The sequence below is a fragment of the Solidesulfovibrio aerotolerans genome, from assembly GCF_009856865.1.
Lineage (GTDB): Bacteria > Desulfobacterota > Desulfovibrionia > Desulfovibrionales > Desulfovibrionaceae > Solidesulfovibrio > Solidesulfovibrio aerotolerans.
This window is the reverse complement of record NZ_WVUD01000032.1, coordinates 1-44,304: the sequence shown is the minus strand read 5'-3', so window position 1 is coordinate 44,304 and position 44,304 is coordinate 1. Positions and strand designations below refer to the sequence as shown.

The 44,304-nt window shown below is 57.9% G+C and carries 41 protein-coding genes, 2 tRNA genes and 1 pseudogene; 23 read left to right on the top strand and 21 right to left on the bottom strand.

The features are described from left to right. Positions 1-329: 329 nt before the first annotated feature. Both GTA51_RS15130 and GTA51_RS15125 read right to left on the bottom strand, forming a co-directional pair. Positions 330-614 (bottom strand): hypothetical protein, encoded by a 285-nt coding sequence (locus GTA51_RS15130; RefSeq protein WP_160962504.1) that lies wholly within the window; start codon positions 612-614, stop codon positions 330-332. 356 nt (positions 615-970) lie between these two features. Further along, positions 971-1,046: transfer RNA gene (locus GTA51_RS15125), tRNA-His, on the bottom strand. A 156-nt stretch (positions 1,047-1,202) separates the two neighbouring features. Between GTA51_RS15125 and murA the strand changes: the two genes are divergently transcribed. The 3 genes from murA (at position 1,203) to GTA51_RS15110 (ending at position 4,141) form a co-directional block, all read left to right on the top strand. Further along, complete coding sequence (gene murA, locus GTA51_RS15120; RefSeq protein ID WP_160962502.1) at positions 1,203-2,453, top strand: UDP-N-acetylglucosamine 1-carboxyvinyltransferase; 1,251 nt, start codon at positions 1,203-1,205, stop codon at positions 2,451-2,453. Between the two features lie 20 nt (positions 2,454-2,473). Beyond that, on the top strand, positions 2,474-3,091 hold the full coding sequence (locus GTA51_RS20730; protein WP_211922598.1) for a hypothetical protein: 618 nt from the start codon (positions 2,474-2,476) through the stop codon (positions 3,089-3,091). 246 nt (positions 3,092-3,337) lie between these two features. Next, entirely contained in the window at positions 3,338-4,141 is an 804-nt protein-coding gene (locus GTA51_RS15110; protein WP_160962500.1) for a 2-amino-3,7-dideoxy-D-threo-hept-6-ulosonate synthase, read from the top strand. A gap of 242 nt (positions 4,142-4,383) precedes the next feature. On the opposite strand, the gene bioD is transcribed toward GTA51_RS15110, so the two are convergent. Together bioD and bioA are read right to left on the bottom strand one after the other, a co-directional pair. Continuing rightward, positions 4,384-4,980, bottom strand: coding sequence for a dethiobiotin synthase (gene bioD / locus GTA51_RS15105; RefSeq protein ID WP_160962498.1), 597 nt, complete (start codon positions 4,978-4,980; stop codon positions 4,384-4,386). Then, the gene (gene bioA / locus GTA51_RS15100; RefSeq protein ID WP_246198161.1) at positions 4,977-6,320 is read right to left on the bottom strand and encodes an adenosylmethionine--8-amino-7-oxononanoate transaminase; all 1,344 of its coding nucleotides are present in this window, start codon (positions 6,318-6,320) and stop codon (positions 4,977-4,979) included. Before bioA ends, bioD begins: the two co-directional genes overlap by 4 nt. Between bioA and bioF the strand changes: the two genes are divergently transcribed. From bioF to GTA51_RS15085, 3 genes are read left to right on the top strand one after another with little or no spacing between them, the layout of a single operon-like run. Further along, positions 6,319-7,497 (top strand): 8-amino-7-oxononanoate synthase, encoded by a 1,179-nt coding sequence (bioF, locus tag GTA51_RS15095; protein ID WP_160962496.1) that lies wholly within the window; start codon positions 6,319-6,321, stop codon positions 7,495-7,497. The two genes, bioA and bioF, sit on opposite strands and share 2 nt — an antisense overlap. After that, positions 7,494-8,096 (top strand): alpha/beta fold hydrolase, encoded by a 603-nt coding sequence (locus GTA51_RS15090; RefSeq protein ID WP_160962494.1) that lies wholly within the window; start codon positions 7,494-7,496, stop codon positions 8,094-8,096. The genes bioF and GTA51_RS15090 overlap by 4 nt, the downstream gene beginning before the upstream one ends. Then, positions 8,093-8,863: a methyltransferase domain-containing protein gene (locus tag GTA51_RS15085; protein ID WP_160962492.1), complete on the top strand. Its 771-nt coding sequence runs from the start codon at positions 8,093-8,095 to the stop codon at positions 8,861-8,863. Before GTA51_RS15090 ends, GTA51_RS15085 begins: the two co-directional genes overlap by 4 nt. On the opposite strand, the gene GTA51_RS15080 is transcribed toward GTA51_RS15085, so the two are convergent. Continuing rightward, positions 8,841-9,290 carry a hypothetical protein gene (locus tag GTA51_RS15080; RefSeq protein WP_160962490.1) on the bottom strand — a complete coding sequence of 150 codons (450 nt, stop codon included), beginning with the start codon at positions 9,288-9,290 and terminating at the stop codon, positions 8,841-8,843. The two genes, GTA51_RS15085 and GTA51_RS15080, sit on opposite strands and share 23 nt — an antisense overlap. A gap of 142 nt (positions 9,291-9,432) precedes the next feature. On the opposite strand from GTA51_RS15080, the gene GTA51_RS15075 reads away from it, so the two are divergent. The 10 genes from GTA51_RS15075 to GTA51_RS15030 all read left to right on the top strand — a co-directional run bounded on the left by GTA51_RS15075 (position 9,433) and on the right by GTA51_RS15030 (position 17,922). Then, positions 9,433-10,854 carry a sigma-54-dependent transcriptional regulator gene (locus GTA51_RS15075; RefSeq protein ID WP_160962488.1) on the top strand — a complete coding sequence of 474 codons (1,422 nt, stop codon included), beginning with the start codon at positions 9,433-9,435 and terminating at the stop codon, positions 10,852-10,854. Between the two features lie 44 nt (positions 10,855-10,898). Next, entirely contained in the window at positions 10,899-11,228 is a 330-nt protein-coding gene (gene cutA / locus GTA51_RS15070) for a divalent-cation tolerance protein CutA (RefSeq protein WP_160962486.1), read from the top strand. A gap of 24 nt (positions 11,229-11,252) precedes the next feature. Next, positions 11,253-12,185 (top strand): carbohydrate kinase family protein, encoded by a 933-nt coding sequence (locus tag GTA51_RS15065; protein ID WP_160962484.1) that lies wholly within the window; start codon positions 11,253-11,255, stop codon positions 12,183-12,185. 76 nt (positions 12,186-12,261) lie between these two features. Then, positions 12,262-13,224, top strand: a complete 963-nt coding sequence (gene thiL, locus GTA51_RS15060) for a thiamine-phosphate kinase (protein ID WP_160962482.1) — start codon at positions 12,262-12,264, stop codon at positions 13,222-13,224. Positions 13,225-13,229: 5 nt separating this feature from the next. Next, positions 13,230-14,081: a DMT family transporter gene (locus GTA51_RS15055; protein WP_160962480.1), complete on the top strand. Its 852-nt coding sequence runs from the start codon at positions 13,230-13,232 to the stop codon at positions 14,079-14,081. Positions 14,082-14,106: 25 nt separating this feature from the next. Next, on the top strand, positions 14,107-14,514 hold the full coding sequence (gene tsaA, locus GTA51_RS15050) for a tRNA (N6-threonylcarbamoyladenosine(37)-N6)-methyltransferase TrmO (protein ID WP_160962478.1): 408 nt from the start codon (positions 14,107-14,109) through the stop codon (positions 14,512-14,514). A 128-nt stretch (positions 14,515-14,642) separates the two neighbouring features. Then, a complete protein-coding gene (locus tag GTA51_RS15045; RefSeq protein WP_160962476.1) occupies positions 14,643-14,903 on the top strand; it encodes a hypothetical protein in 261 nt (86 codons plus the stop codon). Between the two features lie 305 nt (positions 14,904-15,208). Beyond that, positions 15,209-15,634 (top strand): EamA family transporter, encoded by a 426-nt coding sequence (locus tag GTA51_RS21285; protein WP_160962474.1) that lies wholly within the window; start codon positions 15,209-15,211, stop codon positions 15,632-15,634. 214 nt (positions 15,635-15,848) lie between these two features. Next, positions 15,849-16,652, top strand: coding sequence for a sulfite exporter TauE/SafE family protein (locus GTA51_RS15035; RefSeq protein WP_160962472.1), 804 nt, complete (start codon positions 15,849-15,851; stop codon positions 16,650-16,652). A gap of 25 nt (positions 16,653-16,677) precedes the next feature. After that, positions 16,678-17,922 carry a NupC/NupG family nucleoside CNT transporter gene (locus tag GTA51_RS15030; RefSeq protein WP_160962470.1) on the top strand — a complete coding sequence of 415 codons (1,245 nt, stop codon included), beginning with the start codon at positions 16,678-16,680 and terminating at the stop codon, positions 17,920-17,922. Between the two features lie 145 nt (positions 17,923-18,067). On the opposite strand, the gene GTA51_RS15025 is transcribed toward GTA51_RS15030, so the two are convergent. Both GTA51_RS15025 and GTA51_RS15020 read right to left on the bottom strand, forming a co-directional pair. Continuing rightward, complete coding sequence (locus GTA51_RS15025) at positions 18,068-18,751, bottom strand: potassium channel family protein (RefSeq protein ID WP_160962468.1); 684 nt, start codon at positions 18,749-18,751, stop codon at positions 18,068-18,070. Between the two features lie 72 nt (positions 18,752-18,823). Then, positions 18,824-19,813 (bottom strand): HD-GYP domain-containing protein, encoded by a 990-nt coding sequence (locus GTA51_RS15020; RefSeq protein ID WP_160962466.1) that lies wholly within the window; start codon positions 19,811-19,813, stop codon positions 18,824-18,826. A gap of 186 nt (positions 19,814-19,999) precedes the next feature. Here GTA51_RS15020 and GTA51_RS15015 point away from each other — a divergent pair, with 186 nt between their 5' ends. Next, entirely contained in the window at positions 20,000-20,644 is a 645-nt protein-coding gene (locus GTA51_RS15015) for an SOS response-associated peptidase (RefSeq protein ID WP_160962464.1), read from the top strand. A 155-nt stretch (positions 20,645-20,799) separates the two neighbouring features. Here the strand turns inward: GTA51_RS15015 and GTA51_RS15010 are convergent, their stop codons facing one another. After that, entirely contained in the window at positions 20,800-22,527 is a 1,728-nt protein-coding gene (locus tag GTA51_RS15010) for a PAS domain-containing sensor histidine kinase (protein ID WP_343039522.1), read from the bottom strand. 119 nt (positions 22,528-22,646) lie between these two features. On the opposite strand from GTA51_RS15010, the gene GTA51_RS15005 reads away from it, so the two are divergent. After that, a complete protein-coding gene (locus GTA51_RS15005; RefSeq protein WP_160962462.1) occupies positions 22,647-22,997 on the top strand; it encodes a hypothetical protein in 351 nt (116 codons plus the stop codon). Positions 22,998-23,098: 101 nt separating this feature from the next. Here GTA51_RS15005 and GTA51_RS15000 read toward each other — a convergent pair whose 3' ends face one another. The 5 genes from GTA51_RS15000 to GTA51_RS14980 form a co-directional block, all read right to left on the bottom strand. Further along, the gene (locus GTA51_RS15000) at positions 23,099-25,216 is read right to left on the bottom strand and encodes an ATP-grasp domain-containing protein (protein ID WP_160962460.1); all 2,118 of its coding nucleotides are present in this window, start codon (positions 25,214-25,216) and stop codon (positions 23,099-23,101) included. A 199-nt stretch (positions 25,217-25,415) separates the two neighbouring features. Continuing rightward, on the bottom strand, positions 25,416-26,093 hold the full coding sequence (locus tag GTA51_RS14995) for a 2-oxoacid:acceptor oxidoreductase family protein (protein WP_160962506.1): 678 nt from the start codon (positions 26,091-26,093) through the stop codon (positions 25,416-25,418). A 38-nt stretch (positions 26,094-26,131) separates the two neighbouring features. Further along, positions 26,132-26,968 carry a 2-oxoacid:ferredoxin oxidoreductase subunit beta gene (locus GTA51_RS14990; RefSeq protein WP_160962458.1) on the bottom strand — a complete coding sequence of 279 codons (837 nt, stop codon included), beginning with the start codon at positions 26,966-26,968 and terminating at the stop codon, positions 26,132-26,134. 1 nt (position 26,969) lies between these two features. Continuing rightward, positions 26,970-28,112, bottom strand: a complete 1,143-nt coding sequence (locus GTA51_RS14985) for a 2-oxoacid:acceptor oxidoreductase subunit alpha (protein ID WP_160962456.1) — start codon at positions 28,110-28,112, stop codon at positions 26,970-26,972. Next, a complete protein-coding gene (locus GTA51_RS14980; protein WP_160962454.1) occupies positions 28,109-28,360 on the bottom strand; it encodes a 4Fe-4S dicluster domain-containing protein in 252 nt (83 codons plus the stop codon). The genes GTA51_RS14985 and GTA51_RS14980 overlap by 4 nt, the downstream gene beginning before the upstream one ends. A 162-nt stretch (positions 28,361-28,522) precedes the next feature. Here GTA51_RS14980 and GTA51_RS14975 point away from each other — a divergent pair, with 162 nt between their 5' ends. Next, positions 28,523-29,131 carry a peptidylprolyl isomerase gene (locus GTA51_RS14975; protein WP_160962452.1) on the top strand — a complete coding sequence of 203 codons (609 nt, stop codon included), beginning with the start codon at positions 28,523-28,525 and terminating at the stop codon, positions 29,129-29,131. 222 nt (positions 29,132-29,353) lie between these two features. Then, positions 29,354-29,430: transfer RNA gene (locus GTA51_RS14970), tRNA-Arg, on the top strand. Positions 29,431-29,511: 81 nt separating this feature from the next. Here GTA51_RS14970 and GTA51_RS14965 read toward each other — a convergent pair. Next, positions 29,512-30,579, bottom strand: a complete 1,068-nt coding sequence (locus GTA51_RS14965; protein WP_160962450.1) for a tyrosine-type recombinase/integrase — start codon at positions 30,577-30,579, stop codon at positions 29,512-29,514. A gap of 597 nt (positions 30,580-31,176) precedes the next feature. Here GTA51_RS14965 and GTA51_RS14960 point away from each other — a divergent pair. Then, the gene (locus tag GTA51_RS14960; RefSeq protein WP_160962448.1) at positions 31,177-32,238 is read left to right on the top strand and encodes a hypothetical protein; all 1,062 of its coding nucleotides are present in this window, start codon (positions 31,177-31,179) and stop codon (positions 32,236-32,238) included. A 64-nt stretch (positions 32,239-32,302) separates the two neighbouring features. Then, complete coding sequence (locus tag GTA51_RS14955) at positions 32,303-33,205, top strand: hypothetical protein (protein ID WP_160962446.1); 903 nt, start codon at positions 32,303-32,305, stop codon at positions 33,203-33,205. Between the two features lie 201 nt (positions 33,206-33,406). Here GTA51_RS14955 and GTA51_RS14950 read toward each other — a convergent pair. The 3 genes and pseudogenes from GTA51_RS14950 to GTA51_RS14940 form a co-directional block, all read right to left on the bottom strand. Beyond that, positions 33,407-34,348, bottom strand: a pseudogene (locus tag GTA51_RS14950) (IS1595 family transposase). A gap of 84 nt (positions 34,349-34,432) precedes the next feature. Next, on the bottom strand, positions 34,433-36,685 hold the full coding sequence (recD2, locus tag GTA51_RS14945) for an SF1B family DNA helicase RecD2 (RefSeq protein WP_160962444.1): 2,253 nt from the start codon (positions 36,683-36,685) through the stop codon (positions 34,433-34,435). Between the two features lie 18 nt (positions 36,686-36,703). Beyond that, positions 36,704-37,585, bottom strand: a complete 882-nt coding sequence (locus GTA51_RS14940; RefSeq protein ID WP_160962442.1) for a hypothetical protein — start codon at positions 37,583-37,585, stop codon at positions 36,704-36,706. Between the two features lie 1,195 nt (positions 37,586-38,780). Between GTA51_RS14940 and GTA51_RS14935 the strand changes: the two genes are divergently transcribed. Then, a complete protein-coding gene (locus GTA51_RS14935; RefSeq protein WP_160962440.1) occupies positions 38,781-39,722 on the top strand; it encodes a radical SAM family protein in 942 nt (313 codons plus the stop codon). Positions 39,723-39,972: 250 nt separating this feature from the next. Here the strand turns inward: GTA51_RS14935 and GTA51_RS14930 are convergent, their stop codons facing one another. The 4 genes from GTA51_RS14930 to GTA51_RS14915 all read right to left on the bottom strand — a co-directional run bounded on the left by GTA51_RS14930 (position 39,973) and on the right by GTA51_RS14915 (position 44,190). Then, complete coding sequence (locus GTA51_RS14930) at positions 39,973-40,230, bottom strand: glutaredoxin family protein (protein ID WP_160962438.1); 258 nt, start codon at positions 40,228-40,230, stop codon at positions 39,973-39,975. An 811-nt stretch (positions 40,231-41,041) separates the two neighbouring features. After that, the gene (locus GTA51_RS14925; RefSeq protein WP_160962436.1) at positions 41,042-41,224 is read right to left on the bottom strand and encodes a hypothetical protein; all 183 of its coding nucleotides are present in this window, start codon (positions 41,222-41,224) and stop codon (positions 41,042-41,044) included. Between the two features lie 919 nt (positions 41,225-42,143). Next, entirely contained in the window at positions 42,144-42,302 is a 159-nt protein-coding gene (locus GTA51_RS14920; protein WP_160962434.1) for a hypothetical protein, read from the bottom strand. Positions 42,303-42,399: 97 nt separating this feature from the next. Then, the gene (locus GTA51_RS14915) at positions 42,400-44,190 is read right to left on the bottom strand and encodes a type I restriction endonuclease subunit R (RefSeq protein ID WP_343039521.1); all 1,791 of its coding nucleotides are present in this window, start codon (positions 44,188-44,190) and stop codon (positions 42,400-42,402) included. Positions 44,191-44,304: the final 114 nt, after the last annotated feature.

The window sequence follows — 44,304 nt, the reverse complement described above, 5'->3', positions numbered from 1 at the left end:
GGCTGGTGCAACGAAATCTGTTTCAGCAATGTGAAATTCTCGACCTCATTGACCCGCGACGGCAACGCTTAAAACCAAACAATTCTAGCAGGCTATCTCTTCTAAATTAGCCGGACAGAAATGATTTTAGTAAGCAGCGGAAGGCATCTGGCACTGCTGCATCTCGCAACAAGACCAGTGAAGAGGTGCGTTGCACTCAAATTTTGGCAAAATAATGCCGTGAGCGCACGCCAGCAGGTTGGCAGCACTGCGACCCAGTGAGCAACCCGCAAGAATTGACTGATCCTAAAAAGGATCTCAGGTCATAACGACTCTTTCAAAAACAGAACTTAAAAACTCATCTTGGTGCTGCCTGGAACTTCAGCACCGCCTGCCTGACCGTTTTGTCCACTTCCCAACACTTGATTGAGCATTGGCTTAAGCTTTTCAAGCGAACTATTTTCATCAGCCGGGGCATTGCTTCGATAGCTTAACCGAGGAGTGGACTTCAGTCCTGACTGGCCGGATTTTTTATCGTCATTGCCAACATTCGCAGCGGCATCCGGTTTATCTCCTGCATAGGCAATGCCCAAAAAAAGAACACAACACAGCATGAACAGAATGAATGTTTTCATACAACCTTCCAAATCAGATTGTTACGAAGCGTTTGCTGCGCCCGAAAAGCCTTGGCTCTCTGGCCGGAGATGGCTTTCCGGCCGTAGAAAAGGAAAGATTCGCCCGGCCTCCTGGAGACACCGTTCCTTCTGATTTTCGGTCATTTCGTCTGGAGTTGCAAGGATACGAGGTGGGGCTGGGATGGGATTGCAGCGGTCATCTGACGTAACCGCACAATTACAATGAGAAAATAGAACAGACAAACGGTAAATGCCCCTCTGCCTTTTGGGTTGGGTCATCGCAATCAGTTAAAGGCACTCAGCTCGCAAAACAAAAAGGCCCGGCGGTTAACCGGGCCTTTTGCAAGGAAAATTACTGGGGTGACTGATGGGGCTCGAACCCACGACAACCAGGGCCACAACCTGGGACTCTACCAACTGAGCTACAGCCACCATTGACGAAGAAGGAAGTCTTTACCCAAGACCCGGCCCGGCGTCAACAGATATTTTCCCTCGCTTGCTCTCAAAGCTCGGCCGCGCTATTCTTCTGAGGCAAGTCGGCCCGCCGTTTCTTGCCACTGCCTCCCAAACCAGCTAAGGATTATTGTCATGGATAAACTGCTCATCCGGGGCGGCAAGCCCCTTTACGGCCCCATCCGGGTCAGCGGCTCCAAAAACGCCGCCCTGCCCATCCTGCTGGCCGCCCCCCTGCTCACCAAGCCGGCGGTGGTCGATAACGTGCCGCGCTTGCGCGATATCCATACCACGCTCAAGCTCAACGATATCCTTGGTTGCCCCTCCACCTTTGAGGGCAACACAGTCACCATGGAGCCGGCCGGCCGCCTCAACCCCGAGGCACCCTACGACCTCGTGCGCACCATGCGCGCCTCGGTGCTGGTCCTTGGGCCACTGCTGGCCCGGGCCGGCCACGCCCGGGTCGCCCTGCCCGGCGGCTGCGCCATCGGTGCCCGGCCGGTCAATCTGCACCTGACCGCCCTGGAAAAGATGGGTGCCACCTTCACCCTGGAGGCCGGCTATATCGAAGGCCGCTGCGACCGTCTCACCGGGGCGCACATTGTCTTCGACTTCCCCACGGTGGGCGGCACGGAAAATCTGCTCATGGCCGCCAGCTTAGCCGAAGGCACGACTGTCCTGGAAAACGCCGCCCGAGAGCCGGAAGTGGCCGATCTGGCAGACTTTCTAAACGCCATGGGGGCCAAAATCACCGGGCACGGCACCTCGGTCATCACCATTACGGGCGTGCCGAGCCTTGGCGGCGGCAGCTACAGCGTCATGCCTGACCGCATCGAAGCCGCCACTTACATGATCGCCGCCGCCATCACCGACGGCGAATTGCGCCTGGAATGCTGCCCGTTTATGGAACTCGACGCCGTGGTTTCCAAATTGCGGGAGATGGGCGTTGCCATTGAGGCAACCAATGCCGGGGTGGTGGTGCGCCGGCGCGAACAGCTCATCGGCGTGGACGTGGCCACCCAGCCCTATCCCGGCTTTCCCACCGACGTGCAGGCCCAAATCATGTCGCTTATGGCCGTGGCCAATGGCTCAAGCTCCATTCGCGAAACCATTTTCGAAAACCGGTTCATGCACGTCCAGGAACTGGTCCGGTTGGGGGCGCAGATCCGCATTTCCTCCCAGACCGCGTTTATCCGGGGTGCCCTGGGCCTGGCCGGCGCGCCGGTCATGGCTTCCGATCTGCGGGCCAGCGCCTCGCTGGTGCTGGCCGGTCTGGCCGCCCAGGGCGAAACGCTCATTCAGCGCGTCTACCATCTGGATCGGGGCTACGAAGCCATGGAAGTGAAACTGCGAAACGTCGGGGCGGATATCGAACGCATTGCCTGACATCCGCCAAGGAGGTCGTCATGCTCTTGATACTGCGTACGTTGGTTGTTCTCGCGACTCTGGCCGTGGCCACACAGGCGCAAGCCTACGGCCTTTTCACCTGTGTGGACGCCGCCGGACGCGAGGTCTGCGTCATTGACACCGGCACGGTCACCGACATTGTGCCTTCGCAAGTGTGCAACGCCGCCTGCCCGCCCTGCGCCGGACGCTGTGACGCGGCCAGACGCTACGAGTCGCAAGCCGGGCACTGGCAGCAATCCTGGCAGGGGACGCCCGGCATCACCGAGGGCAACATCCTGACCCCCGGGGCCGGCCCCCAGGGCGACGCCCAGACCATCCTCCAGGAAGGCCTCGTCGCACCGGGCGCTCCCCAGGCGTTGCCGCCGGGCTATCCCCAAACCGCGCCGCAGGGCTCTGTGTATATGGTGCCGGTCTATCCCCAGGCGGCACCGCCGGTCGGCTCCCCGCCAGCCCCGGCCAACCCTGGCGCTGCGGGCCAGGCCTATCCGGGCCAGGCATATCCGGGCCAGCTGTATCAGGGGCAGCCGTATCCGGGACAGGTATCCCCGGCCCCGGTCGCTCCCACTCCGGCCGCGCCGGACTCCGGGTACACGGACTCCGGGTACACAGTCTCTTGACGGGCCGCCCGAATTGCGTTTACCTTGCCGCCATGCAAACTCGTCAGCCCGCCATGCGCATCCTCAGCTTCGGACCGTATTATTATTATTACGGCTTTCGCGCTCGCGGCTTGGCGGGTGGTGTGGCCTTGTAAGCCGCACCTGAAAACTCCGCCGACAGGGGCCGCGGGCAACACGCCCGGCGGCCCTTTTTCATAAGCGCAGCCGGGGTCCGGCTCCGGGCGACAACCGCCAGGGAGAATCGACATGACCATCGGCAAATCCATCCGTTTGGAACGCATCGTCAACCGCGACACCGGCCGTACCATCATCGTGCCTCTGGATCACGGCGTCACGGTCGGCCCCATCGCCGGCATCGCCGACATGCGCGAGACCGTCACCAACATCGTGGCCGGCGGGGCCAATGCTGTCCTTATGCACAAGGGCGTGGTGCGCTGCGGCCACCGGGCGCGCGGGCGCGACGTTGGCCTTATCATCCATCTTTCGGCCAGCACCAGCCTGTCGCCCTTCCCCAACGCCAAGACGTTGGTATGTACCGTGGAAGAAGCCATGCGCCTGGGAGCTGACGCCGTGTCGGTGCATGTGAACCTGGGCGACGCCACCGAAGCGCGGATGCTTGACGATATGGGCCGGGTCACCGCAGCGGCCGTGTCCTGGGGCATTCCGGTGCTGGCCATGATGTACGCCCGGGGGCCAAAAATTTCCAACGAGTTCGACGCCGATGTGGTGGCCCACTGCGCCCGGGTGGGCAATGAACTGGGAGCCGACATCGTCAAGGTGCCCTACACCGGCGACGTGGACAGCTTTGCCAAGGTCGTGGCCGGCTGCTGCGTGCCGGTGGTCATTGCCGGCGGCCCCAAGACCGACACCACGCGCGGCTTTTTGACCATGATATCCGACAGCATCATGGCCGGCGGTGCGGGCCTGTCCGTTGGCCGCAACATCTTCCAGGACCCGGACCCGGCCAAGCTGCTGGAGGCGGTGACGGCCATTGTCCATGAAGGCAAAAGTGTGGACGCGGCCATGGCGATGCTGGGACGGGGGGAATAAGGCGATTCCGGGGGCTTGGGACCAGCCGTCCCAGGCCCCCGGATTTCATGATGCGGCTTTTGCATCCAAGCCGGAGCAACGGTGGTTTCTGTCACAGGCAAGCGCTGGTTTTCCCGATCCGCAACCGACCGGATGACCAACCAGCCCCCCCCACAACAACTTCTCCCGGCGGGGGGGCCGGGGGCCTCAGGCCCCCGGCCGCCGGAGGCTTCTTCTGCTTTCTCCTCTCGCGCTCCCGGCCGCTATCGAAGCGCCGTATCAAACCGATAGATCGTCTGGCTGGTATAATGCGCATCGATAACCGCCGCGTTGCGGTCGGCCTCGCGCATGTTCGCCGCGAAATGGTCGTTTATCGCCACGGCCGTCAGGGCCAGCTTGTGGCGCTTGGCGAAATGGCCGTAGACGATGGCGTCGGACAAGCAGCCCAGCCGGTTGGGCACGACCAGAATCACGTCCAGGTCCAGTTCCAGGCCGAAGTGGTAGTTGTAGCGCATCTGGCCCAGCGGCACGCCCAGCCCGCCGGCGCTTTCGATCAGCACTGCGTCGCAATCAACGCTTAATTCCTCGATTCTAGCCACGCATGCGGCGAACGGAAACGGGTCAAAGACAAAGCACGGCGAGGCCGGTTCGGCGGCCGTGTAAAGCGTCACGGCGTCCTGGGGAGCAAGGCCCGCCTGCCGGGCCACAAAGGCGGCGTCGTCATCCTCGGGAAAGCCGGTGGCCACGGGTTTGATGTAGCGCACCGTCTGGCCCTCGGCCGTCAGCTTTTGGGCGAAAAGGGCCGAAAAATACGATTTGCCGATGCCGGTTCCGGTGCCGGTTATGAAATAGCGCGTCATCCCAGCACCGCCTCCACCGCATCAAGGGCGATGTCGGCCAGCTTGTCGATCTCTTGGAGCGTAATCACATAGGGCGGCATGAAATAGAGCATGTCGCCGAGATTGCGCAACAAGGCCCCGCGTTTGACCGCCTCGCGATAGATGCGAAAACCGGTGCGGTCGCGCTCGTCAAAGGGCCTGCCTTTTTCCGGGTCGGCGGCCAGGGACACGGCGGTTATCCAGCCCGTGGAGCGGATATCGGACACATGGCGGTGTCCGGCGAAACGTTGCCGCACGGCAGCCTGCAAATGGGCTATTTTGGGTTTGTTGGCCGCTATCACGTCGTCGTCCTCGAAAATACGCAGCGTCTCGCAGGCGGCAGCGCAGGCCAGCGGGTTGCCGGTGTAGCTGTGGCTGTGCAAAAACGCTTTGTCATCGGCATAGTCGTGGTAAAAAGCGTCAAAGACCGCGTCGGTCGTCACAACGCATGACAGCGGCAGCGTGCCGCTGGTGATGCCCTTGGACAGGCACAGAAAATCCGGCGTAATGGCGGCCTGCTCGCAGGCGAACAGGCTGCCGGTGCGGCCAAAACCCACGGCGATTTCATCGGCAATGAGGTGGCAGCCGGCCGCCTGGGTCGCCCGGCGCAGCTTGGCCAGATAGACCGGCGGATGCATGCGGAAACTGCCGGCGCACTGCACCAGCGGTTCGATGATGACCCCGGACAGCGTATCGGCGTTGGCGTCAAGGGCCACCTGCATGCCTTCGAAACACTCGGCGTCGCAGGTTTCCCGCGTTTTGCCGCAGGGACAGGCGTGGCACTCGGGTCCGGCCACCTCGATTTGCGGTATGATCAGCGGCGCAAAGGGCGCGGCGTAGAGCCGGTCGCCGCACACGCCCAAGGCTCCGGCCGTCTCGCCGTGGTAGCCGTTGGACAGATAGATGAACCGGCATTTTTCCGGCTGGCCCAGGTTGCGCCAGAAGGCGTGGCTCATTTTAAGGGCCGCTTCCACGGCGCACGAACCGTTGTCGGCGAAAAAAACCCGGGTCAGCCCGGCCGGGACCAGGGCGAGCAGCCGCGTGGCCAGTTCCTCGGCCGGGGCGTGGGTGCAGCCGGCGAAAATGACATGGGACAGGCGCGAGAGTTGCTCGCCAACGGCCCGGGTGATGCGGGGGTTGGCATGGCCGAACAGGTTGACCCACCAGGAGGAAATGGCGTCGATATAGGCCCGCCCTTCCCGGTCGTAGAGGTAAATCCCTTGACCCCGGTCGATAAAGACGGGAGGATGTTTCTCGTGGTCCTTCATCTGGGTGCACGGGTGCCAGATCCGCATGGCCTCCTTGCCAACAACGTGAGACATGAGCACATCCTTTTTCGGTAAATATATCGTCCCCGAGGCAGCGACGCTGCGCAATACGGACAGCTACCGGACCATTCCGCCCATCGACGACGGCGCGGCCCGGGAAGTCCTGTATGGCGGCACGCGGCTGTTAAACCTCGCCTCCAATAACTACCTTGGCCTCTCCAGCCACCCCGAACTGATCGAGGCCGCAACCAAAGCGGCGACCCGCCACGGCTGTTCCTCCGGGGCCTCACGGCTCATCACCGGCAACTTCGCCCTGGCCGAAACCCTGGAAGCGGAGCTGGCCACCTTCAAGCACCAGGAAGCGGCCCTGGTCACCAGCAGCGGCTACGCCGCCAATCTGGCCGTGTTCACTGCCCTGGCCGACCGCCACACCGTGGTCTTTTCCGACCGCCTCAATCATGCCAGCATCATCGACGGCGTCCTGCTCAGCGGCGCGCGGCTGGTGCGCTACCGCCACCTGGACATGGGCCATCTGGAGCGGTTATTGGCGCGCGAGGCCCTGGTCGATAAAAAAATTATCGTCACCGACTCGGTCTTCAGCATGGACGGCGACGTGGCCCCTTTAGCGCGATTGGTGGAGCTTGGCAAAGCCCACGGGGCGCTTATCGTGGTGGACGAGGCCCATGCCATGGGGGTCCTCGGCCGAGGGCGGGGACTGACGGCCGCGCTGGGATTGTCCGAAGACGTGGACGTCCATGTGGGGACGCTTTCCAAAGCGCTCGGATCGCTGGGCGGCTATGTGGCCGGCCGGGTGGAAACCATCGAACTGTTGCGCAACCGGGGCCGCTCATTTATTTTTTCCACAGCCCTGCCGCCGGCCGTCCTGGGCGCTTCCCTGGCCGCCCTGCGCCATATCAAATCCAATCCGGGCCTGGGAGCGCGGCTCATGCGGCTGTCCAAGCAAATCCGCGACCACTTGATCGGCCTGGGCTTTGACACCATGGGCTCCACCACCCAGATCATCCCCGTGTCCTGCGGGCGCAACCGGGTGGCGCTCCATGCCCAGGCGCTGCTTCGTGCCGAGGGTCTGCTCGTGGCTGCCGTACGCCCGCCCACCGTGCCCCAGGGCACGGCGCGCCTTCGCCTGTCGCTTCGGGCCGATCTCACCGACGACGACCTCAAACGCATCCGCCTGGGATTTTCCAGGCTCCGGGTTACCTTTTTCCCATGACCGACGTCTTTTTTTGCTCCGGCTTTGCCGGTCCCGAGGCGCTTTATCCGGGCCTTTCGGGACGCTGGCAGTTTGCCGCGCCGTTTTTGGACGGCAACGAAGCGGCTCTGCTCGCCCTGATCCGGGCCAGCCGCGCCCGGGTGCTGGCCGGCTGGTCCACCGGGGCGCATCTGTTGCTCAAATACGCAGCGGAACTCTTCCCGCGCTTTGAGCGCGTGGTTCTTTTCGCGCCGTTTCTGCGCTTTACCGACTGCTTTCCGGCCAGGCTCACCCGGGCCATGGCGGCGAATATGGCCCAGGACCCCGAGAGAACGGTGCGCGGCTTTTGGAAAAACTGCGGCATCGACGCGCCCCCGGCCTGGAATCCGGCCTGGGCCGCGCTCCTTGCCGACGGTCTGGCCTATCTGCTGGTGTCCGAGGCCCCGGCCACGCCGCTGGCTGCCGGCCATGTCACGATTATTTCAGGCGCAACCGACCGCATCGTGCGCCCGGCGGCCATCGCCAACGTTATGGCCGCCCTGCCCGGGGCCGGGCGCGTGGAGCATGCCGGCGGGCATTTTCCCGGCTTGGCGCTGGTAACGGACACGCTCTGGCCATGACCACCGCTGACATCCGTCGTCGTTTCGACCGGGCCGGCGGCAGCTATGAAGCCGTGGCCGTGGTCCAGGACCGGGTGGCCGAGGGGCTGGCCGGGCTGTGTCCCCAGCGCCTCACCGGCCGGGTGCTGGAGATCGGGGCCGGCAGCGGGCTGCTGACCCGTCGCCTCGCCCCGCGACTGGCGGCGGGCGGGTGCTATGTGGCCCTTGATCTTTCCCCCGGGATGCTCGCCCACGCCGCCATGCCGCAAAACGTGCGCCGGCTGGCCGCCAACGGCGAGGTCGCCCCTTTTGCCCCGGCCACGTTTGATTTCCTGGCTTCGGCCTCGGCCATGCACTGGTACGCCGATCCGGCCGCATCCTTGGCGGCCAATTTGCGGCTGCTGCGGCCCGGGGCTGGCTTTGCCCTGGCCTTTTACGTGGCGGGAACATTGGGGGAACTGGAAGAGGCCTCCCAGGCCACGGGCTTTGGCTCGGTCTATCCCATGCGGCCGGCGGCGTATTACCGGGAGCTTTTTGCCAGCCTGCCGGGGATCGACTGGCGCATGGAAGAGACGCGCCACACGGTGGTGCACGACAGCGTGCGGGCGCTTTTAAAAAGCCTCAAAGGTGCCGGCGTGACCCACACGGCCGGCCGGCGCGTGGCCAGCCCGGGGCGGTATCGGGATTTCGTGCGCTCTTATGCGGCGCGCTTTGGCGTAGGCCAAGGCGTGGCGGCGAGCTACCACGTGGTGACGGCGACCGGCTCTAGGCCAACGTCCCCCGCTTGAGCAAGCGCCAGGAATAAAAGACCACCAGCCCGAAGGTGCCAAGGCCAAGGGCCTGGGCGGCCAGTCCGGTCGGGCTGGTCACCGCCGCCGGATCGGTCTTGATCCAGACCACGGCCGTGGAAAAGAGATTGAGCGCAAAGGCGAGCCCCAGCACGTTGACGGCCTGACGGTGCAGGGAAAAAAGCAGCGTGACACCCACAAGCGTGATGCCGGCGTTGGCGTAGCCGATCACCCGGTCCATGACTGTGAATTTCGCCAGATAGGCCTGCTGCTCCGGGGCCATATCCACGCCGCCGGCCGCCACGAAAAACATGGCCACGATCACCCAGATGCTGCTGACCAGATAAAAAAGAAAAATAATCCAGACCAGCACCGGGCGTTTGCGCGGCTGGGCTTCTCCGGGCGTGATCGAGGTCTCTTTGGCCATGGCTGCCTCCTTGGCGTGCCCGGTCACTGTACGAAGCACCACGGCCCGCGTCAAATGCCGCTGGGGCTTTGCCCGGCCGCGTCTCGACAAAAGCCGCACAACGCCTTACACCATTTGACGTTTGCAGCAACAGGGAGGAGGCATGGCGAAGATTTTAGTCATTGATGACGACACCCATATCCGTGAGGTGTGCAAACTGGTCATCGAGGGCATGGGCCACGAGGTGACGGCCCAACCGACCCTGGCCAAAGGCTTAAGCGCTTTGGACCGCGAATTTTTTGACGTCCTCTATCTCGACGTCGATCTGCCCGACGGCAATGGCCTGATTGCCATTCCCAAAATCACCGAGCGCGAGCGCGCCCCGGAAGTCATCATCTTTACCGGCGCGAGCTACCCCAACGGCGCGGAACTGGCCATTAAAAACGGTGCCTGGGACTATATCGAAAAGCCGGCCACCGCCGAATCCATGACCCTGCCGCTTATACGCGCCCTGCAATACCGCAAAGAAAAATTCGCCCATCGCCCGCCCACCGTGGCCCTTAAGCGCGAAGGCATCATCGGCAACAGTCCGCGCGTGGCGAGTTGTCTTGATCTGGTGGCCCAGGCCGCCAATTCCGACGCCAATACGCTCATTACCGGCGAGACCGGCACCGGCAAGGAACTCTTTGCCAGGGCCATCCACGACAACAGCGAACGCGCCGACGGCCCGTTTGTGGTGGTGGACTGCTCAAGCCTCACCGAGACGCTGATTGAATCCGTGCTCTTCGGCCACGCCAAGGGGGCCTTTACCGGCGCGGAAAAAAAGCAGGAAGGGCTGATCAAGCAGGCGGACAAAGGCACGCTTTTTCTCGACGAAGTGGGGGAGCTGCCCATCTCCCAGCAAAAGGCCTTTTTGCGCGTGCTCCAGGAGCACCGGTTCCGCCCGGTCGGGGCCAAGGAAGAAGAAACCAGCGACTTTCGGCTGGTGGCCGCCACCAACAAGGATCTCGAAACCCTGGTGGCTGCCGGCGATTTCCGCAACGATCTGCTCTTTCGCCTGCGCACCATGCATTTAAACATCCCGGCCCTGCGCTATCGCGGCGAGGATATCCGGGAGTTGGCCATTTATTACATGAATGCCTTCTGCAAAAAATACAAGGTGCCGCTCAAGGGCTTTTCCCCGGAATTTCTGGACAGCCTGGAAGAATACGACTGGCCGGGCAACGTGCGCGAACTGGTCAACCTGATGGAAAACATCATCGTGCGCGCCCAGTATGAGCCCACACTGTATCCCAAGCACCTGCCCCCGGAAATCCGCATCCGCATCATGAGCGGCCGGCGACAGGAAGGCATGACCGCCCAGGACAACGAACTGCTGCCGGTGCAGGAGCAAGGCGGCGGTTCGGGCCAGGAGCTGGTCCTGACCCCGTTTGACGATTATAAAAGGGACGTTGAGCACCGCTATTTCAAGCTGCTCATGCAGACGGCCGGCGGCGACATCCACAAGGCCTGCGAACTGTCCGAACTGGGCAAACAGAGCCTGTACCGCTACCTGCGCATCCACGGCATCCCCACCCGGACCTGATCCGACGCCGTAGCACGACGCAAACGCCCCCCGGGAGCATGCCTATGTCCGCCGTTATTGCCTATGTCACCACGGAATCGGTGGAACAGGCCGAGCGCATCGGCCAGGCCCTGGTCGCCGAGCGGCTGGCCGCTTGCGCCAACATCCTGCCCGGCATGCGCTCCATCTATCGCTGGCAAGGGGCGGTGGAGACGGCCGGGGAAACGGTGCTCATTGCCAAGACCCGCGAAACGCTGGCCCAGGCGCTTATCAACCGGGTCCGGGAGCTGCACACCTACGAAGTCCCCTGCATTGTCGTGCTGCCCATAATCGCCGGGCTGCCTGCATTTCTGCGCTGGATCGACGACGAGACGTCTGCGCCCCAGCCACAATAAAACCGCATGAAGGAGACCACACCCATGCGCATTCTCGTTTCCGGCTCCCTGGCCTACGACCGCATCATGAGCTTTCCGGGCAGCTTTGCCGACCATATCCTGCCCGACAAGATCCATATCTTAAACGTCTGTTTTCTGGTTGATGGGCTGGAGGAGAAGTTTGGCGGCACGGCCGGCAACATCGCCTACTGCCTGCGCCTGCTCGGGGAAAACCCCACCATAGTAGCCAGCGCCGGCAAGGATTTCGCCGCCTACGAGGCCTGGCTGCGTCACTGCGGCTTAAGCCTGGAAGGCATCCGCCGGGTCAACAGCGAATTTACCGCTGGGGCCTACATCACCACCGACAAGGCCGACAACCAGATCACGGGCTTTAATCCCGGGGCCATGAAGCACCGGGCCGAATACCCCGTGGACGAGGCCGATCCCGCCGACACCATCGCCGTGGTCGCTCCGGGCAACCTTGAAGACATGCAGGACTTCCCCCGCCGCTACAAAGCCAAGGGCATCCCCTGCATGGTCGATCCGGGCCAGAATATCCCGGCCTTTTCCGGCGAACAGCTGACCGAGATGCTCACCGGCGCGACCTATCTCATCTCCAACGACTACGAGTTGCAGATGATTCAGAACAGCACCGGCCTGACCCAGGCCGAGATCGTGGCCCGCACCGGCACGCTCATCACCACCCTGGGCGAAAATGGCTCGGTCCTTCGCCAGGGCGCGACGGAAACCGTCATCCCGGCCTGTCCGGCCAAGGACGTCAAAGACCCCACCGGTGCCGGCGACGCCTTCCGGGCCGGCTTTATTAAGGGCCTGTCCCTGGGCAAGACCCCGGCCGAAGCGGCCAAGCTCGGTTCGGTCTCGGCCGCCTATGTCGTGGAAAAGCATGGCACCCAGGAACACCAATACACCTGGCAGGAATTCTGCGACCGCTACGCCGCTACTTTCGGCCCCCTGTAGCGTAGCCCCTCCCGCCTATCTGCCTCGGGGGCGTGGCCGAGAAGCCGCCCGCCCCCGAGCCAAGGAATCCATCCCCATGCCCCGCATCGCTTCCGAAGATGATTTCCTGGCCCTTTTAGACGTCCATTTTCCCCGCACCGGGGCCGGCGTCGTCGTGTCGCGCGGCGACGATGCCGCTGTCATCGCCTGCCCGCCCCAGTTGTGCGTCACTACCGACCTGTTTGTGGAAGACGTCCATTTTCGACGGCGCTATTTCACCCCCGGCCAGATCGGGGCCAAGGCCCTGGCCGTCAATGTAAGCGACGTGGCCGCCATGGGGGCCGTGCCCACCGGCTTTGTCCTGGGGCTTGTCTGCCCCGACGACGCCGACCGGGACTATTGGGACGCGCTCGTGGCCGGTATGGCCGGTGTTGCCGCCCGCCACCAGGTGCCACTGGTCGGCGGCGATCTGTCCAAAGGGGAAAAAATCGCGGTGTCCGTCACGGTCTGGGGCGCGCCCGGCCCATCGGGCCGCTTTCTCACCCGGGGCAGCGGCGCACCCGGCGACGTGCTGGTGGTTGTGGGCGATCTGGGGCTGGCCCGGGTGGGGTTGGCTGTGCTGGAAAAGGACGGTCTGGCCGCCGCTGCCGACTGGCCCGCCGCCGTGGCCGCCCATCTGGCCCCGGTGCCGCGTCTGGAAGCCGGACTGGCCCTGGCCGCCTGCCATGGTGTCACCGCCTGCCTGGACGTCTCGGACGGTCTGGCCCGCGACCTGCCGCGCCTCTTGCCACCAAACTGCGGGGCCGACCTCTTTTTCACCCCGGCCAGCCTGCACCCGGAAGTTACGGCCCACGCCGCCGGCCACGGCCGACCGCCCGAGAAAGTGGCCTTTTTCGGCGGCGAGGACTATGCGCTGCTGGCCACGGTCGCCCCGGCCGCGTTGCCGACCCTGCGCGCCGCCCTGCCCGAGGCCAAGGCCATCGGCCGCGTCACCGCCACACCCGGTTATACGCTTAATGGCGCGGCCATAAACGAACGCGGCTTCGACCACTTCGGCTGACACCCATGGGACAACTCCTTTTCGGTGCCGTCATCATCAGCTTCTCGGCCGTGTTCGTGAAGCTGGCCGCCGTGGCCCCGGCCGTATCCGCCTTTTACCGCCTGCTCTTTGGCGGCCTGACCTTGCTTGTCATGCTGGCTGCCACGGGCAATCTGTCAGCCGTGCGCCGCGCCGTGGCCTGGCCGGCCCTGGCCTGCGCCTTTTTTTTCAGCGCCGATCTTTTGTGCTGGCACGCCAGCATCATTTATATCGGGCCAGGGCTGGCCACCCTGGTCGGCAACTTCCAGGTGTTTCTCATCACCCTCGTGGCCGCCATCCAGGCCCGCCGTCTGCCCCAGGCCGGATTTCTGGCCGCCATGGGGCTGGCCATGGCCGGACTCTATCTGGTCGTCGGCCGGGGCTTTGCCGAGCAAACCCCGGAATTTCGGCTGGGCGTCGGCTACGGGCTGGCCACGGCGGTCTTTTACGGCTTGTTCATCCTAACACTCAAAAAGGCCGTCACCGACGGCGGCCGGGCCGCTCCCATGGCGGCCATGGCGGTGTTGTCCCTGGCCGGGGCCGTCTTTTTGGCACCGGTGCTCCTGGTGCGCGGCGACAGTCTGGCCCTGCCCACGGCAACGGCCCTGGTTTCCCTGCTGGGCCTGGGTGTTATCGGCCAGGGCATCGGCTGGCTGGCTATTTCCACCGGCTTAGCCGGCGTGCGCCCGGCCCTGGCCGGCTTGATCCTTCTCTTGCAACCCACCTTGTCCTATGTCTGGGACGTGCTGTTTTTCGGCAAGACCACCGGCCCGGTGGAACTGGCCGGCGTGGCCCTGGCCCTGGCCGGCATCTATCTCGGTTCGGTACGCCGGACCTGACCGGAAGCATCCCAAGGAGACTCCCATGGACCTCGGCCTTCACGTCATTGGCGTCGTGCGCTCGCCGCTCACCGACAAGGCAACGGCCCCCAAATTTGAAACCGACAACGCGCCGCCGGCCGAACTTTTACTTGACCCGGCCTATGCCACGGCGGCCAAGGATCTGGCCGTGGGCCAGGAGATACTGCTTTTCACCTGGCTGCATCTGGCCGACCGGGATTGCCAGGCCGTGCATCCCCGCCGCGACTACAGCCGCCCCCTGACCGGTGTCTTTTCCACCCGCTCCCCGGACCGTCCCAACCCCATCGGCCTGCATCAGGTGCGCATTAGCACCCTTGCCGGCAACGTGGTCACGGTGGCGGCCCTGGAGGCTTTGGACGGCACGCCGATCATCGACATAAAGCCTCTGGCCGACCGGGGCGGCCAGGGCTGACCCGGCGAAACAGCAGCCCGGCGCTGCAAAAACAATTGTTTTTCGACCCAAGGCTTGCTATCATAGGCAATAAAGCTACCTTTTTTTAAAATCACAATCTCCACGCCTGCATCCACAAGGAGTCGCCCATGCCGAAGAAAGAACACGTCAAAAAGGTCAATGCCGTCGTTTGCGCCTATTTCGCCCACACCGGCTACCTGACCATCGAGGAAGCCAAAGAGTTGTGCGGCATTGAACAGACCGCTTTTGATGAAGCCTACAAAAAAGCCGGCAACATCTTTAATAAGATCGGCACCGAGCCGGACAAGGGTGTCAGCAAACTGTTCGACCATCTGGCCCACGAAGTCGATGAATACATGAAGCACATCAGCGGCTACGGCATCGCCTAGCCCGCGATCTCAAAAAGTGTTTCTGCTTTTTGGGATAGAATAAGCATTCCGGCACATTGTCACGCCGAATAGCGTGCCGGTGTTTGCAGCGCGTGACACGAGCCGGCCTGCAGCCTTCGCCCCGGTACGGTACTGCGCCCGGCCGGGGCTTTTGTTTTTCCTCGGGCGCGTTCCTGGTTCGCAACGGCCGCCAGTACCATGCGCTGTATGAAAAACAGCACAAGCCCTCCCCCCGCCGCAATTTCTGCCGTGTAAGCATAGACCGCCATGGACCGACACTCAAAGCAGCCAACCGGGGGCATCGCGTGACGTTATTTTATATCTCCATCACTATCGCAATCCTGTCCAATGCCTTCTACCATGTGTTTCAAAAAAACATCTCCAGCCAGATCAACCCGCTCCTGTCGCTCATCGTCACCTATCTCGCCGCCATCGTCGTTTCGCTGCTCATCATGCCCTTTTATCCGCAGCCGGCGTCGCTGTCCGATTGCTTTAAAGCGAGCATCTGGCCAAGCGTCGCCCTGGGCTTTGCCGTGGTCGGCCTGGAAATCGGCTTTCTGCTGGCCTACCGGGCCGGCTGGGACATCAGCATCGCCGCTGTTTTTTCCAATGTCGCCGTGGCCTTGTTCCTGGTTCCGCTCGGACTGCTGCTGTATAAGGAACAGTTCACCATGGTGAATTTCCTCGGCGTTCTGCTGTGCATCGGCGGCCTGATCCTCATTCGACGCTGATCCCGCGCCCGGTCCGGCCGCAAGTGCCCTGCTTGCACGCGGCAACAGCGCCCCCCACCCCCACGGTCTCTTTGACCGCGCCGCCTCCCCCGGCAAGGACCGCCATCCCCAGCCGCCCCACCACGGACGTGCCCCAAAGACCAATCCAAGCCTTTTCAATGCCGGCGGATTCCGTTACAGCCTGCCCGTTGCCATCTGCACCAAGGAGCGAGCCATGCCGTCATTGACCTTTATCCTTGCCTATCTCGTCTTCGGCGCCATCGCCGGAATCATAGCCGGCCTGCTGGGTGTTGGCGGCGGCATTGTCGTGGTCCCGGCCCTGATCTGGTTTTTCACCGCCCAGGGGTTCCCCCAGGAAATCATCATGCAGATGGCCCTTGGCACGTCCCTGGCCGCCATCATGTTCACCTCGATCTCCAGCGCACGCGCCCACTATCGCCGGGGCGCGGTGGTCTGGCCTATCGTTAAGGCCATCACCCCGGGCATTCTCGTCGGCACCTTTGCCGGTTCCTGTCTGGCGTCGAAGCTTTCCACCGGCTTTCTCAAGGGCTTTTTCGTCTTTTTTCTCTATTACGTCGCCATCCAGATGCTGCTCAACATCAAGCCCAAGGCCCAACGCCAGATTCCCGGCACGCCCGGCATGTTCGGGGCGGGGTTTGGCATCGGCGCGGTGTCCAGTCTGGTCGGCATCGGCGGCGGCACCCTGTCCGTGCCGTTTATGCTCTGGTGCAACGTGGCCATGCACACGGCTGTGGGCACCTCGGCCGCCATCGGCTTCCCCATCGCCCTGGCCGGAACCGTCGGCTACATCGTAAACGGCCTGGGCACGCCCAATCTACCGTCCCTGACCCTTGGCTATGTCTCGCTGCCGGCCCTGGTCGGCATCGCCGGGGTGAGCTTCCTCACCGCGCCCTACGGTGCCAAACTGGCCCACAAGCTGCCGGTGGCCACCCTCAAACGCTGCTTTGCCCTGTTCATTCTGGCCATGGCCACCCGTATGCTCTGGAGCCTGTTCTAAACCAGTCCCGCCAAAGGAAGCCCTCATGCTGCAACCCCTGTTCGGACTGGCCGTCCTGCTGACCATTGCCGCCCTTATAAGCGAACGCCGGGGGACGATCCCCTGGCGCATGGCGGCCGGAGGGCTGGGGTTGCAGTTTGCCCTCGCCGCGCTCATGCTCAAGGCTCCCTTTCTACGCGGCGTCTTTATGGGCTTAAACGCCCTGGTCGCGGCCATGGACGAGGCCACCCGGGCCGGCACGGCCTTTGTCTTTGGCTATGTGGGCGGCGGGCCTGCCCCCTTTGCCGTAACCGACCCCAGCGCGACGTTTATCCTGGGCTTTCAGGCCCTGGCCCTGGTCATCGTCATCGCCGCCCTGGCCGCCCTGCTCTATTACTGGCGCATCCTGCCCTACGTGGTGCGGGCTTTTTCGGTGATTCTGGAACGGGCCATGGGCATCGGCGGAGTGCTTGGGGTCGGAGCCGGGGGCTGCATCTTTCTGGGCATGATCGAAGCGCCGCTTTTAATCCGCCCCTATCTGGCCCGCATGACCCGCAGCGAACTGTTCGCCATGATGACCACCGGCATGTCCTGCATCGCCGGCACCATGCTTATCCTCTATGCCACGGTGCTTAAGGCCGTCATCCCCGACGCCTTGGGCCATATCCTCACCGCCTCGGTCATCCACGCCCCGGCGGCGCTCCTCATTGCCGGCCTCATGCTGCCGGAAACGGGCCAGCCGACCCTTGGCCGCACCATACCCAAATCGGCAGCCTCAGGCAGCATGGAGGCCCTTATCTCCGGCACAGCCGACGGCCTGCGCCTTTTTTGGAGCATCATCGCCACGTTGCTGGTGTTCGTTGCCCTGGTCAAGCTGGCCAATATCCTGCTTGGCGGGCTGCCGGACGTGGACAGCGCGCCCGTCACCCTGGAACGCGCCCTGGGGCTGGTCATGGCCCCGGCGGCCTGGCTGATCGGCGTTCCCTGGACAGAGGCGGCAGCGGCCGGGTCGCTGTTGGGCACGAAAATCGTTTTAAACGAATTTATCGCCTTCATTGACATGGCCAAGCTGCCGGCCGGGACGCTGTCGGAACACTCCCGGCTGATTCTGACCTATGCCATGTGCAGCTTTGCCAATTGCGGTTCGGTGGGCATCCTGCTGGCCGGGCTGACCTCGTTGTGTCCCGAGCGCAAGACCGAGATCACGGCCCTGGGCGGCCGGGCCCTGGTCGGCGGGATGCTGGCGTCTTTGACCACTGGCGCGGTGGTGGGGATTCTGACGGCGTTTTAGCCGATCCACGGCAACTGCCCGGCGCGTCAGGGACAGCCGGCACCGTGGAGGGGATTGCGGCGGCGATTTCGCCCCAGGGGTGCGGGTTGCGGCCGGGCGATGCCCAGTACCTGGAGCGGTGCTTGCGGTTGCGTTTATGCGGGGCTTACCGCTCTTTTTCGGCCACATGCAGCCCGACCAGCCGGGCCATGAAAAAGACCATGTAAAACTGGCCGGCGATGCCCTCCAACACGGCCAACGTCCGGGCCACAGGCGACAGCGGCACAATGTCGCCGTAACCGGTGGTGAGCAGCGTCACGTAGCTGAAGAAAAAAAGCAGGCTGTCCCGTTTATTTCCCAGCAGATCATGGCCGTGAACCGTAAAATCAAAGCCACCCGGGTTGATACGTTCAATAAGAGAATACAGCAGAAACCACAGGGCACCCATAAACAGATAGACGCACAGCCCGCCGAGCACCGTATCCAGATCCACCCGACGTTGTCGCGACAGATACTGCGACACTTCGACAGTGGTCAGCAGAATGACCATCGCCCCGAGAAAGTCTCCTATGATATCAACAGACAACTGGCCTGTTGCGTATTTTACGAGTATCGCACAGGCGCACAACCCCGCCAGAACGCAATTGACCCGGTGCAAACGGCTTTGACCAGCCACGCGCAAGGCGGCCAAGAGTATTCCCAGAAAGAGCAAATCCTGAATGATTGCCGCCGTTGCACCCGCCAAAAAAGGTGCGGCCACGAGCTGGAGCAGCAAGGCGGTTAGCAGCCAGTGAAAGCGTTTGTTGGTGGTGCCGACGGCCGTGGCGATTCTGGGCGAAACAGTGGGCATGTGAGGCTCCTTTGCCAGGCGCTCCCCGGGCCGGCTGCCGCGACAAGGGGGATTGAACTTGGGAAGCCGCTTCTAAAGGAGGGCCGCGCCGCTCAACAGCAGCACGAAACGCTTGTAGAGATCGACGTCAAATGCACCGGCCATCTCGTGGCGCATGATGCGAAGGGCCTCAAAGGGCCGCACGGCCTCGGCGTAACACCGTTTGGAGGTCAGGGCGTCGTAGACGTCGGCCAGGGTCACGGCCCGCACATGCACGGGAATCTCCTGGCCCGACAGCCCCGCCGGATAGCCCTTGCCGTCAAGTTTCTCGTGATGCCACAGGATGCACTCCCGGGCCAGTCGCGACAGGGACAGTCCCCGGCACAGCCGCGCCCCCCGGACCGGATGCTCCTTTATGGCCAAAAATTCCTCGGGCGTGAGCCGCCCGGGTTTATTGAGGATGGCGGGGTCCACGGCCTCCTTGCCGCTGTCGTGGAGCAGCGCCCCCACCCCGGCCTGGACGATGGTCGGTCCGGGAAGCCCCAGAGAGCGCAGCAGATAGACCGTGTAGACAAAGACGTGCACGCCATGGCTGTAGACGTCGTAGTCATGGGCCATAAGCGACCCGATGCGGGCAAGCCCCGTCTCGCTACACAAAAAAGCCACGCTGTCCCGGGCATAGCCCACAAACAGCCGGGCGTGAATGTCGCTTATCCCCTGGGGCAGGCGCTGCCGAATCAGATCGCGGACAATTTCGCAACAATTGTGGTAAAACAGCGCAGCCTTCTCAGCGGCCGGCAACTGTCCGCCCAACAGCGCCCCGGCCAGATGGCACCGCATATAGTCCCGGTAGCGGTCCCGCTCGTCCCGGTGAATGTAGACCGTTTGGACCCCGTATTCGTGGAGCATTTCCCGACGCAGGCCCGTGACAGCTTCGCCGCTGCGGGCAAACAGGGTGTGCGTGTCGCCGTGGCGCAAAAAAACCTGAAAATCGCCCGGTACATGGGGGAACAAATGGCCCACCGGAATCGGCTGGTACTCACTGGCCGGATCGACCGGGGGAGGCGGCGGCAAGTGCGTCATCGTGCGTTTGACTTTGTTACAATTTCTGCGCCAACCGGTTCCAGCCAGCGGTCAAGGCGTTCAGACATTATGCCATACCCACTGTCATATCAGGCTGTTATTGAAACAAAACGGCATTCCCTTGCCCCGTAGTCAACTTTGGCTCAAGCTGTAGCAAGACCCGGGCCTAAAGAAAGGAGTCTTCCCATGTGCGGCAGATTTGCCCTGGCCGTGCCCAGGCGGCTGGTGGCCGAAGCCATGGGCGTACCGGATATGCCGGACGTCCCGCCCCGGCCGGAAATTTTCCCCTCGCAACTCATTGAGGCCGTGTTCACGGCCCGGGAGAGCGGCCGGCGCATGGCCGGCCTGTTTCGCTGGGGCTTTGTGCCGGCCTTTCTCAAAGACGATGCAGTGGCGCGGCCCATGATCAACGCCAGAAGCGAGACCGTGCTGACCCTGCCCTCGTTTCGCGCCGCCGCCCGCTACCGGCGCTGCCTCATCCCGGCCCAGGGGTATTACGAGTGGCGCAAGGAAGCCGACGGACGCAAAACCCGGTTTTATTGCAGCCTGCCCGGCTCCCCGGTCCTGGCTCTGGCCGGCATTTACGAACGGGCTGTCACCGCCCAGGGCGAGGTGCGCGACACCGTGGCCATCCTCACCCGGACAGCGTTGGGTGCCGCCGCCGCAATCCATCCCCGCATGCCGCTGATCATTGCCGTCGGGACCATGGCAGCCTGGCTTGATCCCGGGCGCACCGAACGCACGGACATCGAACCGCTGTTGTCCTTGCCCCCGCCCCAAGGGCTGAAGGCGAGTTCCGGGCCGGGACAACCGACGCAGTTGGTGCTTTGAGCAGATCGGAAAGGGTTGGGGAGTGGTCAGTTGTGGCGCGGGGAGCCTCACGAAAGAGGCGCAAGGGGACGGATCAGGCCGTGTCGTCGGCGGCCTCGTGGGACAACGAGAACCCGCACGGGGTCAAAGGCACAACGGGCCTAGATCAGAGCGGATCAGGCCGTGTCGTCGTCGGCCGGGGGCAGTTTAAACGGTGCGCTATAGCGAAACACGCTGCCCTGGCCCGGCAGGCTTTCCACGGTGAGGCTGCCGCCCATGGCCTTGGCCAGTTTTCCGGCAATGGCCAGCCCCAGCCCCACGCCGCCGAAGCGGCGGGTCTTGCTGCCGTCGGCCTGGCGGAAGGGTTTGAAAATGGTTTCAAGCTCCCCCGGGGACAGGCCGATGCCGGTATCGCGAACAGTGAGGGTCAAAACCACCGCCTCCGGGCCGCCCGGTGCGGACGACTCCGGCGGGCTGCCTGGCGCGACTGTCGCCGATACCTCGATGGCACCGGCCTGGGTGAACTTGACGGCATTGCTGAGCAACGCCGCCAGAATCTGGCGCAACCCGCCGCCGTCGCCGAGCAGCAGATCAGGCACCGTCTCTGCGACGTTACACACCAGGGAAAGGCCTTTTTGCAGCGCCGCCGTCCCAAAAAATGCGACTGACCCCTGAATCAGATTGCTGACGCTAAACATCTCCAGATGCGTCTCGACGTCGCCGGAATCCAGTCGGGCGAATTCCAGCACGCTCTCCAGCAGCGTTTCCAGGTTGCGCCCGGCTTCCACAAGGGTCTCGAGATACTCCTGCTGCTGCGCGTCAAGCTCCGTGCTCTTGAGCAGTTCCGTCATGCCGAGGATGCCGTTTAAGGGTGTGCGGATCTCATGGGACATGTTGTCCATAAATTCCCGTTTGAGACGCTCGGCAGCCAGGGTCGCTTCCTGGGCCAAAAGCCGGTCGGTCACATCCTCCAGAAGCCAGATGGAACCCGCCTGGGGCCGGTCGGCATCAATGACCTGCCCGATCATGCGGCACATGAAATCCGTACCGTCATGGCGGCGCATGCGCGTAATGGCGTCCACCCGCCCGCCCCGGCCAAGCACCGGATAATACCGGCGGCCGAAATCCTCAAAGGACTCCTGGGAAGGATACATCGCCGAGGTGGACAGCCCTATGGCCGTCCCCTGGGGCAGGGCAAAGAGTTGGTGGAAGTGCGGATTGGCCCGGCGCACGACGCGGTCGGCCACAAAGCTGATACCAATGGGACTGTTTTCAAAGATGGCGTTGAGGCTGCGGTGGGAGTCTTGTAAAGCCTCTTCGGCTTTGCGGCGCTCATCCACCTCATGGCGCAATTTTTGGTTGGCCCGGCGCAGTTCCTCGGCCCGGTCAGCAGCGTCCTGCTCCAGCATGGCCAGGGCGTCACGCTGGTTGGCCGCACCCGCTTTCGCGCTGGTGATGTTGCGGGCGACGCAGAAGACGCCGGCCACCTGGCCGCGTCCGTCCAGTACCGGCGTTTTGAGCACTTGCAGCCAGACCGAGCGGTCCTTGCGCTCCACCTCGTATTCAAAGGTCTGGGAGCGGGAAGTGGCCAGGACCGTCTGGTCGGCGAGGCGATGGCGTTTGGCGTTTGGAGCGGAAAATATGTCAAAATCGGTATGGTCAAGCACAGCCTGGGGGGCGACGTCAAACAGCGCGCAAAACGCCTTATTGACATAGCGATAGATCAAATCGGCGTCTTTGAAAAAAAACAGATCCGGCGAAAGGTCCACCATGGTGCCGAACAAGGCGGGGTCGATGCAGGGGGCAGCAGATTCCGTCATTGTGGCCTGATAATAGCCCAGACCGGTTGACTTGACCAGGGGTTGCGCCAACCGTGTTGCGCCAATCGTATCGTCGTGGGGCACTCTCCGAGAGTCTGGCCGGCAATCGGCCGGGAGGGTTGCCGCCGCCATTGCCGGGCCGGGGAAAATGTGGTTAGCTCAGGCCCACATAACGCGGTTGTCAGGACCGCAGGGGAAACTTCATGCGCATACTCGTCTTGCCGGCTCTTTTGGCCTCCAGTCTGCTCCTTGCCGCTGTGCCCGCCTGGGCCGGGCAGGAAGCACAGCCCGCTTCTGCCGCTGCCGCTCCAAGCGCTCCTGCGGTTGCAGCGCCGCCTGCCGCACCGGGCAAGGCTGCCGGCCCCTCCACCACGCGCTCGGACGCGGCGGAAGCCCGCTACCGGGAGTGGGTGGAAAAAGAGCATGCCAAGGATGCGGCGGAATTCGCCAAGGACAAGTCCAAGATCGAAAGCAAATACAAGGGCTACGTGCGCCCCAAGCGGGAGAAAAAAGACGGCAAGGCCGAACCGGCTGACAAGGCCGTCAAACCCTAGCCCGCTTCTCCTGAAACCGGACGTCACAGCGCGTGGCGTCCGGCTTCCATCCCCGCCGTCCCCCCCATGCCCCGCGTTGGCGTCGCCAGCCCCAGGCTGCGCTACCCCTGGCACAACGCCAGGGCCATTATTCCCGCCACTTCGCCCAGCTCGCCACACACCGTAATGCCGGCGCGCACGAGGCAGTCAAGCTTCTCGGCCACCCCGTTCGGCCGTTCCAACAACGCCCCGGCATGGCCAAGGGTGCGCCCCGGCGGCGCGGTCAACCCGGCCACAAACGCCACCACCGGCTTGGGATAGCCCGTGGCCGACACATACGCCGCCACTTCCTCCTCAGCCGTCCCCCCGACTTCGCCGATGAGCATGACCGCCCGCACCCGCGCATCATCGCGCACCAGTTCGCACAGGTCCACAAACCCCACGCCGCCGAAGGGATCGCCGCCAATCCCTGCCGCCACGGCCTGCCCCATGCCGGCAGCGCTCAGCCGCGAGGCCACTTCATAGGTCAGGGTGCCGCTGCGGGAAAAAATCGCCACCGGTCCCGGCGAAAACGGTTCCACCGGCATAATGCCGGCCAGAAAGCGTCCCGGAACGATCAGACCCGGCGTGTTGGGGCCAAGGAGCAGCGTCCCCTGCCCGGCCAGGGCCGCTCGAACGGCCAGCATGTCGCGCTGGGGGATGCCGTCGGTGATGCAGACAATGCGCCGCACCCCGGCCGCCGCCGCCTCCAACACGGCATCGGCTGCGCCACGCGCCGGAACAAAGAGGATGGAGAGGTCAATGGCATGGCAGGCCATGGCCTCGGCCACGGTATGATAGACCGGTGTACCGTCCACCTCGCTCCCGCCGCGCCACGGGGTGACGCCGGCCACGATGCGCCCGCCGTAGGCCCGCATCCGCCGGGCATGGGCGCGTCCGGCCCGGCCGGTCAGCCCCTGCACCAAAATCCCGGACTCCGGCCCCAGGTCAAGCAGGCCCGGCAGAGACGTCCGGGAAGGCAGGCGGCCGCCGGCGGGACTTCCCGGGGTGTGGTCCGACTGCGGGGCCGGGCAGGTCGCCGTACCGACAAGCGGCAACACAGCCGGCGCGCCCGGGGTGATGACTTCGGAAAGCATGGCCACGGCCTGATCCATGTCGTCGGCCACCATGACCCGTCCGCCGGCCATGGCGCGCAGCCGGTCCGACCCGGCCTTGGCGGCGTTGCCGGCAAAGCGCACCACCACCGGTCGCCCCGGCCCGTCGCCCAGGGCGGCAGCCAGGGCTTCGGCCACATCGGCACACGACAGGATGCCGCCGTACATATTGACGCAGCAGGCGGTAACGGCCGGATCGGCAAACAGCAGGTCAAAAGCCGCCCGCAACCGCACGGTATCGGCCGTGCCGCCAAAATCGAGAAAATTGGCAGCGGGCAAACCGGCCGCACCCAACGCGTCCATGGTGGCCATGGCCAGCCCCGCACCGTTGGCCACCAGCCCCACCCGGCCGCCCAGGCTCACAAACGACAGCCCATGGGCAGCGGCTTGGCGCTCGGCCGGGGTGGCGAACCGGTCATCGCCAAACCGGGCCAGATCAGGTCGCAACGCCACCACGTTGTCATCCAGGATCAACTTGGCGTCCAAAGCCACGAACGCACCCTCGGCCGTTACGGCCAGGGGATTGATCTCGGCCAGCAGTAAGCCGTACTCGGCCACGGCGGTAAAGAGTCGGTCGAGGAGCGCCTCAAAGGCCGGCCAGACGGCGCTGTCCAGATGCAAATGGAAAAAGGCGGTCCGGGCCAGCCACGGCGGACAAACCAGCGAGGGCGGCACGTTTAAGACAAGCATTTCCGGTGTGCCGGCCAGGGACTCCACCTCCACCCCGCCCTGGCGGCCAAGGGACAGGCAAAAGCTCTTGCGTCCCCGGGAAACCCCCAGGGAGAGGTACACCGCCCGGACATGGGCAACAGCCGCCTCCAGCCGCAAAAACGGCGGTGTCAGGCCGCCAAAACGCCGCCCAAACAATTCGCCCGCCACCCCGGCGATATCGGCCGCAGTCTCCACGCGCACCACCCCCCCGGCCTTGCCCCGACCGCCGGCCAGAACCTGGGCCTTGACAAAGTACGGACCAGCAAAGGGCGGCGCATCGCCCAAGGTGTCCCCAGGCTCAAGCACGATGCCCGGAGGCACCATGAGGCCGGCTTTTGCCAGAAGCGCCTTACCAGCGTGTTCAGTCAGCAGCATGTGGGGTACTCCTTTGGCTGGTGGAGAGAGACGGAAGAGGCCTCCGGCGGCCGGGGGGATGATCCCCCCGGACCCCCCGAATGGGAGAAGTTATTTAAGGGGGTTATGGGGATTGGCTGGCACGCCGCCCGGCTGGGGACCGGGACGGCTGCCCCCCTCTCCTGACCGCATGCCGGGTAGGAGAGGGGGCCGGTGCGGCTCAATCCTCAGCCATGATATCGGTCAGATCCATGCGCACCCCGTTGCTCTCGCCCTCCCCGGCCGGGTCCGGCAAGGTGATGGGCTGGCCGAAATGTTTTTTGGCCTCCTGGTAACCCAGGTTGAGCGCCTTGACATTGGCGTCGCGGATTTTTTCAGGCAAAGCGGTTTTCAGGCTCTTGCGCATGGCCTCGATGCGGGCAAAGGGGAGCAGATAGGCAACCGCTCCCAGGGCCACCACGTTGGTGGCCTGAGCCACACCCACCTTCTCCCGGGCCAGCCGGGTAAAGGGCAGGCCCAAAAAGACGTTGGTGGGGCTTTGGCGCACCAGCTCCGAATCCACCAGCAGCGTGCCCCGGGGCTTGAGATAGGAATAGTAGCTGGCCGCCGCTTCCTGGGACAGGGCCACCAGCAAATCGAGGTACTCGGTCTTGGGGTAGCTGATGGGTTCGGAACTGACGACCAGATCCGACCGGCTGGCCCCGCCCCGGGCCTCGGGGCCGTAGCTCTGGGTCTGGGTGACGTAGTAGCCGTGCCCCAGGGCCAACGCCTGCCCGAGCAGCTTGCCCATGGTCAGGATGCCCTGGCCGCCAAGCCCGGACAGCCGGATTTCGTAGCGGGCCAGGGTCTGGCCGTTGCCGTTCCCGTTGCCGCCCCCGTTCCCGTTGCGCTCTGCCATAGCACCCTTCGCCGCACTGTCGCGGCTGTCTGCCCCGCTCATGCCGCACCTCCCTTTTTGCGCCGCACTCCTTCGCACATGGCCGCATAGCGCGTTTCCAGCCCGGGAATGTCGCGGCGCACGAATGAACCGAGAGGAATCTTGCCCGTGCGATCCTCCAGTTTTTCAAAGCGTTCGATGGGCAGGCAGGAATCTTTGAGCCAGCGAAACATCTCCACAGCACTTTTAAAGCCGTTGCCGCGCCCGTACTGGGTAAAGCACGGGGTCAACGCCTCGACCAGGTTAAAGCCCGGCCGGGACAGGGCGTCGGCCACCAGGGCGTCGAGTTCCTTGACGTGATAGACCGTGCCCCGGGACACCCCGGCCGCCCCGGCCGCCTTGGTCAATTCCACGATGTCAAAGGCGCTTTCGAGCTGGCCCATGGGGCTGGTGTGGGAATAGGCCCCCTCGGGGGTGGTGGACGAACACTGGCCGCCGGTCATGCCGTAGATGAAGTTGTTGAGCACCAGGGCCGTGACGCCGATGTTGCGCCGGGCGGCGTGGATCAAGTGGTTGCCGCCGATGGAAAAGGCGTCGCCGTCGCCCATGACCGCGATGACGGTCAACTTGGGATTGGCCATCTTGATGCCGGTGGCCACGGTCAGCGCCCGGCCGTGGGTGGTGTGGACGGTGTTGAAGTCCACGTAGGCGGCGATGCGGCCGGAACAGCCGATGCCGGCCACAATGACCACATCGTCCTTATTCAGCCCCAGGGCGTGGACGCTGCGCACCAAAGACCCAAGCACGATGCCGTGGCCGCAGCCAGGGCAAAAGACCAGCGGGAACTTTTTGTTATGGCGCAGATACTTATGGATTAACTGGGTAATTTCAGCCATGTCACGCGATCTCCTTGAGAATCTGGGAGGGCGTTATGATCTGTCCGTCGATGCGGTTGATGGTGCGAACGACGGTATGGCCCTCGTTGACCCGTTTGACCTCGCGCGAAAGCTGGCCCATGTTGAGTTCGGGCACGACGGCCAGCCGGCAGGAGCGCAGCAGCGGCTCCACATGGCGGCGCGGGAAGGGATAGAGGGTTTTGAGCACAAGCAAGCCCGCCCGCACCCCGGCTTCCCGGGCCTGGCGTACGGCCAACCGGGCCGAACGAGCCACGCAGCCATAGGCGATGACCACCACTTCGGCGTCAGCAGTCCCGACATGCTCCACGAGCTGGATATCCTCGAAAAACCGGTCGATCTTGCGAAATTGCCGTTCCGTCAAAGCCCGGACTTCCTCAGGGCGGCTGGTGGGAAAGCCCAGGGCGTCGTGGGTCAGGCCCGTGACGTGAAAGCGGTAGCCCGAGCCAATAGGCGGCATGGGCGGCACACCGCGCATGGTTTCTTCAAACGGCTTGTACCATTCCGGCGGCATGGTCGGGGTGAGGCGGGAAAAAATCTCGAAATCCCCGGGTTCGGGCAGATCAATTTTTTCGCGCGTATGAGCGGTAATTTCATCCAGCAGCAAAATGACCGGGGTCCGGTATTTTTCGGCGAAATTAAAAGCCGTCACCGTCATTTCCACGCATTCGGGCACGTCGGCGGCCGACAGCACGATGATAGGATGATCGCCGTGGGTGCCCCAGCGGGCCTGCTGCACATCGCCCTGGCCAGGGCTGGTCGGCAAGCCGGTGCTGGCCCCGCCGCGCATGACATTGACCAGGACCAGGGGCGTTTCGGTCATGGCCGCGTAGCCGATCTGCTCCTGCATGAGCGAAAACCCGGGACCGGAGGTGGCGGTCATGGCCTTTCGCCCGGCCAGGGATGCACCGATAACGGCCCCCATGGAGGCGATTTCGTCTTCCATCTGGAGAAAGACCCCGTCCGGCACATGGGGTAGCCGCTTGGCCATGCACTCCATGATTTCCGTGGAGGGCGTTATGGGATAGCCGGCATAAAAGGAGCAGCCGGCGGCGAGCGCCCCTTCGACCACGGCCTCATTGCCGAGCAGAAAGGCTTCGCGGTGTTTTTTTCGCGGGGCGGTCACAGCGTCTCCTCCTTGGCCTCGGTTGGAGCAGGTTCGGGTGTTTCGGGCACGTCGTTTTCCGGGATCACCATGACGGCAAAATCCGGGCAATGCGGCTCGCAAAAGCCGCAATTGACGCAGGCCTCCTCGTTTACGACCTGGGCTTTGCCGTCCAAGCCGACGGCAAACACCTTTTTCGGGCAAAATGCGGCGCAAATGCCGCAGCCCTTACACCAGTCCGGATAGACAACGACTCGATTTCGTCCCATGTTTGACCCACTTTTGCCCGCAACCTGGGGAAAGGATGGAAATTGCAGTGATCATTGACGCGAACCGGGAAAATTGGCAACGGTTAAAGCCGGTTATTTTTGGACTCGACGAAATTGAAAAATTCTCATAGGGCGATAAAACTTTTTCCGGAGGTTGACGTAATGGTATTAAAAGGCCGGATGAACTGGCTGCGGGTGATTCTCACACTGTGCTGTGTTCTGGCCGTAACCCTGGGGGGCATGTCTGCCGCCTGGGCCAAGGGAGGCAATCCGATGGTCAAACTGACGACCAGCAAGGGCGATATCGTTATCGAGCTGGACAAGGAAAAGGCTCCGGCCACCACGGCCAATTTCTTGAACTACGTGAAAAAGGGCCACTACGACGGTCTGATTTTCCACCGGGTCATCCCCGGCTTTATGGTGCAGGGCGGCGGCATGGACAAGGCCATGAAGGAAAAGGCCACCGACGCTCCCATCCAGAACGAAGCCGACAACGGGCTGAAAAACAAGGCCTACACCCTGGCCATGGCCCGCACCGGCGATCCGCATTCGGCCACGGCCCAGTTTTTCATCAACGTGGCCGACAACGGCTTCCTGGACCACACCGGCAAGAATCCGCAGGGCTGGGGCTATGCGGTGTTTGGCAAGGTGGTTTCGGGCCAGGAAGTGGTGGACGCCATCAAGGCCGTGCCGACCATGACCAAGGGTTTCCACGAGAACGTGCCGGTTGCCCCGGTGGTGATCGAGAAGGCCGAAGTGGTCAGCGAGTAGCCGGCATTCGGTTTCTTGGCGCGCCAGCGACAGCCCCGGGCAACCGGGGCTTTTTTTTGGCGCGCGGCCGGACGGCTGCAAAGTGGCGCTCCCTGGCCTGGGCCGGGGGTAAACGCCGTCTCCGTTTTCGCACTTCAGGCCAGTGGCCTGCAAAAAAATGGACTGATCTGAAATTTCCTGTTGACGGGCCCGGGGTCTTTCCGTAGATACCTCCTTCTCGGCGCGCCCGTAGCTCAGCTGGATAGAGCGCCGGACTACGAATCCGTAGGTCAGAGGTTCGAATCCTCTCGGGCGCACCAAATGTTTCAAGGGGTTAGGCTACAAGCTTAGCCCCTTTTTCATTGGTGACTCACCCGCTGACTCACTATTCTGTTTTCGGCCTAGGCCCGGGAAGCTCCACCTTCCTGGGCCTTTTTCTTTGCCCCAACGCCATCAATACCTGTCGATCGTCTGAAAGCCTCATTCAAGGCCACCTTCGTCCCCGAAAGCGTGTGCAGGTATCGAGCGGTCGTATGGCTGGATTTGTGCCGCAAGATGGCCTGGATGGCCGCCAGAGGAATCCCCGCTTGGTCAAGGATGCTCGCCGAGAGATGTCGAATGGCATGGAACCCAAATTCCTTGACCCCTGCCCTTATGCAAAGACGGGGCATGAATTTCTGGTGCCATTTGTAACAGGTCCCAGTATCAGGGTTTACGTAGACGTAATTCTGGAATCCCGTCACCAACCGCTGAACCCGGAGGGCCTGTGCCAACTCATCCGTCATGGGAATCCAATCGCATTCCCGGCCGCCCTTCCGCTTGTTGGTCCAGAGCTGAAGGCGCTGGCTCTCAAAATCCACATCATCCCAGCTGAGGTTGAAAATCTCGCGCATCCGCCCGGCAGTGTGCAGGTAGGTGAGCAGCATCCGCTGGTCTTCCTCGCCGGCAACCGCGTAGACCTTCCAGAAATCAGCCTCAGACGGCACATACCGAGGATTTTTCTCCTCCTTGTACTTTTCAATCTGCCAGGGATTCGGACTAGGCAACCCAAGGGCTTTCATCCCCCAGTTGTATGCCCGGACCAAGTGGACACGATACTTATTAGCTCGGTGCCCGGATTTCTCCCGGCTGATCTTATCAAGGACAGTCTCAACCCGGGCATAGGTCACCTTGGCAACTTCGGTTGCTGGCGGAATTTCCTGGCACAGCCTGCGAAAGACTCGGCGCTTCTCATCGTAGGATTTTTCAGAGAGTCGGGTCTTCACATGGTCCAGGTGCTTCTCCGCTAAGAGGGCCAAAGATACCGTGTCGGTCTCCTCGAAGGTTTCGACCCTCGATCGAGCCAGTACTTCCCACTCCTGGGCTTCCCGCTTGCTTTCGCACCGCTTCTCTACGCTCTTGCCCGAAGGGAGTGTGATCCGCCCGTACCAATACCGATTCCCCTTCCGATCTTTCCTGCGAACAGGCATGGCTCCTCCGTTTTTCGAGGGCCTCCAACACCCATTTTTCAAAGAACAGGATGTGGCGGCCGTCTCGGACACCGCCATAGTCGCGATAATTTTTATATACGGATCCCGAGCATCTGCCAACAAAATCGGCGACTTCTTGGGCAGACATCCTGCGGCCTAAATTATTTTCAAGCAGTTGGCATCGCATACAGCCCAATAAGCAAAAGACGTGCATACGCTGCCTATAATCAAGCTATATAAACAAATTCAAGTATATAGTAAAAATTGCCGAATCCAACCCTTAGCTTTTAAATAAGAAGTACCTATTAATTAAATATTTTTAAAATAGGAACTTCTTATTTAAAAACCATCTTTTGGACTAGAATTTGTGAACGTTTCGCTGAAATAATTGAAGAAACGAGATGTGGAACTCCTCCTGCTAAGTCAACTCGCAGACTACACTGAAGGAGGAACACACGATGCAACCGCCATAGACAGAACTACACGCACCAATTGTCCAATCGACGTTCTTTGACAACTTGCAGCCACGTGTTGCCCTGACTACCCCTATAGCCCACCGCTATATCGGCACCGTCGGGGCATCACAAAGGAGACAAAATGGCTGACTACAATGGTGCTGTTAACAAAGTTGGTGGCTCCGCTCTACCTGGTGGACCTATGGAAGGGTTCACCAGCAAACCTCCGCAAAAAGAAACGCTGGATGAAATCGTAAAATCCATGCGGAAAGAAAATGTGGAGGCGTTTACCGGCGCAACCGGCGGTGTTGGGGGCATCCCTACAGATGAGCATGGGCATGTTACGGTTGAAGTCACCGTGGACCTTGAGGGCAAGGCTTTAAAAGAGTTAAAAAAGAAGCTCAAGGAAGCAACCTCCCCTGACGATCTTCTGGACTTATTAGATCAAGAGACAAAACGGTGTGAAGTGGCTATCGGCAAAGCAAATGCTTTAGCAGGAAAGCACGCGTACATCGTTGGAACAATCTTGATCAATATGGAAAGCCAGGTCCGCAATGATTCAACCCAAAGCTGGGAAGGTTATTGCGAAGCAAAAGGCATCAATCTGAAGATCAAGGCACGCATTCGCCAACTGTACATGTCCATCGCCAGAATCCCTGGCGTCACATCTTACTTGTACTGGGGAGTTGACAAGCTTGGAAAAGTAGGTCCGATCCTGTCTAAAATCGATTGGTTGGACCAGACCGATCCACTCGGCAGCCTGATGTCAATATACGACATTAGCGCTGACTCGGTATACGAAGAGGTCCTGGAAAAGATCAACGCTAGTATTTCCTATGCCCGTTTACAAGCCAATGGCTTAAACGGGAGCAAGGAAACAAACCTTAAGTATACTGAGGCCGGCCATAAGATTGAAGGCCGTGACATCAAAGCGCTTAAGGCCATAAAGGCGAGTAACGGCACAAACGAACAACTTGATGCATACCTCCTGTCAATCATTAAGAATGACGGGAAGCGCCCTGGGGATGAGTCTGAAAACTCCCCTAAACTGCCCAACATCCATGAACAGGCTCAAATCCTGCTCGACACAGTAAACAAGTTCATGGAGTTGCCCACGATAGAGACGCCGATCGAACTCTCTCGTATCGATGCTCTGATCAAGGGACTGGAAGCTCTCAAGCTGAAGGTGTCCTCTAAGGACTAGAATCTACCAACTACAGCCACCCCTCCCTGGGCATCCCTGGGGAGGGGTAAGGAGCCGCAAAGTAATGCGTTTGGCAATTTCTTCACCTCGCATAAACGACATCCTCGTTTATAAAGCGATATTCCGGGATCATAAGATCAACGTCCTCATTACTTATGCGAGTAAAGTGGACAAGGAAGCGTTTCAAGAAACGTATCGCGATGAAATTGGATGCCTTCTGCTCGACAGCGGAGCTTACACCCTTAACAAAAGTCAGTGGACCCGGCAGATGTTCGACATTGCCAAGAAGTATGGTCATTTTGCATCAGCCGCAGCTAGCTGCTACGACTTGATGTTCAATCTTGACGAAGACTTCAGCATCTACGGACGGGAAGCCAACCTTCGGAACCAACTCTATCTCGAACGCCATGGCGTAGATGCTATCCCGGTCGTTCATGACTTGTTTCGAGGAGAAATCGAGTACTATATCGGCCAAGGGTACAAGATCGTTGCAATTGGGCAATGTGAGGAAGGACGGGCCTTTGATCAAATGGAATCAGCCGTTTGGCGATTTCACAACAAGGGCGTTCTCGTTCATATATTTGGCAACACAAACTACAACCACCTTGCCGGGATGCCCGCATGGAGTAGCGATTCAAGCTCATGGTCTCGATATCTCAAATATGGCAATGTCATGTGGTGGAACAACCATAAGGAACCCACAACAAAGAATCCTGGCTATGACCGTCTATACTTCCCGAAGGACAACAGCCAGCCTGACCCTAAAAGAGGGAACTTCTATCTGACCTATAACCACAGGAAGGAGTTTGAGGAATACCTCGGCAACACGTTAAACATCGAAATCGGCCATCTTCTTGGGGTCAATCGTGTGCAGTATCGGAACCTGCTGAACATCGTCTTCTTCACAGAAATGGAACGCCGGATTACTGCTGCCCACGCTAAGAACGGGTGGTCATTCAAGTGTTAGAGGAAACGCAATAACTTGCGCCTGGGAAAATCCTGAACAACTACAGCCAAAGGGCGGTCGAAAGGCCGCCTTTTGGCGTTTGTAGTACATATCTCCTAATAATTTCGGCCTGACGGTGACACGCGGACTGGCCCAGGATTTAATTTGACAGTAATTAGAAATGGAAGTATAAAAAACGTGGGTATGCACTTGACTCCGGTTCTAAGTTTTCAACCCAGGTCTCTTGCCTCTGGCTTGTTTGACCAGCGTTTTGAGCGGAGCTGGCTCCACCATGACAGCTTGCTGTACAAGACGATAGAACAGCTTGCCACGAGATTTTGACCGCCTGCGGTTGAACCGAAACGTAAACTCATCCAGGTAGTATGCGAGATGCTCAGAACTGACTGCCCCTTGCAACGTTCCCATAAGCCACCTCTTGAGAAGGCTGGCGACGCGATGGCAGTAGGGAAGCAAATCATCTCCAACCTGGGCATCTCCCCTGACAATTTGGTGAGTGTAACCATCTTTCTCGATGATGTTGTACCCTTTCCATCCGTCGGTTCGCACAATAGACCCGGGCTCAATAAATTGCAGTATGGCACTTCTCAGGCTCTTTCCAGAAGCATCAGGGATAATGCAAAGGCGAATTCTTCCAATCCACTTGCCGTCAACTTGGGCCATGACGAGCACCAAGGTTTTTCCAAAAGCCCCACGTCCCCGCTTGCCTGTTTTCTGCCCTCCTACAAGTGTCTCGTCTACCTGAATGATGCCGGATATTCGCTCCCTTCCAGGTCGTATCATTGCCCGACGCATTTTGTGCATCCAAGACCAAGCGGTTCGATAACTGCCAAGTCCAAGAACACGCTGCAGTCCAAGCGCATTTGCCCCGTATTTCTGGCTCGTAATGTGTCACATGGCACGGAACCAGAGCCGAAGCGGCTTCTTAGTATCTTGAAATATTGTCCCAGCGGTTACGGAGGATTGAAAGGAGCATTGTTTACACTCAAGCAATCCGTTTGAGCGTGTCCAATATTCATCGTGGTTGCAACGAGGACAACAGAAGCCATCAGGCCAACGAAGCTGCAGCAAATACTCTCTGCATGCATCATCAGTCCCGAAACGGTCTTCAAGTTCAAGCAGGGTATTAGGAAAATTTTGCTCCATCCTTTTGGCATTTATGGAGATAGTCTACCGGAGTCAAGTGCATACCCACGATAAAAAATTTATGATCACATAAAAAATATCATATTATTCCAGATCTAAAGATGAAGCTTGAATTCTGACACGTTCCACACCACGTCTTTGAACCACATTTTTTGCTAAGCGCTGGGCTAAATAAGTATTTCTAGCAATTGTTTTGTTGTTTCTAACGGCAATTCCGAGAGCTTTTTTCGTGCCTACGAGGACAACAAGTTTCTTTCCACGAGTCACCCCGGTGTAAAGCAGGTTCCTTTGAAGCATGATATAATGTTGGATCATAACTGGAATCACGATAGCGGGATATTCAGAGCCTTGGGACTTATGGATCGAGACTCCGTAAGCAAGCACTAATTCGTCTAGGTCGGCAAATTCATAGACCACGGGCCGGCCGTCTATGGCAACCGTCACCTCCTGGGCTTCATCATCAATGGCGGCGATCCTGCCAATATCACCGTTGAAGACTTCCCTGTCGTAATCGTTTTTGATCTGCATGACCTTGTCGCCGATCCTAAATGTACGCCCACCCCTGAGAACTCCCCCTTCTCCAGGATTTAGGGCAGCCTGAAGCGCGGTGTTTAGATTTCCAGTGCCAACGACTCCACGGTTCATCGGTGTCAGCACCTGGATATGGTCGATCGCATCTAAACCGAATTGGGCCGGTATGCGTTCCTTTACCAATTTTATGATCATTTGGAGCGCTTCTTCGGGGTCCTCTTTCTCTACGAAATAGAAATCGGTGAGATCTTTTCTAGGCCGGGTATCCGGCATATTGCCCTTATTAATTCGATGGGCGTTGATAATAATTGAGGACTCTTGGGCTTGCCGGAAAATTTCGTTCAATTCGACAACCGGGATGACGCCAGATGCGATCACGTCCTTGAGAACGTTACCGGCACCAACTGAGGGCAGTTGGTCAACGTCCCCAACCAGGATCAAGGTAGCCGGCTTAGGAATCGCTTTGAGAAGGTGGTGCATGAGAATCAAGTCGATCATCGATGCTTCGTCGACAACGATGAGTTCGCAATCAAGGGGATGATCTTCATTCTTCTGGAAGCCACCCTTTTGCATCGAATATTCGAGCAGTCGGTGAAGAGTCTTCGCCTCATGGCCGGTGGCTTCAGACATTCGCTTAGCCGCACGCCCTGTCGGAGCCGCCAGTAAAATATGTTTCGTAATCGCAGAGAAAATTTTCAGGATAGCCCGGATAATTGTCGTTTTACCTGTGCCAGGGCCACCAGTGATGACCAGAACCTTATTCGTGGCCGCCGCCATGACAGCCTCTACCTGCTTGGCTGCCAGAGTCATGACGAGTTGACCTTGGACCCATGCAACGGCTTTTGCGGCGTCTATGGACCGGACCCCCTTAGGAGCGTCCTGGAGGCCCTTTAGGCGCGTTGCTGCCTGATTCTCGGAAAGATGGTACTTGGCCAGATAAACGGCCTCTACGGGGCCATTCGGAGCGTCCACGGTTTCAACGACTATTTTCTTCTCTGCTTCTAGCCGGATGATGGAGTCTGACAGGACACCAGGCTCGACCTCAAGAATCTCGTTGGCCTTCTCAATCAATGGATCGTTGGGGTAGAATACGTGCCCCTCGTCTGAAAGTTGGTGAAGGACGTACAGGATGCCGGCTTCTGCTCGGAGTGGGGAATTCTTATCGAAGCCAAGTTTTTGGGCTATTTTGTCAGCGGTTACGAAACCGATTCCGAAGATGTCATGGGCTAAACGGTAAGGATTCTCCTGGACGACGGCTATCGACTCGTTTTTGTACTGCTTGTAAATTTTCGTCGCGTAGCCGGAGCTGACGCCGTGGGTCTGGAGGAATAGCATGACGGAGCGGATTTCTTTCTGCTCTTCCCAGGCCAGACTGATCATTCCGATCCGCTTGTTGCCGATGCCAGGAACCTCAACAAGTTTCTGGATGTCGGCTTCGATGACATCCAGGGTGGCTTCACCGAATAGTTTGACAATCCTCTTCGCCATGACCGGGCCGATGCCCTTGATCAGACCGGAGCCAAGATATTTTTCGATGCCGTGAACGGATGCGGGGACAGTTGTCTTGTAATAGGCAAGTTTGAATTGCTCCCCAAACTTCGGGTGGTTCGACCACTCCCCCTTCATCTTGATAATTTCACCAGGAGTAGGACAAACAATATTGCCGACTACAGTTACAAGCTCTCGGCGTCCATAGACTTTAACTTTTGCAATAGTATAGCCATTCTCTTCGTTTGAGAATGTTACGCGCTCGATTTGCCCCTGCAGGTCCGCAAGTTGTGATTTTATATTTCCATCTGTCTCCATGCCATTACCTATACAAACCTAAGCATGTGGCAAAGTTTCTTTTAAATCAGGAACTCCCGTTAGAAAAATAGCGTCTTTTGTATGCGAAGTGTAAGCACAGAAAATATATTCATTCCAATGCATTCTGCTTGACCCAAATTTGTAATAATCAGCCAAAAAAGTTTCCTCATCAAGCTTCTTGACAGATAACTTCGTCCGTTCGAATTCACGCTGGAAACTCGACAGATAATCCGACTCTGAGTAGCCGACCACAATATAAGGAGTCGTCAGTACTACAAAATACTTGTCAGGAGAGAACACTGCAGGAGCCAGTCTAACGAACCACAATTCTCCTTTTTTACCTTTGTAATCTACAGGGACATGGCAATACAAGATTTCTTGAGTGCCGATTTCCCTGAGTTTCACGAAATCGCCATCTTTACCGCAATGGACATAAAAACCCATTCTCGAGACGGACAAAAATAGCAATGTATCGCATAACCATCTCCCAATCTTTGCTTTTTCAGCGAAAGCAAGAGCACAATTGCCAATTGTTACTTGCCCGCCACCAAAGACCAGGTCGAAGCAGGCCCATAAAGAAAAGTAACTATTAGTCAAGGGGCTAATAGGTGGGCCTTGAGGTATATATTCCTCTGTAGCATCGTTTAGAATTTTAAACAACTTTTTCGCTTCTTTAAGGCTTGCCATTTGTTCCGAAAGGACAGAAGTAAAATTCATAGTAAATACGTATGCAGCATGTGAAACATCGTATCCTTGGCTAACCATATCATCTAATGCTGTCGGCCCAAGGTTGTTCGCTGAAAGAAATTCAACTTCAGATCGATAGCTGTCGAGATTGACTACTTTCGGCATTTTATATTCAAGAAGTTTCCTCGCAATTATATCTGCTGTATTTTTCATCCTGTACCTCGCAATAGAGTCAAAACCCAAAAATTTCTTAGCCACATCCCAACATTTTGACACAGGAGCATTCAATGATGCAATTGACCAGATGCTCCACCTGAGCCAGAAGGATTTTTAAAACACGTCAAGAGGCCATACCCTTGGACGTTCTTTAGCTTAAGCATACAAAATTTACCATGAAGTTCCATCGTCAATTTTCGTTCCGTCAAAAAGAGAAATTCCTACAGTTGCTCTATAAATTGCATGAAAGAAGGCCGTAAGATTATGCTGCTTCGCGTTATAACCAAAAGCGAATAGATCATTTTCTCTTGGTAAATTTTCAGATTAAGCAATAATTTGCATGTCGTTGGAAATTTAATTATCCGCTTATAGTTCAAATTTTTTTAATTACCGTCAATAGTAGAAAAAATTCTTGCAGCCGTCAAAACCACTATGATCAAAATCCCAGCAAAGCAGACTAAAAACTTTCACTTATAAAAACAAACAACCTGGATACCCGTTTTCCTTCATATGCCAAACAAAATCAGCTCACTGAGCATGCTCTAAATAATATCTTTAAAAAAATATCTCTGCTCAATAGCCCTTGTAGATGACGCCAAAACTGAAACAATAGCTGCCTACAATACCTGAAAAACTGAAAATAAATACTGCCCCAGTGGTTCATAATATTGAAATAAAATTTGTTTAGAAACAATATAAATTTTATAATTTTGTTACAATAATCTAGTTAGATATTTTCAATAGATTTTTTTAATTGGTTCAACTTCTACAGCAACTCGCTTCGACATTACTGTGATACAGGAGGGGGTTGCAAAAGCAACCCCTCCCAATATATATAGCGTTTTGCTATTGCTAGTCTAAATATTTCAAGGGGTTATCGATAGCAATAGCAACCCCAAATTGCTATTCAAAAAGGGGCTTAACTATTTGAAATCATTTGATTAGCAATAGCAATTTCAGATTTTGCTAGCAGTTGCTATTCCCCCTCCCCTCTCCAAGTCGCCATCCTATGCTCCACAGAATTGTCTTCCCCAATAGTTAAAGACTTGCACTTGCATCTTTAAATCTCTTCTTATTTTCTATTGATAAGTTCTACTTTGCAAAGAAATTAAAGATATAATGGAATCAGAAACTTGGGAAACTAAACTTATTGACCAAAGTTTCTAAAATAATTACACATTGAGGAGAACTTATGACGACAAAATTTATTTTACAAAGAAACGTAGCTATAACCAAAACCAAGGACTACTTAAAAAGACAACTGGCTACACACACCGTTAACACAGGAATGATCTGCAGTCTCGGCTGTAAATTCTGCACTAACCCTAGTTATGTGTACAGGCATGAATTTTTCAAAGAGATCAAATACACCGCCTTCGAATTATTTGAACAAAACGTTGGAGTAATAGACCCATGGACACCTATTCGCACCGCTAGAACTGGATACAAACTAAACAAAACCGATATTGTATTGATTTCAGCATTGTTAGACCCCTATGCACCAGAGTCGTTTGAAATTGGACTTGGTCGTAAGTGCATTGAAGCAGTGTTAAGCAAGTCCGATGCATATGTACGAGTTTTAACTAGAAGCACATCCGTTCTCTACGACTTAGATTTGTTTAAATACTATAAAGACCGGGTTTCTATTGGAATAAGCATTCCTGCGCCGTTAAGTAAAGACAACTTTTGTAAAATGCTGGAACCGAATTGCTCGTCTATCTCGGAAAGATTAGAAGCCTATAGAATAATTCACGAAAATGGAATATCAACGTTTGGAATGATAAGCCCCTGTATGCCCGCACTTATTAACGGCAAAAGCGACATCCATTCCATTCTTTCTTCATTGGCCAAGTTTGAACCTGATGGAATTTGGATTGAACCAATTAGTATCAAAAACAGCAACATCGATAAATGTTCAAAGGAGTTAGAAACACATGGATACGATAAAATGGCCAGAGAGCTCAAATTATTCGCGACAAAACCTTCTTACACTTCTTACATTAAATCTCTCATTGGTGCATCTACAGATAGCGCTCGTAGCCTTGGAATACTTGACAAAACAAAGATCGTAATCAATTCAGATGGAGACGGGTTTGACGTTGACGATTCTGCGGTTGTATGGTTGAAAAGATAGTGACAAGATAGGGGAAGTTTTGTCGAGACTTCCCCTTTTTTTTAACTTTAATGGCAAGATTTGGTTAGCGCCGACCTGGTTATCCCCAAACGCAATCTCTTGCGTTTCGCTTTGTCACAGAATTTTGCAATGAAGGCCGGCTTAAATCTTCCAAAAACATCGAAATAATTTACTTTTCAGCATTACGGACAAGCCCTTCACAGATGGCGACATCAAGGTTGCTGCCATGCATTGACCTTAACATTCGTTATCACTCGCAATCTTTGAGGGCTACTTCAATCTCATCTCGGCGGAAACCTACGATGACCTTGCTACCGATAACAATAGTCGGGAACGTTATCGATGGGTTTAATTTTCGAATGATCTCAAGAATTTGAGTACGATCGTCGCCGGACATGAAGTCTACACTGACACTGTCATAGGCAATCTCCTTCTCGTCAAGGAATTCTTTAGCCTTAGTGCAGTGCGAGCATGTGGAAAGCGTGTAGATCTTGACCTGGGTTGACATTGGGTTTCCTCCCATGCTAAATTATTTTTGAATTTTATCAGACAAGGAACGGCCTTGCGAAACTTTCTCTGTCACACAAGCAAGTTACAAAATTGGCTATTTCCGTTTGGAACGACCGCAAGCGATTCTTACCGACTCCGGTGTGTAATTTGCTCCGATAATAATTTGATAACCGGTCCAGGCTGCCTTCATCTCCAGGCAGATTCGCAACAAATTACATATCTAGCACACAGAGCTATAAATTCGTACGGGAATAATCATACTGATGCAGAAAATACGTATAGCAAGAACCTCTCGTCAGTGAACGATACCTAAATATCTCTCTGCACATCCCTGACATGTATTGTCATTGTGCATGTGGCCAGAGTTGCACAGTCTACCACAACGCGAACAACGACCGAAAAATTCTTTGTCCAACAGGACCTGCTGCTCTGCTGCGGCAACCTCTGAGGAAGTAGGTATCCCCTGCCATGTACAAAAAATTTTCCATTCCAAATAGGGGTTTTGACAGTCCCATGAAACGATAGCAACCTCTAAAACTGTTACCTTTCCAGACTTTTGAATTCGCATAAAATCGTTAATGAGTTCTTCCTGAACGTCTTGGTGGTTATTTATTTCTGTCACTTTCTTCTACGCTCGCGAGAATTTACTCACCTCTGCTCACAAGATTTGGCCCACCGGGGACATGCTCGCATCCGGTCGAAGAAAGCCGTGCCGATCATCACATCCGGGGACAGAGCGAAGATGTAGCTCTTTTTCAGTTGTCGACAAAGACCATGAGCGTCAAATCGAGGAAAAATTCCCGCATTTATCATTTAGCTTTCAGCCTCGACTCCATTTCCGTCGCGGATACTTCTTTAACTTGCCCTTCTTCCCAGATGACCACAGGCGTATCTGTCTGCTTGGCTTTTTGGATGACTTTCTTAGCTGCTTGAAGGAACGCCGCATCCGCTTTCCATGACAAGCTGTCCTTATCTTCATTTTTTGTTTTCATGGATTAGCCTCTCATTATTGCGGGATCCTTTCTCGGTTGAGGTGTGCCGGGCTCAGGACCGAAACGCAATAGCCTCGTCGCCTGGTGAGATCGACCACCCGATCCACACTGGTGTCATCGAAATCAAGCACCGCGATGCGGTGCGCTTCCCGATCACCAAAACGTTCACCGTTTCTTCTTGCGCACAGACGCCCCCAAGCAGGAGCTTCTCTTCATAAGTACAACTGCCGGTATTGACCCGTCAAATCAGTATCAGCCGGGTACATTTCATTTTTCAGGGTGTCGGCGAGGAATAAGACGAGACACAAAAAGATTCTTTCGCCATCACGTTGAAATAAAACATTTAAAATCGTGCCAAATTTTGCAGCGAGAGAGTATCGTAATTTATTTCAGGAGCCCGACAGCGCCAGGAGGAACATAAAAACCTGAAATTACGATATAAAAAATTTTAAAAATTAGCTTTACTACCTAGAGCACCTGTACCCCATAGGCCAGCCCCGCAGGATAACCGCCTAGGATAATTTTTTAAAATTTTACAGTACCACCCTCAGAAGTGCAAAAAGCGGTATTTTTGGGCAAGAAATGGTGGTACTGGAGGCTATCCACTCAATATCATTTCCGATCCGTATAACAGCCGAATCGCGTGACATTTTAGGTGGTTGTGGAGGATAATTCTGCACTTACCCGATCGATGACGGCTCGCAATTTGGCCATATCTACTTGCTTGGAGATGTAGTCGTTCATCCTGTCGCGAGAGTTTATATGCGACCATAGTCTAAGCTAGAATATTATTTTGTTTCTTTTCATCTCTTGTAATGCCTTCTGCGATCATTTCCTCCATAATAAGTTTTATTGCGTCCTTTTTTATGCAAAAATCATAAGTCTCTTCTTCTTCATAATAATTTCCGATCAAACCATCTCAATCTTGCAAGTCTGCATATCTATCAGCAAAAGCATCAATAGCAATATTTAGATTTTTGACCAGTCTATCTCTTGAAGGATAATATCCTTTTCTTCTCAACGATGCCCTTATCTTCGAAATTTGCTCAGATATGAAAAATGTGTAGCAATCTTCCATGTGCTATAATCCTCTAAAATGGAAAGATAAGCATGCCATGTTTTGTCGTGCAAATTCATTACATAATATGTATGTCGCAAAGCAAAATATGTACACGCTAATAATACTGTTTTATGTAAATAAATGCTTTGTCGAATAAATCTTGATCCTTAAATTGATATTTCACGTAAACAATTTTCCTCAATGCTTTTTGAACCTCTCGCTCTCCAGCTTTTGTATCCTGCCATCCTGGAAAACGAACCAAGCGAACTATCTCATCGATGTCGGTGACGACCCTCTCAATAATCGCGGGTGTTTTACCGTTCCTAGCTTCAGTAAGTAGTTCTGTTAATGCAGCTTTAGCCTTGAACTGCTCATCCTCTGGGTCGACTGCTTGTTCAGCCTGGACAACTTCCTTAGCTAACACCAAAAGTTCTTTCAGAAAATCGAGGCTATTAAGTAGGCCCTGCTCATGGCGCTCTTTTAATTTTTCGAGACGCTCGCCCAAGGCAACGAACTTCGGATTGTCCTTATGCTTGCGCAGGCGGGCGATGAGCTTGATCTCGATTTCCTTGGATTTTTTGTTCGGGTCCTTGGCATCGAGCAGCCCTTCCATGACCTCGGCGTCCATCACCAGTGTGTCGAGGTCGTCGCGCACCGTTTCTAGGTGCACGTTCTCATGTACCAGTTCGATGGTCTTGGCCCCAAGGGCGTGCCATAGCAGCTTGCCGTTGCCACTCGGCGGCTTCACCGACTCATATACCTGGGTCAGCCACTTGTAGTCCTTTTCATAAAGGCCGAGACATGGATCTGGAGACAGCGCCTCCCACAGACGGGAGAGCACCGAATATTCCGCCGCGAACTTGTCCCGGGTCTCGTTATCTGGCAGGCAATCCTGCGCCGCGATCAGCCCCTCGTAGCCGCCCACGGTACGGTCCACACCGGGGAAGAACGCTAGGCATCTCGTCACCACGCCGGGCAAATCCTTCTTGAGCTCGTCCAGATTGGTGATGACCTTCTGAACCGCCTTCTCATCGAAATCGAGGGCCAAGGCCACGTCATCGAAGATGCCCAGGTAGTCCACGATCAGGCCATGGGTTTTGCCAGGGTAAACACGGTTAGTGCGGCAGATGGCCTGGAGCAGGTTGTGATCCTTCATTGGCTTATCGAGGTACATCACCTGCAGAATGGGCGCATCAAAACCGGTCAGCAGCTTGGAGGTGACGATCAGGAGCTTGAGCGGGTCAATCGGATCGCGGAAGCGGTCGAGGAGTTTTTCCTCTTCGTCCTTAGTAAGCTTCCATTCCGCGTACTGATCGGACTTACCTCCCTGGGTGTGCATGACGATGGCACTGGCCTCTGGACCGACCAACTCGTCCATGGCCTTCTTGTAGAGCACGCAGCATTCACGGTCGAAGGTCACCACCTGGGCCTTGAAGCCGTTCGGCTCCACCTTCTCCTGGAAGTGCTTGACGTTGTGCTGGCAGATGGCGCTCACCCGTGCCGGGGCCTTGATCAGCACCGCCATCTTGGCGGCCCGCTTGGCCAGATCGTCACGATCCAGCTCGCTCAACTCATCAGTCATCTGGGAGTAGGCTTCGTCGATGGCGTCCTTGTTGATATGCAGCTTCACGTCCACCGCCTCGAAATGCAGCGGCAGCGTGGCCTTGTCCCGGATCGAATCCTGGAACGAGTAGCGGCTCATATATCCCTGCTCATCCTCGTCCGCGCCGAAGGCCCAGAAAGTGTTGCGGTCCCGCTTGTTGATCGGCGTACCGGTCAGACCAAAGAGAAAGGCGTTGGGCAGTGCATCGCGCATCTTGCGCCCCAAGTCGCCTTCCTGGGTGCGGTGCGCCTCGTCCACCATCACGATGATGTTCGAGCGCTCATTCAGGCTGTCAAACAGCACCGAAAAGTGACCCCCAATCAGCGTCCAAAATTGACCCCCTCGATGTTGATGTCCGCCCTCCATCTAATCGGGGGGGGGGGGCGCCTCATTGGCTTCTGTGCTTGAGCCTCCAGC

Excerpts from the sequence above, each read along its gene's own strand:
- GTA51_RS15130 (WP_160962504.1), bottom strand. The coding sequence starts at position 614 with ATGAAAACATTCATTCTGTTCATGCTGTGTTGTGTTCTTTTTTTGGGC.
- murA (WP_160962502.1), top strand. The coding sequence starts at position 1,203 with ATGGATAAACTGCTCATCCGGGGCGGCAAGCCCCTTTACGGCCCCATC.
- GTA51_RS20730 (WP_211922598.1), top strand. The coding sequence starts at position 2,474 with ATGCTCTTGATACTGCGTACGTTGGTTGTTCTCGCGACTCTGGCCGTG.
- GTA51_RS15110 (WP_160962500.1), top strand. The coding sequence starts at position 3,338 with ATGACCATCGGCAAATCCATCCGTTTGGAACGCATCGTCAACCGCGAC.
- bioD (WP_160962498.1), bottom strand. The coding sequence starts at position 4,980 with ATGACGCGCTATTTCATAACCGGCACCGGAACCGGCATCGGCAAATCG.
- bioF (WP_160962496.1), top strand. The coding sequence starts at position 6,319 with ATGAGCACATCCTTTTTCGGTAAATATATCGTCCCCGAGGCAGCGACG.
- bioA (WP_246198161.1), bottom strand. The coding sequence starts at position 6,320 with ATGTCTCACGTTGTTGGCAAGGAGGCCATGCGGATCTGGCACCCGTGC.
- GTA51_RS15090 (WP_160962494.1), top strand. The coding sequence starts at position 7,494 with ATGACCGACGTCTTTTTTTGCTCCGGCTTTGCCGGTCCCGAGGCGCTT.
- GTA51_RS15085 (WP_160962492.1), top strand. The coding sequence starts at position 8,093 with ATGACCACCGCTGACATCCGTCGTCGTTTCGACCGGGCCGGCGGCAGC.
- GTA51_RS15080 (WP_160962490.1), bottom strand. The coding sequence starts at position 9,290 with ATGGCCAAAGAGACCTCGATCACGCCCGGAGAAGCCCAGCCGCGCAAA.
- GTA51_RS15075 (WP_160962488.1), top strand. The coding sequence starts at position 9,433 with ATGGCGAAGATTTTAGTCATTGATGACGACACCCATATCCGTGAGGTG.
- cutA (WP_160962486.1), top strand. The coding sequence starts at position 10,899 with ATGTCCGCCGTTATTGCCTATGTCACCACGGAATCGGTGGAACAGGCC.
- GTA51_RS15065 (WP_160962484.1), top strand. The coding sequence starts at position 11,253 with ATGCGCATTCTCGTTTCCGGCTCCCTGGCCTACGACCGCATCATGAGC.
- thiL (WP_160962482.1), top strand. The coding sequence starts at position 12,262 with ATGCCCCGCATCGCTTCCGAAGATGATTTCCTGGCCCTTTTAGACGTC.
- GTA51_RS15055 (WP_160962480.1), top strand. The coding sequence starts at position 13,230 with ATGGGACAACTCCTTTTCGGTGCCGTCATCATCAGCTTCTCGGCCGTG.
- tsaA (WP_160962478.1), top strand. The coding sequence starts at position 14,107 with ATGGACCTCGGCCTTCACGTCATTGGCGTCGTGCGCTCGCCGCTCACC.
- GTA51_RS15045 (WP_160962476.1), top strand. The coding sequence starts at position 14,643 with ATGCCGAAGAAAGAACACGTCAAAAAGGTCAATGCCGTCGTTTGCGCC.
- GTA51_RS15035 (WP_160962472.1), top strand. The coding sequence starts at position 15,849 with ATGCCGTCATTGACCTTTATCCTTGCCTATCTCGTCTTCGGCGCCATC.
- GTA51_RS15030 (WP_160962470.1), top strand. The coding sequence starts at position 16,678 with ATGCTGCAACCCCTGTTCGGACTGGCCGTCCTGCTGACCATTGCCGCC.
- GTA51_RS15025 (WP_160962468.1), bottom strand. The coding sequence starts at position 18,751 with ATGCCCACTGTTTCGCCCAGAATCGCCACGGCCGTCGGCACCACCAAC.
- GTA51_RS15020 (WP_160962466.1), bottom strand. The coding sequence starts at position 19,813 with ATGACGCACTTGCCGCCGCCTCCCCCGGTCGATCCGGCCAGTGAGTAC.
- GTA51_RS15015 (WP_160962464.1), top strand. The coding sequence starts at position 20,000 with ATGTGCGGCAGATTTGCCCTGGCCGTGCCCAGGCGGCTGGTGGCCGAA.
- GTA51_RS15005 (WP_160962462.1), top strand. The coding sequence starts at position 22,647 with ATGCGCATACTCGTCTTGCCGGCTCTTTTGGCCTCCAGTCTGCTCCTT.
- GTA51_RS15000 (WP_160962460.1), bottom strand. The coding sequence starts at position 25,216 with ATGCTGCTGACTGAACACGCTGGTAAGGCGCTTCTGGCAAAAGCCGGC.
- GTA51_RS14995 (WP_160962506.1), bottom strand. The coding sequence starts at position 26,093 with ATGGCAGAGCGCAACGGGAACGGGGGCGGCAACGGGAACGGCAACGGC.
- GTA51_RS14990 (WP_160962458.1), bottom strand. The coding sequence starts at position 26,968 with ATGGCTGAAATTACCCAGTTAATCCATAAGTATCTGCGCCATAACAAA.
- GTA51_RS14980 (WP_160962454.1), bottom strand. The coding sequence starts at position 28,360 with ATGGGACGAAATCGAGTCGTTGTCTATCCGGACTGGTGTAAGGGCTGC.
- GTA51_RS14975 (WP_160962452.1), top strand. The coding sequence starts at position 28,523 with ATGGTATTAAAAGGCCGGATGAACTGGCTGCGGGTGATTCTCACACTG.
- GTA51_RS14965 (WP_160962450.1), bottom strand. The coding sequence starts at position 30,579 with ATGCCTGTTCGCAGGAAAGATCGGAAGGGGAATCGGTATTGGTACGGG.
- GTA51_RS14960 (WP_160962448.1), top strand. The coding sequence starts at position 31,177 with ATGGCTGACTACAATGGTGCTGTTAACAAAGTTGGTGGCTCCGCTCTA.
- GTA51_RS14955 (WP_160962446.1), top strand. The coding sequence starts at position 32,303 with ATGCGTTTGGCAATTTCTTCACCTCGCATAAACGACATCCTCGTTTAT.
- recD2 (WP_160962444.1), bottom strand. The coding sequence starts at position 36,685 with ATGGAGACAGATGGAAATATAAAATCACAACTTGCGGACCTGCAGGGG.
- GTA51_RS14940 (WP_160962442.1), bottom strand. The coding sequence starts at position 37,585 with ATGAAAAATACAGCAGATATAATTGCGAGGAAACTTCTTGAATATAAA.
- GTA51_RS14935 (WP_160962440.1), top strand. The coding sequence starts at position 38,781 with ATGACGACAAAATTTATTTTACAAAGAAACGTAGCTATAACCAAAACC.
- GTA51_RS14930 (WP_160962438.1), bottom strand. The coding sequence starts at position 40,230 with ATGTCAACCCAGGTCAAGATCTACACGCTTTCCACATGCTCGCACTGC.
- GTA51_RS14925 (WP_160962436.1), bottom strand. The coding sequence starts at position 41,224 with ATGAAAACAAAAAATGAAGATAAGGACAGCTTGTCATGGAAAGCGGAT.
- GTA51_RS14920 (WP_160962434.1), bottom strand. The coding sequence starts at position 42,302 with ATGGAAGATTGCTACACATTTTTCATATCTGAGCAAATTTCGAAGATA.